Source organism: Chitinasiproducens palmae, assembly GCF_900095735.1.
GTDB lineage: Bacteria > Pseudomonadota > Gammaproteobacteria > Burkholderiales > Burkholderiaceae > Chitinasiproducens > Chitinasiproducens palmae.
The window spans coordinates 1-57,032 of record NZ_FNLO01000013.1 but is presented as its reverse complement, the minus strand read 5'-3'; the positions used below and the strand labels follow the sequence as shown (position 1 = coordinate 57,032).

The window sequence follows — 57,032 nt, the reverse complement described above, 5'->3', positions numbered from 1 at the left end:
ACCTGCGGCGTCTCGCGCAGCGCCGCCTGCCGCGCGCGGTGTTCGATTTCTTCGACGGCGGTGCCGAGGACGAGCGGGTGCTGACCGGCAATTGCTCGGCATACCGCGCGCATGCGCTGGTGCCGCGCGTGCTGCGCGACGTCAGTCAGGTGTCCCTGACGAGCACGGTCCTCGGACAGCCGAGCGAGATGCCGCTGGCGATCGCGCCGACCGGCGCGGTCGGCTTCGGATGGCGTGGCGGCGATCTGGCCATTGCGCGCGCGGCCGGCCGCCACGGCATCCCATATAGCCTGTCTACCTCCGCAACCGCGTCCATCGAGGAGATCGCGGCGCCCGGCGGCCCGGCACGGCGCTGGTTTCAGTGCTACATCCTGCGCAAGCGCGCGTTCACCGAGGCGCTGATCGACCGAGCCGCCGCGGCGGGCTACGAAGCGCTGATGATCACGGTCGACTTCGCGGTGGGGGGCAAGCGCGAGCGCGATTTTCGCAACGACTTCGCGGTTCCGTTCCGTTACACCGGCCGCAACATGCTTGACTTCGCGTCGCGGCCGGGATGGGCGCTGCCGATGCTGCTGCAAGGCCTGCCGGTGATGAAGAACCTGGTCGGCCTCGAAAAGCAGACGGTGGACGCGGGGGCGCTCGCTTCGTCGGTCGGCCGCAGCTATGACCCGGCGTTCGACTGGGACGGGCTGGCGCAAATTCGTGCGCGCTGGCCGGGCAAGCTGATCGTCAAGGGCATCGTCCATCGCGATGATGCACGGCGCGCGGTCGACTGCGGCGCGGATGCGCTGGTTGTGTCCAACCACGGCGGTCGGCAGCTCGATGCCGGGCTGGCGACGCTGGCCGCGCTGCCGGCCATCGCCGCCGCGGTTGGCGATCGGGTCGAAGTGTTGTTGGACGGCGGCATCCGGCGCGGCTCGGACATCGTGGTGGCGCTTGCGCTCGGCGCGCGGGCGGTCCTGGTCGGCCGCGCAACACTGTTCGGCGTCTGCGCGGACGGCGAGGCCGGGGCGAACCGGGCGCTCGATCTGCTGCACGACGAATTGAGGCGGACGATGCAGCTCTGTGGCGTGCAGCGCGTGGCCGACATCGGGCCGCAGCTGTTCGAGCAGTAGGACGCAACAGGCTGCCCATCGTGGCAGCCGGGTCCGGCGGCCGATTGCGCCGGCCCGCCGCAGTGGCCCGCCGCAGTGGACCGTTGCGGCTGCTGCGCGACTACTGCCCGATATCGCCGAGTGCGGGTCCCGGAACCGCCTTGCGGTACAGCCGCACCTTGAATTGACAGGCGCCACGGCCCACTTCGGCGAGCTTTACGTCGTCGCAACCAAGCAGACGGGCCCGGCACAGCGCGGGCAGCCGATCGCAGGCAATCGCGCGCAGCGAAGATGGCCGTACCGTCGTTGCCCCATCGTTGCCCCATCTTTGCGCCGTCGTTGCGGCCTTGTCACGCGTCGTCACGGCGGCGAGCACGGGCGCGTCGAGATCGCCGTACATGGCCATCTGCAGCGTGTCGAGTGGATCGCTGCCGCCCGACTCCCGACTCCGGTCCCGGCAATGTCGCGTGTCGCCCAGGCAAACGCCGATATGGCGCGCGTTGCGCAGGGCTAGGCGATTTCGACATGCGTACCGATACCCGACGACAAAGCCTGCCGGTAGGCGATCTGCGAGATTACCGTGTCGCACATGCCAAGGCCGCCGAATACGTAGATCGCGGCCTGCCCGTCCGCCAAGCAATGCTCGCCGCGCGCGAGTGTGTATAAGTCGCCTGCGAAGCGGGCAACGAATTTCATTTTCCCTTGCCTAACGAGGCTGTCGGACTGCACGACATAATCCGTGAAGACAGGCTGTCGCGTATCGAGGTCGAGCGGAATCCACGGGCGGCCCAGATCGACGAAACTGGCGAATGCAGTGGGCTTGAGCATGGTTGCATCGTAGTGCGGCGCGAGCTGGCCGGCGCGCATCGGCACCGACGAGATGACGAGGTCCGCTTCGCGAATCACGCGCGCCGCGTCCCGCTCGGCATAGGCGTTGAAACCGCGAGCGCGCGCCTGCTCGGCGAAACGCTCGCCCGATGAAGGGGCGTGCGCAAGGACCGTGCGAATCTGCGGATACAGACTTGCGAACATGTCCAGATGCGCAAGGGCCTGCACGCCGCAGCCGAGAAAACCGATGCTCAGGTTCCCACTTGCCATTCTCGCCGGATCGGCATGCCATAGATGCCGTGCGGCAAGGGCGGACATCGCCGCGGTGCGAATTGCCGTGAGTCTGGACGATGACATCAGCGCCAGCGTTTCACCCGTCACCGCATCGGAGAACAGTGTCGTGGTCCGAATGCGTGGCCCCGCACACTCGCCTCCGGCGACGCTGATCCACTTCAGCGACGCCCGTCGCTCGTTCGCGAGCACTGCGGGCAAGGCCTGAAAAACGCCGCCATCGATACCGGGCGTCTGCGCCTTGAGTCCGGTGATCGATTGCTCGGGACCGCATCGGAAAGCGGCATCGAGTGCATCGACAAGTGCATGGGCGTCGAACGACATCGACGCGAGCTCGGTTTCGGACAGGATAAGCAACGCGTTTCCTTCGGTTGTCGTGGTCAGTTCACGCGCAGCATGTCGCTCGAGGCGTCGAAGCAAAGGCGCGCGCCTTCCTGCAACCGATCGTAGTCGGCGGCGACCAGCAAGCGCAGCACCGGTAGTTCCGCGAGAATCGCCCCCTGGATTACGGACGGGTCGGGCAGGTCGCGCACCACAATGCCGAGCGGTGCAGTGCCGTGCGTGCGCAACTGTTGCAGCACCCGCCACGCGCCGGCCGATCCGTGCGTGAATGGCAGACAAAGTACGCGTCCCGACACACGTCGTCCGCGCAGATCGCTGCTCTCCGTCACGATCGCGCCGGTCTGCACCTCGACATCGCCGAAGAATGACAGCGGCCTTGTCGACACCATCGACGTGCCGTCGAACGCACCGGCCACGAGTGTCTTGACGGCTAGCGTTATCACGCGACGCCTCCGCTGCGGGCCACGAGCCGCCCTTCGATGGCACTGCGCACGGCTTCGGCGGTGCCAGTCAGGAAGGTATCGCAGTGCACGGTGTCACGCACGTACTTCGCCTGCTTGGCCGAATCCACCACGATGCAGCGCGTTGCAGCGGGCGCCGGCAGGCCGTGTTTTGGGTCCGGCGCCATGATGCGCGACAGGTGACACATGATCGGACAGGTATCGGAGAGCACCTTCGCGCCGGCGCGTTCCAGCACCTCGCTCAGTCCCGCTTCCTGCGCCATCTGACGCACCACGCGGCTGGTGGTGATCCACAGCTCGACATCGGCGTGAATTCGCTTGCCATCGAGTAGCGCGGCGTATTCGCGCATTTCCTGCATGGATGCGTGCGGACAACCGAGATGGACGATGCTAGGCCGTGTGTCATCCGCGGGCGCGAACGCGGCATAGACCGCCGCGATATCCGACGACGTCACGGCAATTGCCTCCGGCGACGTACCGGCGAACGCATCGCTCACATCGGCGTAGGGCGGCGTGACGCCGGGAACGATGAACATGGCCGAGCCGCCGGAGGTGGCGATCGCAGCGCCCATCGCATCGAGTTCGTCCAGCGTGGGACGCCGCGCGAAGCCTTCGATGACCGGCACGCCGCTGCGTGCGCGCAGCCCGATATGATAGCCAAGGCACCCGAAGTCGCTGGCGTTCTGCAGGTCCGCCTCGATCTTGAAAAGATGCGTTCCGCGCCGGTTTTCGTCGAGGTGGTAGCCCATCTTCGGGTAGAAGCCGGTCATCGCCGCGTAGATCGCGAAGTAGCCGTCACGGTTCGATTTCGCGCCGAGCACCGAGTTGCAGAAAATCGTGACGGTCGATTCGAGGGACACCATATGCGTGTTCCACGTCGGCCAGTGGCCCGCCCAGTAGGGCGTGCAGGTATAGCACGCATCGCTGCCCATCCGGCGGTGCACCGGTTCGGAGCGACGCTGCAGATCAACGAGCTTGTCCGGGGCATGCATCAACCGGCCGCGGCTCATGTCCGCATTGGCGATGTTGACCGAAGTTGGCACGACCACGGTGGCACCCAGTTCCGACAAGGCCTCGAGCTGTTCCATATCGCCCGCATAGAGCGGCTGGCCGGCAGCCACGTGTGCGTAGCCGATGCTGACCATTTCTTCGGCGTCGTACGCGTCGCCGAACTTCACCAGCGAATCCATCGCAAGCCGCTTTGCTGCGCCTTGCTCGCCATCCAGCATCTTTTTTGCCGCATCGGTCAGTCGCATCGCTGCTCCGGAACTTGCCTGTTGGGTAAGAACTATCGAATAGAAATAACACTTATCGATGGAAGATTACGGAGCCAGGATATGCGTGACAAAAATAGTCGGCAGCTCAGGGAAAACGCTAGCTGATTGAACGTCTCGGAAGACCGCAGCCGCACTTGCAGGTTATTTTTGATCAACATATATTGGAATAAGCATATAAACTATTGCTATGAGATAAACATGAGCCAGGACATCCTTCTCTCCAGCCACGGCCGCGTGGCTGTCGTCACATTGAATCGTCCCGACAAGCTGAACGCGTGGACCACGCCGATGCGCAACGCGATCATCGATGCGCTCGAACGCTTCGATGCGGATGACAACGTCGCCGCGATCATCATGACGGGCGCGGGCAACCGCGCGTTCTCGGCTGGGCAGGACCTGTCGGAAGCGCATGACTTCGACGGCGAACGTGCGGTGGCGTGGGTCAAGGAATGGCAGCGCTACTACGCCGTGCTGCGCGGCCTGAAGAAGCCGCTGGTCATGGCGCTCAATGGCACGGCCGCAGGCTCGGCCTTTCAGGTTGCGCTGCTCGGCGACATTCGGGTCGCCCATCCAGCCGTGCGCATGGGGCAGCCCGAAATCAACGCGGGCATCGCCAGCACCACGGGTCCATGGATCATGAATTCGATGCTCGGCATGTCGCGAACCATCGAACTGACGTTGACGGGCCGTCTGATGGATGCCGACGAATGCAAGCAGATCGGCCTGATCCATCACATCGTGCCGGAGGAAAAGGTGTTTGAAAAAGCGCTTGAAATCGCCACCGATCTCGCCAACAAGCCGCCGGTCGCGATGCGTCTGGACAAACAGCGTTTCCGTGAAATGACGGAAGAAGGCTTCCAGAGCTGTATCGAAGCCGGCATCCGCATTCAGCGCGAAGCCTACGACTCCGGCGAGCCCGCGCGCATGATGGAAGCGTTCTTCCGCAAGCGGGCCAAGTAGAAAGCTGCAATACGTCCACACCACTATGCATTTGCCACCGGCCCAGCCAGTGGGCGGGAGATCACAGCCATGACGCAAAACTTCGATGAAAAGCGGCGCCGTATGCTACAGGGTGCGGGCGCACTAGCGCTCGCCGGTGCGATCCCGACGCTGGTCAGGGCGGACGACAAACAGATTGTCGTTTCCGATCCGGGCGGCCCGTACACGACGGCTTATCGCCAAGCCTTCTACGATCCGTTCGAGAAAGCCACTGGGATCAAGGTGGTGAGCGTGGCGCGTGAATCGCAGCCGGTCGCGCAATTCGAAGCGATGGTAAAGACGAAGAACTATGTGTGGGACGTCACCACGCTGACCCTCTCCGCCGACATTCCGTATCTGGAAAAGAAGGGCTTGATGGAGCGGATCGGCCTCAAAGCGTCGGACTTCCCCGACGTGATGCCCGAGGCAATCACGCCGGACTGGCTCGGCGTCGACGTGTACTCCACCGTGCTGGCATATCGCGCCGACAAGTTCAAGGACAACGGTCCGAAGTCGTGGGCCGACTTCTGGGACGTGAAGAAATTTCCCGGCCGCCGCTGCCTGCGTCGTAGTCCGCTGGATACCCTGGAGCAGGCGCTGCTCGCCGATGGCGTGCCGCTCGACAAGCTCTATCCGCTCGACGTCGATCGCGCGTTCAAGAGCCTCGACAGGATCAAGCCGCACATCGCGATCTGGTGGACGTCCGGCGCCCAGTCGATGCAGGCCATTCAGAGCGGCGATGTCGACATGATTTCGCTCTGGAACGGCCGCGCGCAGTCGGCCAAGGATGCAGGCGCGCCGGTGACGATCGTGTGGAACCAGGGGCTGTATTCGATCGAAGGCTGGGGCATTCCGAAGGGCACGCCGCGTGCGGAACTGGCCAAGCAGTTCGTACGTTTCTGCGCCGATGCCAAGCGTCAGGCGGTGCTTACGCAGACCCTCGCCTACGGCCCGACCAATCGGAAGTCTTTCGAGTCGATTCCGCCGGCGCGCGCGTCGCTGTTGCCGACCGCGCCGGAGAACATCAAGTCGATGAGACTGCCGAGTCCAGAGTGGTGGCAGGAAAACCGCGCGAAGGTCACCGAGCGCTTCAACTCGTGGATCATTTCCTGACGCACTGAAGGCGAGGCCCTGCGATGAGCGCAAAACTAGAAGCGATCGGACTCGGCAAGCGTTACGGCGAAACCGTCGCGCTCGAGCCGACCGACCTCACCGTGCAGGCTGGCGAATTTCTCACGCTGCTGGGGCCGTCGGGTTCGGGCAAGACCACGCTGCTGCAGATGATCGCGGGGCTGGTCGCGCCCACCTCGGGCCGCATCGAGATCGCCGGACAAGACGTCACGCACGTCGATCCGGGAAAGCGTGGCATCGGCATGGTATTCCAAAGCTACGCGCTCTTTCCGCATATGAGCGTGTGGGACAACGTTGCCTATGGCCTGCGCATGCGTTCGAGGTCGCGCGACGAAGTACGCACCGCGGTCGATGCCGCGCTTGCGATGGTCCGCATGGGCGAGTTCGGCAAGCGTTTTCCGAAGGAACTGTCGGGCGGCCAGCAGCAACGTATCGCGCTTGCGCGTTGTTTCGCTTATCGGCCTTCGGTGATCCTGCTCGACGAGCCGCTCGGTGCGCTCGACAAGAAGCTGCGCGAGCATATGCAGGCGGAAATCCGCCGTCTGCATAAGGAATTAGGCGCGACGTTCGTCTATGTCACGCACGATCAGGACGAAGCGCTTACGCTCTCCGACCGCGTTTGCCTGATGAACGATGCGAGGATCGAGCAGATCGGCACGCCGTCTGATCTGTATGACCGGCCTGCCACCCGTTTCGCCGCCAGTTTCATCGGCCACTCGAATCTGCTGGAAGGCTCGCTTGCCGATGGTGCCGTTGCAGGCAGCGAACCGATTCTGCTGGCCGCTGGTGCGCGGCTGCCGCTGCCGCGCGCGGCGAACCTGGCTCCGTCGTCGCGTCACGTCTTGCTGCTGCGCCCGGAGGCGCTTGAGTTCGTCGAGCCGAAGCAGGGCTTTATCGATGGCCGTATCGACGATGTGGTGTTCTTCGGCAGCGATACGCATGTGCAACTCTCGCTGCCCGATGGCAGCGGGCTGACCGCGCGCTGCTCGCGCACGCTGAGCCCGCGCATCGGCGACCTGGTCGGTCTGACCTGGGACCCGTATCGCACGACGCTGCTGCACGCCTGACAAGCCATCGCTGAAGGATTGTTTATGACTCTCGCCTTACGCGTGCATCCGACCAACGCATCGCGCCGCCGCAGCGCCTGGCTGGCCGCATCGCTGCGCGTCCTGCCGGCGGTACCGACGTTGCTGTTCCTGCTGGTGTTCTTCATCGTGCCGGTGGGCGAAATTCTGCAGGGCGGTCTCGTTACCAGCGACGGCACGTTCGGCTTCGCTCAGTACGAGCGCATTGCGCGCACGCCGGTTTATGCAAAGGTGCTGTGGATCACCTTTGCGATCTCATTCATGACGGCCGCGTTTTCGGTGGCGCTTGGCTATCCGGTGGCATATCTGCTGAGCCGGGTGTCGGAGCGCGTGCGCGAACGCTGGCTGTTGTGGATCATGCTGCCGTTCTGGACCAGTTACCTGGTCAAGACCTACGCGTGGATGCTGCTGCTGTCCAAGACCGGTGTGCTTTCGACGATGGCGCTGGCGCTCGGCATCGTCCACCAGACCAATGGCACCATTCCGTCGCTGACGGGCGTGCTGATCGGCATGGTGCACTCGATGCTGCCGCTCGCTGTGATGACGATGCTTCCCGTGATGCGAGGCATAGACGATCGTCTGGGACAGGCGGCGCAAACCCTCGGCGCGGAACGCAGCACGAGTTTCTTCACGGTCTTCTTGCCGCTGTCGTCGCCGGGTGTGGCGGCCGCCGGTCTGCTGGTGTTCATCTCCAGCCTCGGATTCTTCATCGTGCCCGCGCTCCTCGGTTCGCCGCGCGAAACGATGATCGCGCAACTGGTCATCTCTTCGGTGCTTGAACTGTTCGACATGCACTTTGCGGGCGCGCTGTCGACCGTGCTGCTGATCTGCTCGATCGCGATCTTTTTTGTCTATGACCGCATGGTGGGCCTTGCGTCGCTGACGGGCGAGGTCAGCGACAAGCGGCGCGCGTCCCGCGCGCAGGGTGTCAAACTCGCTCTGCTGATGACGCTTGGCCGCGTATGTGCGCCGCTCGTGCGGCGACGCGGCGGCGTGCAGGCGCAGGTCGAAGGCGTGCGGGTCTTCAGTCCGCTCGGTCTGTTCACGATGGCGACGCTCGTCGTGCTGGTGGTGCCGGTGCTGTCGGTCATTCCGTATGCGTTCACCCGGAGCGACTTCATCACGTTTCCGCCAAAGCTGTTCAGCCTGCGCTGGTTCGGCACCTTCGCGAGTTCGCCGGTATGGCAGGGCGCGTTCGTCCGCTCTTTCGGGGTCGGCTTCGGTACCGCGGTGCTCTCCCTTGTGCTGGGCTTCGGCGCGACACTCGCGATGACGCGCATGCCGCAACGCGCGACCAAGCCGCTCTTCGCACTGCTGGTGGCGCCGTTGATCGTGCCGCGCATCGTGGTTGCGGTCGGCCTGTTGTATCTGCTGAGCCGCTTCGGTCTGACCGGCACGAACACGGGCCTGATCATCGGCCACACGGTGCTGGCGATTCCGTATGTGGTGGTCACGCTGGCGGCCGGCTTCCAACGCTTCGATTGGCGTCTGGACGACGCCGCGCGTGTCATGGGCGCCTCGCCGCTGCAGCGCATCCGGACCGTCGTCTTGCCGCTGTTGATGGCGAGCGTCACGGCCGCGTTCCTGTTCGCCTTTCTGGTGTCCTTCGACGACCTGACGATTGCCATCTTCGTGAGCGGTGGCGTTAACACCACGTTGCCCAAGCAGATGTGGGACGACATCCAGTTGGCCATCACGCCGACACTCGCGGCGGTGTCGACCCTGCTCATCGTGCTGATCGCCGTGGTCATCGCCATGTCGTCATGGCTCAAGCACCGGGCGCGCTGACGTGGGGTGACGTGCGGTGACCTGCAGTGACGTGTACTACGCAATTCCTCGCTTTACTGAACGACAAGCCATGCATCGGTATTCAGAGTATTTCCCGCATCGTCATGCCCATGACGAACTAGATTGCGTGCCGCTTCTCGTCACCGGTCTGTTCGCCGATCCCACTCGCGCTTTCCTGCAGTTCGACGATTGCGCGATCACCTGCGGCGAAGCGCTTGCACACATTGCGCATTGGCAGGCCTGGTTCGACGAACAGGGGCTGGTGCAAGGCAACAGTGTCGCGGTAATGCTCGGCAACAGGCCCGAGCACATTCATTTGATCTACGCGCTGATGATCAGCGGACTGGTTTGGGTGCCGGTCAACACGCGGCTGCGCGCGGCGGGCCTCGAATACGTGCTGCAGGACGCGGCGCCGAAGCTCTTCCTGATCGACGACGAATTCGACGCAGTCAGCGCAAACATCGATTGCGCCGGCGCGAAGCGCGTGCATTTGCCGGCCTTCGACGGTGCGAGCCGAGTGAGCGGCAACGCCAGGCCGACGACCCCTGCAATCGGTATTCACGACCCGCTTTGCATCATATACACGTCAGGGACGACGGGGGCGCCGAAGGGCGTGGTATTCACGCACCGGATGATGCGCATCGCCAGCGAGGCTGCCCTCCGGGTGGCGGACGTGCGCGAGCAGGATCGTCTTTTCATGTGGGAGCCGCTTTGCCATATCGGCGGCGCGCAGATGCTCATGTTGCCGTTCCTGATGCCGGTCAGCCTGCATATCGTGCCGCGCTTCTCCGCGTCGCAGTTCTGGCAGCAGGTGAAACGCGCGGGGGCGACGCAACTGCATTATCTGGGCGGCGTGCTCGATATCCTGATGCAACTGGCGCCCGACACCGAGCCCAAAATGCACACGTTGCGCGTGGCGTGGGGTGCGGGTGTGTCGGCATCGGCATGGCATGACATCGAGCGGCGCTTCAACGTGGCTTTGCGTGAGTGCTACGGCATGACCGAATGCTCGAGCTTTGCAACCTTGAATGCGACCAACAAGGCCGGTTCGATCGGGCGGCCCTTGCCGTGGTTCGATCTCGAACTGCTCGATGAAAACGGCCGCGAGGTGGGCATCGGCGAGCCCGGCGAGATCGTGCTGACGAGCCGGGTGGAGGGCGCGTTACTGCCGACCTATCTGAACAACGAACAGGCGACGCAAAGCGCGCTGCGCAATGGCAAACTCCATACGGGCGATCACGCACGGCGCGACGCGGACGGTGATCTTTACTTCATTGGCCGAAGTACGGACAGCATGCGTGTGCGCGGCGAGAACGTATCGGCGTGGGAAATCGAGCGTATTTTCGCGGCGCATCCAGCGGTGCAGGCGAGCGCGGCAATCGGGGTGGCATCGTCGGTAGGCGAGCAGGACATCTTGCTCAACGTGCAGTTCAAGGACGGCGCGGTCACCTGGGAGGGCTTGCACGCCTGGGCCAGCGAGCGGCTGGCGGCCTTCCAGTTGCCGCGATATTACCGGGCGGTCGCGCAATTCGAATTGACCGCCAGCGAGCGCATTCGAAAGCATCTCTTGTCGCGCGACACGGGCGACGCGTGGGATCGGCTGCAGCATTGAAAGCGGCGAAGACCGCACGTTGCCATAGCGTGAACAGGCGTTTCAAACTGCGCTATCGCTTGAAAGTGACGCGTTAGCGGTATGCGATAATGGCTCAGTCGAGCAACATCGGTTTCCGAACGTGAGTCCTGCACAAGTCAAGCCTGCCCGCAAACGCACTGCTTCCGCCACACGCGGCGCGAAGCCGGGGATCGATCCCACTGCGTCGTCGCTCTACGTGCAATCCGTCGAAAAAGCGATGAAGGTACTCACCGCATTCGACGGCAGCAAGCGGCAACTGTCACTCTCCGAAATTGCCGCGCTGACCGACTTCGACATGAGCGCGACGCAGCGCTTTACCTTCACGCTCGCAGCGCTCGGCTATCTCTTGAAGGATCCGGACAGTCGGAAGTACGAGTTGTCGCCAAAGCTGGTCGACTTCACCTATCACTATCTGATTTCCAACGAGCTGGTGAGCCGCGCGACGCCGTATCTGCAACAACTCGGCTCCGAAACAGAAGAGGCGACGAACCTCACAGTGCTCGACGATACCGACATCGTCTTCGTGCTGCGGATCGTCAGCCGCAACGTGTTCAATGCGCACGTGATCACGGGATCGCGGCTGCCGGCCTATTGCACGGCCCCCGGCCTGGCGATCCTCGCGACGTTCCAGGATGGCGAGGTGGAGGATATCCTGTCGCGCACCAACCTTGTGTCATTCACGCCGTCGACCGTTTATCAGCCGCGCAAGATCAAGGAGCGCCTGGCGCAGATCCGCAAGCAGGGCTATGCGCATACCGAGGATGAGTATTTTGTCGCCGATATTTCAACGGCGGCTGCCGTGACGAATGCTCACGGACGCGGCATCGGTGCGGTCAATATCGCGGTGGCGCGCGCTCGCTGGCAGGCCGATCGCGATGAAAAGCGGTTTGCGGATCTGGTGATATCGACGGCGTCCGCCATCTCGACGCGCAGGCGTATGGATCAGGCGTAAGACGTCGGGTTGGAGGCGTAAGGTTGGCGGCGTCCGGCGTCAGGTTCGAGCGTCAGGCATCACGCGTTGTGCGGTCAGACGGGCGAGCCGCCACCGGCGTCGCCCCGGAGGAGGGCAGCGCGCAGAGGCTTGACGCAGAGGCTTGATCGACGCTCGACAGCGCGTTCAGGCACGCAACGACTGCCGCGCAAGGCGCGGCTACGGCAGCGTTGGTCGCGACCACGCACCGATGCAGGTGGGGCAGACCGCGCCGGGCGTCAGCTGTCGGCGGGGCGACGAAAGTCGGCTTCCACCCAGGCGGTAGCGCTTGCCACATTCAGGCGGAAGTTAGGCGCGACGCGCACCTCGGCCAGGGTATCGCCGAACGGGTCGAAGGCGCGCAGCATCGCATACGGCTCATACTCGTCGGGCACGATCTGCAGCGTGACGCGGATGCGGCCAGACTCGGCGTCGACGTCGACCTGCTTGTTGAGCGTCGCATGCAACTGTTGTTCATGGCGCCGGCGCACCTCGTAAGCGGTTTTGACCAGGACCGAGAACGCGCCCGCGTCGAGCGGTTTGGGATTCTTTTTGTCGCGGCCCATCGTCCACGGGCCGACCAGCGCGGGTTCCGGCTCCCCATCGAGGGTCATCGAAACCGCCCAGCCGTCGTCGTCCTCGTTCTTGATCACGCGCGCGGTCCACCCGTCGTCCTGCCACAGCCGGGCTTCCTGGACGCGCTCATCCCCTGCGTCCTCGAGGAGGTCCGGGGCGGACGAAGTGTTCGAGTCGGCGGCGGTGCGGTCTGCGGTCATCGGTACGGCCGGCTGGTTGGCCGGCTGGGTTGGCTGGCGCCTGGATGCGCCTTGTGCGGGGCAGGTATTGTAGCGCGTGGGCCGGCCGCCGTTGCACCGGTGCGCGGGCCGGCCCACGCGCCGCGCGTGCGCACGCCGGCGCGTGCCGGCCGGAGGACGCGCCTACAATTGCGCTAGACTCCGGCCGCACGCCGCAACGCACGCCGCGCCCTGGTCCCGCCGACCGCCGCACCTGCCACCCTTGCCCCAGCTGCCTCTCATGCCCCGCATCCGCTCGCTGCATCTCTATCCAATCAAGTCGTGCGCGGCGATGACCGTCGCGCATTGGCCGTTGCTCGAGCACGGGCTTGCGTGGGACCGTGAGTGGATGTTGGTGGATGACGCCGGGCGCTTCGTGTCGCAGCGTACTTTGCCGGCAATGGCCCGCATACAGGCCACCCTCGAAGGCGACTGCCACGCGGCGGGCGGGGGCGACGGCATGCTGCACGTGTCCATACCAGGCCGCGAGCCGCTGCGGCTGGCGTTGCAGCCCGCGCCGACGCGCCCGGTGCCCGAGGTGAGCGTGTGGCGCGACGCCATGCCGGCTCGCGACGAGGGCGACGGCGCGGCCGCCTGGTTCTCGGATGCGCTCGGCGCGCCGGTCCGGCTGGTCCGCTTCGCACCGGAGGCCCGGCGCTGGGCAAGCCGTGAGTGGGTCGGGACGGTCGATGTGCCATTCCGTTTCGCCGACGGCTTTCCGCTGCTCGTGACCAACGAGGCGTCGCTGCACGATCTCAACGCACGCCTACAGAGCAAGGGGGCGCCGGCCATTCCGATGGACCGCTTTCGCGCCAACGTCGTGCTGAGCGACTGGGACGCGTATGAGGAGGACTATGCGGCGACGCTCGACGTGGTGCAGCGCGACGTTACCCTGCGGCTGGTGAAGCCGTGCGCGCGCTGCCCGATCCCCGGCATCGATCAGCTGACCGGCTTGCGCGATCCGCACTGGCCGCATGAACCGAACGACACGCTTTCGACCTACCGCGCCGACCCCCGGGTCGGCGGCGGCGTGACCTTCGGCCAGAACGCGGTGGTGCGCGCCGGCGCTCCAGCCTGCCTGGCCGTCGGTGACGAAGTCGACGCCGCGCTGGACTTCGGCGACTGACCTTTGGCGACTGGCGTATGCCTGCAAGCCGACGTGGCACCGGCGCTGCAGCCGAGCCGGCGGCGTCGGTCCAGTCTGTGCAATCAGTGCAATCAGTGCGGTAAGCGGGCAGGGCCGGCCATCACCGCCACGTAGGCCTGCTCGGCCGACAGCGCGATCGCACCGCTCTGGCCTTCCTGTACGCCCGAGTTGAGCAATTCGCGGCGGTCCTCGCACGCGTCCAGGCCGTCCGCGCTGACCGGCACACCGAGACCGTGCCCGAGGCCGACCAGCGCCCGCACCAGCTTGGCGTCGCCGCTGCCGTCCAGTTGCTCGATCAGTCGTCGATCAATCTTCACCTTGTCGAAGCGCAACTGCTGCATGTGGTACAGGTTCGAGTACCCGGTGCCGAAATGATCCAGCGCCACCGACACCCCGGCAGCCTGCAGCGGTTCGACCAGCGCGCGGGTGGCTTGCAGTTGCTGCACGACCATGTTCTCCGCAATGTCGACCTGCAGCCGTTGCGGCGACAGACCGGCGCGGGCCAGCGCGCCGAGCAGCGTGCGGGGCAGGTTGCGGTCGCTCAACTGACCGGGCAGGACGTTCAGGGCAAGCGTCACCTCGACCGGCCATTGCCGTGCCGCGTCGAACGCGCGCTCGGCAACACGCAGCGCCAGCGCGTGGATCAACCCGGTTTCCGCCGCGATCGGCAGGAAGCGCTCGGGCGGCGGCCCATCGCCGCCTGCTTCGACCCAGTGCGGCAGGGCCTCGAAGCCGGCGATGCGGCCGGTGCGCAGCGTATAGGATGGACGGAAGCGTGCCACGATGCGGTCTTCGGCAAGGGCGGTCTTGAGCGCGTCTTCCAGCCGTTTGCGCTCGCGGACCATCCGGTCCATGTCTTCCTCGAAGAAGCGCCAGGCGGGCCGACGCTCGGCTTTGGCGCGGTACAGCGCAACGTCCGCCTTGCGCATCGCTTCCTCGCCGCTGCTCGCGTCGGCAGGCAGCAGCGCGATGCCGATGCCGGTGCCGATGGTGTGTGCGATGCCGTCGACGACGATCGGCTGCGCAAGCGCCTGCAGGATGCGAAGGGCGATGCTGGACGCCGCTTCCGGGCCCAGCAGATCGCGCGCGAGCAGCACGAACTCGTCGCCACCCAGGCGGGCGGCGAGCTGAGCGTCGCGCAGCGTGGCCCGCAGGCGCTGCGCAACGCCCATCAGCACCGCGTCTCCCGCGTCGTGACCGTAGACGTCGTTGACGTATTTGAAGCCATTCAGATCGAGCATCAGCAGCGCATGGACGGAGCCGGCCGCGGGCGGCGCAGCCGCTGCGAGCTCCAGCGCTTCCTCGAATTGACGCCGGTTCGGCAGGCCGGTCAGCGGATCCTGGTAAGCCAGCTCGCGCACGTGCCGTTCGGCGTCAAGGCGCCGCCGCATTTCGCGACGCTGGGCAATGTAGCGTTGCATCGAAAAAGCGAGCATGCCGATCAGCAGGACGGTGCTGATCAACAGCATCTCGTCGAGTTCGATCGTGTTCTCGACGGTCGGCGCGCCATCGGCGACGAACAGGTCGACCTCGTAGCACGTCACCGCCAGCACCACCCCGCTCAGCAGCAGGAACACGAACGCCGTCAGGCTCGGCCGGGCGCGCCACAACGTGTGGCGCAGGCGTCGCCACCGTAACGCGGCCGGTTGCTGCGCCGGCGCCCGCACGCTGCCTTCCGGACGGTCCGGTTCGTCGGTGCCGGCACCGGCTGGCGTTGCGGCATTGGCAGGGTTCGGCTTGGCTTTCATCGACTGCCGGAGACTCCGTGCGGCGGGAGGTGAGACGGGAGGTGAGACGCGAGGCAGGGCGGCGAGCGGCGACTTCGATCGGCCCGGCCGACGCGGCATGCACCCGAAGCAACAGTGATGCCGGGTCGGCGGGGTTGGCGGGGTTGGCGCGGTTGGCAACTGGGCGCGCGCGGCGGCGCCGTCGCCAACTTTTCGACTTGGCGCCTTGTGCTACATTCCAGGCGGAAAGGACTGCCGAAAAGGGCTATGAGAGAAAGCATGACCGGGCAATATCCCGACTGGGAATTGCTCGAGAGTTGGGTCGCCGTGGTCGAGACCGGGTCGATTTCCGAAGCCGCGAAGCGGCTCAGGATTTCGCAGGCCGGCGTATCCCAGCGAGTCAAGTCGGTCGAAAGCCTGCTCGATACGGTTCTGCTCGACCGCTCGACGCGGCCGGCACGGCCTACCGCCGCCGGCCAGCGCCTGTTCGAACACGCGACGACCATCCTGCAGAGCGCCGAGCAGATGGTCGAGGGCGTGCGCAACGTGACCCGCGCGAAGCGCATCGTCGTGCGCTTGGGCTGTGTCGATTCGTTTGCCGCCACGCTCGGTCCGATCATCATTCGCGCATTGACCGGCACCTCGCAGCAGATCCGCCTGTGGTCCGGCATCACGCCGGCGCTCGACGCGCAGCTCGACGCACGTCAACTCGACCTGGCGGTGACGACCACCGGCGTGAGCAGCGCGCCCGGCATCCGTCGGCAGAAGCTGTTCTCCGAGCCCTATCACGTGGTCCTGCCGCGCGAATTCGAGATGGAAGGCTGCGAGTCGCTGGCCGACCTCGGTCGCCACCTGCCGCTGATCCGCTACAGCGCCCGGTCGGTGATCGGACAGCATGTCGACGCCTATCTGATGGCACAGTCCGATCACATCGAACGCACGTGCGAGTTCGATGCGACCGACCCGATGCTCAGCCTGGTCGCCGCCGGGCTGGGTTTCGCCATTACCACGCCGCTGTGCATCTGGCAGTCCCGGCATTTCGTGCCCCAGGTGAAGCTGGTGCCGCTGACCAGCTTCACCCGCCGCGGCCGGCGGTACGAGCCGCTGCGGCGCACCCTGTTCCTCGCCTCTCGGGAGAACGAGTTGGGCAATCTGCCGGGCCAGATGCACGATCTGCTGCGCCAGTCGTACCAGAAGCAGATCTCCCGCGCCATCGGCCAGGCGCTCGCGCTGCCGCCCGACGAGGTGTATTCGTTCGAAGGCTATTGAGCCAGGCGGCGGGCAGGGATTCATAAGCGCGGTAAATCCTGAGCATAAGCTCGGCTTGACTTGGGCGGGTCTGCACGCGTGCCGCGTAGGCTGGCGGTTCCGGGACTGACGCGTTCGCCACGCCTTCGCGCGCCCTGTGCGCCCCGGCGTCGGGCAAGACAGGCCGCCCGTCGCGGGTCCCCTCGATGATCGATGAAACAAGGAGCAACCGTGATAACAGGTCCTCAACTTCCGTACCCGGCCAACGAACCGGAAATGTCGTTCCGTCCGGGCAGCGAGGGCGCGCGACAGCTCGAACGCGCGCTGGCCGTACGCGAGGTCGTCGAGATTCCGACTGTGATCGGCGGCAAGCGCCTGTTTTCGAACGATGTCGTTGAAGTGCGCGCGCCGCACGATCACCAGCGCGTGCTGGCGCGGATCCACCGTCCGACCGAGGCGCAGATCCGCGAAGCGATCGTCAACGCGCGCTCGGTGGCCAGGGACTGGGCGAGCCTGACGCTGGCCAGCCGGGCGGCCATCCTGCATCGCGCTGCCGAGATCGTCGCCACGCGGGAGCGCATCCGCATCAATGCGGCGACCATGCTCGGCCAGAGCAAGACGATCGAGGAAGCCGAGCCGGACAGCGCTTGCGAGTTGATCGACTTCTTTCGCTTCAACGCCTTCAATGCGGCGAAGGTCCATGCCGAGCAGCCGCTGTCGGTGGCCGGCGCGGCCAACCGGACGGACTGGCGGCCGCTGGAAGGCTTCGTGTACGCGATCTCGCCGTTCAATTTCACGGCGATCGGCGGCAACCTGACCACCGCGCCCGCCGTGATGGGCAATACCGTGCTGTGGAAGCCCTCGGAGAAGTCCGCGCTGGCGAATTTCATTTGTTACGAGGCGCTCGAAGAGGCAGGCCTGCCGCCGGGCGTGATCAATTTCGTGCCGGGCGACGCCGTGCTGACCACGCGCGTCGCGTTGGCGTCCGCCGAGCTGGCGGGCATTCACTTCACCGGCAGCTCGGCGGTCTTCCAGTCGCTCTGGAAGGAAGTGGCCGGCAAGGTCGACGCCTATCGCTCGCTGCCGCGCCTCGTCGGTGAGACCGGCGGCAAGGATTTCGTGTTGGCGCACGCTTCTGCCGATGTGGACGCGCTGTCGATCGCGCTGGTGCGCGGTGCCTTCGGCTACCAGGGCCAGAAGTGCAGCGCCGCATCGCGTGCCTACGTGCCGAAGTCGCTCTGGCCGGAAGTCTCGCGACAGCTCAAGGAGCGCCTGGCGGAATTGCGGGTGGGCGACGTGGCCGATCCCAAGACCTTCATGGGCGCGGTGATCAGCGAGGCATCGCATCGCAAGATCAGCAACGCGCTGGCGGCCGCGCGTGAGGACAGTGGCGTCGAGTTCGTATACGGCGGCAAGTCGTGGTCCGATCCTGGCTATTTCGTCGAGCCGACCGTGCTGCGCGTCAACGATCCGCGCCACGCTTTGATGCAGGAAGAACTGTTCGGACCGGTCCTCGCGGTGTTCGTCTATGACGATGCCGACTGGACCGAGACGCTGGCGTTGATCGATGCGACCAGCCCCTATGCGCTGACCGGCTCGATCTTCTCGACCGACCGCTTCGCACTGCATCAGGCCGAGGACGCGCTGGTCAACGCTGCCGGCAACCTGTATCTGAACGACAAGCCGACCGGCGCGATGCTCGGTCAGCAGCCGTTTGGCGGCACGCGCGCGAGCGGCACGAACGACAAGGCCGGCTCGTTCCTGAATCTGCTGCGCTGGACCTCGCCCCGGGTGGTGAAGGATAACTACGCGCCGGTTCGCGACTGGCGTTTCGGTGCCTGAGCAGAGCGATCCCCGCCGTCAGCGGGGCATCGGTCGCGCCACCGGGCGGCGCGCGGCGACGGTCATCGCGGGCCGCGCTCCCCACCCGCTGCCGGCCGTCCGGCTGGTTCGGGCGGTCCGCCCACGCGCGCCGGCCGTCAGACGGCAGCTAGTCGGCGCTCGCTAGGCCGCTACCCGGCCGCCGCCGCAGCCTCGTCATTCCGAACGCCTGCGCCGGCGCGACTTCGGTCGTGTCGCCGCGGGCGTTGCCCTTTTTCAACGAGGCAAGCGAGGCGCGGGCCGGGCTTGGCGCAAGTCGGACTGGCACCCGGCAGCGCTCGCCACGGCAGGGCGGCCCGGTGGGCGGGGCTCGGACCGGTGTGCCGCGAGGCGGCACTGGTTCGGCGCCACCGATGCGCGCTGTTACCTTGGCAAAAAACTTAGCTGGCACCTTGGCTGGCACGTTGGCTGGCACCTTAGCAGCCGTCGCGCTTAGGATATGAATAAGGTTGCGTTATGAAGAGCGTCAGAGCGACTGATGCTGCCAGAACGGCATTTTTGAAGCCTTATGTTCGGGCATGGCAGCAGCAGGCGTGTACGGGGCGGAAATCGTGCCGCAGTGCAACAAAACCAGGCGAGGAGATATGAGCGTGCAGTACAAGTATTCGGGCATCTTGACAGCAGTGCCGACGCCCTTCGACGGCGACGGCCGGCTTGCGGCCGGGCTGCTGTCCGATCATGTGCGGCGCATGGCGGCGGCTGGCGCGGACGCAGTCGTGCCGCTCGGTGGCACCGGCGAATACACGTCGCTGACCGCTGCGCAGCGGCTGAATGTCGTGACGACCTGCCTCGAAGCCGCCGATGGCGCTACGCCGGTCATCCCGGGGATCCTGTCCCCCGGACTGGGCGATGCGGTCGACAACGCGAAAGCGTTTGTCGCAGCCGGCGCAAAGGCGTTGATGGTCGTTACCCCGTACTATTTTCGTCCCACCCAGGACGGCATCGTCGACTACTTCCGGGCGTTTTCGGATGCGGTCGACGCGGACATCATTCTCTACGAAATTCCGTACCGCACCGGTGTGTCCCTGCACTACGAGACCGTCGACCGGCTCGCCGAACTTACCCGCGTGGTAGGCATCAAGGCCTGCAATCCCGACCTCGCTCAGCAGATGCGCGCAGCCGAACTGGCGCGCGACAAGATCGCGATCCTGACCGGCGAAGAAGACGTTTTCCCACTGCATATCGCGATGGGCGCGGTGGGCGGCATCATTTCGAGTTCCAACCTGGTGCCGAAGCAGTGGGCGGCCGTCTTGCGGCTGGCGCAGGAGGGGCGGCTGGCCGAGGCAATCGCGCTGCACGCCAGCCTGCGTCCGCTGATCGACGCCGTGTTCGCGGAGCCGAACCCCGCGCCGATCAAGGCGGCCATGACACTGCTTGGCTGGGGCACGCCGGACGTTTTGCCGCCGCTGCGCGCGGCCAGCGCCGCGCTACGCGAGCGGCTTGCAGGCGTCGTCCCGGCATCCATCGAGCGCGAATCGACAGTCTCCCATTTCTTCAGCTGAGGTCGTTCACATGTCCAACGAAAGCATCAAGGCCACCGGCCGCCGCAAGTTCTTGCAGACCACCGGCACCGCGCTGGCCGCGACCGCCATCGGCGCCCCGATGGTGCTGACCTCGCGCAAGGCGCTTGCGGCCGGGAACCTGGTCGTGGTGAGCTGGGGCGGCAACTACCGCACCGCGGTTGAAGAAGCACTGGCCAAGCCCTTCGAGAAGGAATTCGGCGTCAAGGTGACGTTGATCGACACGCCGGACCTCGCGAAGGTCAAGGCACAGGTCATGACCCGCAATGTCGAATGGGATGTGTTCGACGCGGTCGGCCCGATGGCGATGACCGGCTCGAAGAACGGCTATTGGGAGCCGCTCGACCCGGCGCTGTTCGACCGCAGCGACCTGATCGCGCCGATGACGAAGGAAGCCGTGCCGTTCTACGGCTTCACGGGCGGGATCTGTTGGGACGAAAAGAAGCATCCGGGCGACACGCATCCGCAGACCTTCGCCGATTACTTCGACGTCAAGAAATTCCCGGGTCAACGCACGCTGCGCAATCGCGCCAGCGAGACGCTCGAAATCGCGCTGCTGGCCGATGGCGTGCCGCCGGAGAAGATCTACCCGCTCGACGTGGAACGGGCGTTCCGTGCACTAAACCGTATCAAGCCCTATATCGGCAAGTGGGTGGACCAGACGCCGCAGACCACGACGCTGGTCGAGACCGGCCAGGTCGACTACAGCTACACCTACGCCACCCGCGCGAAAGCCGCCCAGGAAGGCGGCAAGCCGATCGGTTTCTCGTTCAAGCAGAACCTGATCGGCCTGGAGTATCTGGTCGTGTTGAAGAATGCACCGAACAAGCAAAACGCGATGCGTTACGTGCAATTCGCGCTGCGTCCGGATCGGCAGGCCGCACTGATGAATCTTCACGGCAACACGCCGGCCAGCAAGAAGGCGTTGCCGCTGATGAAGCCGGAAGTGCGCAAGTGGCTGTCGGACCCGAACAACAAGATGAACCTGATCAGCAACGATGCCTGGTGGGCCGAGCATTACGACGAACTGACGCTGCGCTTCAAGGAATGGGTGCTGAGCTGAGCACCGTTCCCCGCACCCCCCACGCAAGAGAGACGCTATGAAAGGTCGCAACGATGGCTGGCTGTACGTCGGTCCAGCCGCGGTTTTCCTGTTCCTGGTGATGCTGGTGCCGCTCGGCTACGTGGTGTACACCAGCCTCAGCGGGCCGGACGGCGGCTTTTCGCTGGCGGCCTACAAGCGGCTTGCCGGCAGCGAGCTGTTCCTGCGCACGCTGTGGTCGACGTTCCAGATCAGCGTGCTGGCGTCGCTGTCCAGCCTGCTGCTCGGCTATCCGATCGCACTGCATCTGGCCAAGCAGCCGCCGCGCCGCCGGGCGATCTACATGGTGCTGGTGCTGGTGCCGTTCTGGACCAGCATTCTGGTCAAGAGCTATGCATTCACGGTGCTGCTTGGCCGGGCGGGGCTGGTCAACCAGTTCCTGTCCGCGGTGCTGCACACGCAGGTGCAGTTGCCGATGCTGTTCAACCGCTTCGGCGTGATGGTGGGCATGACCAATTACCTGATCCCGTTCATCGTGTTCCCGGTGCTGGCGAGCCTGCTCGCGATCGATCAGGCGCTGTATCGCGCCTCCGAGATCATGGGCGCGAAGCCGCCGCGGATCTTCCTGCGCATCACGCTGCCGCTCAGTCTGCCCGGCGTGGCGGCGGCGGTGCTGAGCACTACCGTGATGTCGATGGGCTTCTTCGTGATCCCCGCGCTGCTCGGCGGCCGGACCGACGTGATGATGTCCAATCTGGTGGATTTCTATACCCGCGAGACGATGGATTGGAACATGGCGTCGGCGATCGGGGTGATCCTGCTGGGCATCGTGACGCTCGCCGCCTCGGGCGCGTCGCAACTGAAGAAATACGGCAACCGCACGGAGGTGGCATGAGCGCAACCGTTCCTCTGAAGGTACGCGACAGCCAGGCGCGCGCCTACGGCGGCCTGCGCAACGCGATTGCGTTCGCGGTGTACGCGTTCATCCTGGTGCCGACCCTGATCGTGATTCCGATCTCGTTCGGCGGCAGCGGGGAAATGACCTTTCCGCCCCGCGTGTGGACCGTCGAGCTCTACCAGCAGCTGTTCACGTCGGCAAGCTGGGTGGGGCCGATCGTGCAAAGCGTCAAGGTCGCCGCGATCACGATGGTCGTGTCGTTGCTGATCGGCGTGCCGGCGTCCTATGGGCTGGTGCGTTTCGAGTTCCCGGGCAAGTCGTTCGTGCTGTTGCTGCTGATGAGTCCGATCCTGGTGCCGGTGATCGTCATCTCGCTCGGGTTGTACCTGTACCTGTCGCGGCTGCAGCTGGTCGGCACCACCGCGGGGCTGGTCGCCAGCCATGTCGCCTACGTGACGCCGTTCATGATGATGACCGTCATGGCCGGCGTGCGGAAGCTCGATCCCGCGCCGGAATTCGCCGCCACCATCATGGGCGCCAAGCGCAGCACGGTGTTCCTGAAGGTCGTGCTGCCACAGCTGCGGCCGTCGATGTTCGCGGGCGCGCTGTTCGCGTTCCTGGTGTCGTTCGACGAAGTGGTGATCGCGTGGTTCCTGACCAGCCCGAGCACCACCACGCTGCCGGTGCGCATGTACAGCAGCATCCAGTGGGACATTTCGCCGGTGATCGCGGCAGTGTCGGCGTTGCTGACCGTGCTGTCGATCGTCTTCTGCTGCGTGTCGGTCGCCCTGCAACCGGGCGAGACCGAGGCGTCGCACTGAACCGCCCGCCACGGAGCCGCCGCCGATGTCACACGTACTCAAGCAGACTCTCGCGCATGCCGGTGGCTCGACCCCCGGCCGAGGGCAACAAGGAATGGAAAGCATGGAAGGAGCAGCCCAGGCAGGGCAGGACATGATCGTCTTCGACGGGGTGAGCAAGCAGTATGGCGGCGCGCCCGCGCTGCATGCCACCGACCTGACCGTGCGCAAAGGAGAGTTCCTGAGCCTGCTCGGGCCGAGCGGTTCGGGCAAGAGCACGATCCTGAACATCATCGCGGGTTCGATCGCACCGTCGAGCGGGCGGATCCTGCTCGACGGCCGCGACGTGTCGACGGTGCCGCCGCGTGACCGACAGCTCGGCATGGTGTTTCAGAATTATGCGTTGCTGCCGCACCTGAACGTATTCGACAACGTCGCCTTCCCGTTGCGCGTGCGCGGCATCGGGGCGACCGAGATCCGCGAGCGGGTGACGCAGGCCTTGCATCGTGTCGGCCTCACCGGCTACGAGAAGCGCAAGCCGCGCGAGATGTCGGGCGGGCAGCAGCAGCGCGTGGGCATCGCGCGCTGCATCGTCTATTCGCCGTCGGTGATCCTGATGGACGAACCGCTCGGCGCGCTCGACAAGAAGCTGCGCGATCAACTGCAGGGCGAGATCAAGCGGCTGCACCGCGACCTCGGTACAACGCTCGTATATGTGACGCACGATCAGGAAGAGGCGCTGAACCTGTCGGACCGGGTCTGCCTGATGAACGGCGGACGGATCGCGCAACTGGGCACGCCGGACGAGCTGTATTTCGAACCGGCCAGCGAATTCGTCGCGGACTTCGTCGGTGAATCGAACCTTTTCGAAGCCACCGTGGTCGGCGACGACACGGTGCGCGTCGGCGATCACTGGACGCTCGGCGTGCGCAGCACCGAAGGCCACCGTGTCGGCCAGCGCGTCAAGGTGCTGGTGCGTCCGGAGAAGATCCACGCGGCGCCGCAGGGCGCGGCGGCCGGCGGCAGCCTGGCCGGCAACCACTGTGTCGGCACGCTGGCGCAGGTTTCCTTCGTCGGCGGCATGACCCGCTTTGACCTGACCTTGCCCGACGGACGCAACATGATCGCGAAAGGCATCTCCGATCGGGCGGCGGAACGCTCGCCGATCGGCTGCAGGATGCAGATGCAGTGGTCCGCCGCGGACAGCGTGCTACTCAAGACAGAATGAATACCAACGACTCACTGCTTGCCGCGCTGCGGCAATGTCTCGGCGACAACGGCGTCGTCACGGACGGCGATCTTGCCCCGCATCTGATCGACTGGCGCAAGCGTCACACCGGACAAGCCCTCTGCCTGCTGTTGCCGCGCACGACCGCGCAGGTCGCCGAGGTGCTGCGCCTGTGCCGCGCGCAAGGCCTGCGAGTCTTCCCGCAGGGTGGCAACACCAGCGTGTGCGGCGGATCGGTGCCAGCCGAAACCGGCCGCAATGTCATCCTCTCGTTGGCGCGCATGAATCGCATCGTCGAAGTCAATGCACGCAACAACTCGATGACCGTCGAGGCGGGATGCGTGCTCGCCGACATTCACACGGCGGCCGCCGCCGTCGACCGCCTGTTTCCGCTGTCGCTCGGTGCCGAGGGGTCCTGCCAGATCGGCGGCAACATCGCCACGAACGCGGGCGGCACCAATGTCGTGCGCTTCGGCAACACCCGCGACCTCATCCTCGGCCTCGAAGTGGTGATGCCGGACGGACGGATCTGGAACGGGCTGCGCACGCTGCGCAAGAACAACAGCGGCTACGACCTGAAGAACCTGTTCATCGGGTCGGAGGGCACGCTGGGCGTGGTGACGGCCGCCACGCTGAAGTTGTTCCCGGCGCCGCGTTCGGTCGCCACGGCGCTGCTGGCCTTCGACAATGTCGATGCGGCGGTCGACGAGGCGATCCGCCTGCAGCAGCGCTTCCCAGGCGAAGTGGTCGGCTTGGAGCTGATGTCGCGATCCGAATTCGAGATTTCGCTGCGGCACGGTCACAACCTGCGCAAGCCGTTCGCCGGCGCCACGCCTGCGTGGATGGTCTTGGTTGAACTGGCGGCCGCGCAGACCGACGGCCTGACCGAGGCGCTGAGCGCTGCGCTGGAAGCGGCTTACGAGCGCGGCGAGATGGCCGACGTAGTGATCGCGACGTCCGAGCAGCAGCGTCAGGATCTCTGGCGCATTCGCCACAACGTCACCGAAGCCAACACCCGGGAAGGCATGGGGCTGACGCACGACATCGCGGTACCAACCTACCAGGTGCCCGATTTCCTGCGGCGGGCCGGCGATGCACTCGCCGCACGTTACCCGGATGCGACCCCGGTCGTTGTCGGTCACCTCGGCGACGGCAACATGCATTACATCGCGATGTTCTCGCACGCGTTCTGGGCGGCGGTTCAGGACAAGGTCGGCTTCCAGCGCGAGCTGAGCCACGTCCTTTACGACATTGCCGCTGCACTCGACGGCACGTTCAGCGCCGAGCATGGCATCGGCTCGCTGCACGTCGACGAGATGCGCATCTACAAGGACCCGGTCGAGATCGCGCTGATGCAGCAGATCAAGGCGCTGTTCGATCCGGACGGCATGATGAATCCGGGACGGGTCCTGCCCGGCACCGGCACGACCGCCGCCGATGGGCATGCCACGCACTGAGCACGCGCGACGTTTGCAGTGAATTCGCATCGGCGCGACCGGCTAGGGCGACCGGCAATGCCGCCGTGGCCGGTCGCGCCGGTCTCGCCGTTCCAGGCGCGTGCGCGCGCCAGTCTTTCTCCGCACGACCATGGCCGATCAACCTTATCGCTTCACCGAAGGACGCCTGCCGCTGTTGATCTCGATTCCGCATCTGGGACGCGAGATCCCGCCCGACGTGGCGGCGCAATTGCAACCCCACGCATCGGTACTGTCGGATACCGACTGGCATCTGGACAGGCTCTACGCGTTCGCGGACACGCTCGGCGCGTCGGTGCTCAGCGCACGCTATTCGCGTTACGTGGTCGACCTGAACCGTCCCGCCTCGGGCGAGAGCCTTTACCCGGGGCAGACCACCACCGGGCTGTTCCCGACCGAGACCTTCCGTGGCGAACCGCTGTATCTCGACCCGGCCGGCCCCGACGCGCGGTCCTCGGCCGAGCGTCTAAGCCGCTACTGGCAGCCGTACCACGACAAGCTGGCCGAGGAGCTGGCGCGGCTGAAATCGCGCTTCGGCACGGTCTTGCTGTGGGAGGCGCATTCGATTGCCAGCGTGCTGCCCCGCCTGTTCGACGGCAAGCTGCCCGACCTGAATCTGGGCACGAACGGCGGACGGAGTTGCGGCAGCGACGTGCTTGACGCGGTGACGGCCGTGCTTGCCGATCAACCCTACACGTGGGTCGTGAACGGCCGCTTCAAGGGCGGCCACATCACGCGGCACTATGGCCGGCCCGACGACGGCATCCACGCGATCCAGCTGGAGATGTGCCAGTCGACCTATATGGACGAGACACCGCCCTTCGCTTTCCGGCCCGACCTGGCGGATCGGGTTCAGCCGGTGCTCGAACGGATGCTCGGCGCGGCCGCGGCGCGCATCGAAACGCGCCGCAGCTAGAGCCGGCGCATCGGCGGGCGCCGCCGCACCGCATACAGCCGATGTTGGCCGCCGTGTCTGCTTTGTGCCACTCGATCGTCAGCGCATGCCTGCCTGAGCGGTCCAAATCTGCCAGTCCCGCGCCTGGGCCCGGCGTGACCATGCCGACAGCGACTGCCCCTCCGAGCCTTCCATCCCCGCGCCTCCGCGCAGGCGATATGGCTCGCCGCGTCGCGCTGGCTGGCAATGCCGTCCACGGTGCGACAGATTCCCTGCTTGACCGTTTCCGTGCCGTTCAAGCAGGTGGTGTCGATGCGCTTCTCCATGCGGTGCCATACGCCTGCATGCATCTAGAGGTTCGAGTCGACGGGGTCGACGGGGTCCACTTGTCGCGCAAACACCTCGACGTCATCGCCCAGCCCCGCGTTCGACGCCGGGGTGCCACCGACATCAAAAGCCCGGAGACCCGAGCGCTGCGTGGTCGACCGGCGCGCTCGCAAAGGCGGACCAACGCGACGGCGGTTGTATAGCGTAGCGCTACGCTATACAATTGGTGGATGATCAAATCGTTCCTTCACAAGGGCCTGCGGGACTTCTTTGAGAAGGGCAGCAAGGCGGGCATCCAGCCGCACCACGCTGCTAGGCTCGCGCGCCAGCTGAGTCAGCTCAACAATGCGGGCAGCCCCGCTGACATGAACGTACCGGGGTGGAGGCTACATGCGCTTTGTGGCGACATGGAAGGACACTTTTCGGCATGGGTAAGCGGAAATTGGAGACTCACGTTCCGCTTCGAAGGCGCCGATGCTGTACTCGTCGATTATCAGGACTATCACTAGAAGGCATTTTGATGAGCCACATGTTCAATCCACCCCATCCGGGTGCCACGCTGCGCGAGGACGTTCTGCCAGCGCTCGGCCTGACGGTCACGCAGGCGGCACAGCAGCTGGGTGTCACCCGTTCAGCACTCTCGCGCGTGCTCAACGAGCGCGCCGCAGTCTCGCCCGAAATGGCACTGCGTATCGAAGCTTGGCTCGGCGTCGAGCGCGGCGGGCGCGCCGACGTATGGCTGGCCGGGCAGGCTGCGCACGATCTTTGGCAGGCGCGGCAAAAGAGTGGCGTGTTATGTGTCCGGCATGCCCCTGCCGAACCGTCCCATTAAGGCGGCAGGAAGGGGACGGCAGGGCATGAACAACGCTTGCTGCTCGGCGTCAGCAAGCGACGCATCGGTAGCTCGCCTGGCCAGCCGGTGCGAACCGACAGGCGAGCTTGCATGCGACGACAGCCGGATCCGCCCCGACCTTGCAAGCCGGACTCAGCCGGGCGCTCGCACGGATGCTCGGCTAGAGTCGGTGCATCGGCAAGCGCTGCCGCACCGCACGACGGCACGGGCGGTCCGCGCCGGCCGCGGTGAAGCGGCAGGGCGTCTCCGCCGCGCGCCAGCCCCGACTCAGTCGCCGCCAGCCGTGGCTGCCGGTGACGGCGAGGCCGGGGAGGCCGGGGAGGCCAGCCGCACGGCCCGCAGGTGCTCGATCGCGCGCGTCGCGCGGTCGACATCGGCCTGACTGTGCCAAAGCGGTTTGCGCCCATATTGCGTGTACAGAGCCAGTTGGTCGGCATAGTGCGGCGACGGCGTGCCGTCCGGCGCGACGAAGCCGCTCTGACCCGGTGCCACCACGTCGTAGGCGGCGACCGTACGCGCTGCACCGTTCACGCCGAGCACGATCAGGTCGTTCTCGGTACCCCGGTTCATGTACTGCGGCGTGCGTACCGCCTCGCCGGCATTCGCCTGCGGCACGCCGAAGAAGTTGTTGGAGCGGAAGGTGAGCGGCACCGTTTTCGCACGCCACGTCGCCAGGTCGGCACCGAGCGTCGGTCTGAGGGCGTCCAGCGCGTCGCCCAGCGCCGCCACGATCACGTCGTCGGTACGCTTGCCGCCGAAGATGTCGAAGCGTTGCGGCACGCTCGAGCGTGTGCCGCGCAGCGCTTCGTACAGCACCTTGCTGCCGTTGCTGATGTTGGCCGAGGCGGTCGGTCCATCTTGCGGCGCGGCGTAGCCGGTCGCCAGGAACCAGTTCGCATAGGGCGCGGGCACGACTTCGCCAAGCGTGCGCTTCAGCATTGCGGCCAGCCAGGCGTCCATGATCGCGGGGCCGGCCGTGTCGTAACGGCCGGCATGCTGGGCGTCACGGTTCTGCCCGTCCCAGGCGGCGAGCAGTTGCGCCAGCTTCGCGCGGTCGTCACTCGATGGCAACGACGTGGCCGCGTGCGCAATGAATGGCAGGAAGTGGCGCCGATTGACGTCGACGGCGCTGGTCTCCTTCAGGATCTGCCACATGTCGTCGACCCCCAGACGATCGCGCGCCGTGATCCGCGTCACGATCTCGTCGACCCGGTCCGCCTTGCTCCAGATCAGCGCGTAGGCGTCGCTCGACGGGTAGCCCTTTTCCGGTGAGTTGTTCCAGTTCGCGAGCCAGCCCTGCTTCGGGTTGTAGACCTTCGGGTTGGCGCTGAACGGCAGCAGGCCCTGCCAGTCCCACTCGCCGGTGCCCGGCACCGGCAGCCGCGGATCATGGCCACGCCGGCGCGCGGGATAGGCACCCGTGTGCACATAGCCGATGTTGCCCGCCGTGTCCGCGTAATACCAGTTGATCGTCAGCGCATGCTTGGCGGCCTGCGCGGTCCAGCTTTGCCAATCCTGCGCCTGAGCCTGATGCGTCCATGCCAGCAGCGACTGCACCTCCAGGCCCTCCCATGCGCGTGCCTTCGCATAGGCGATATGACGCGCCGCGTCGCGCTGCGTGACGATGCCGTGGACGGTGCGATAGATCTGCTGCGTGACCGGAGCCGCGCCCTTCACGCGGATGGTCTCGACGCGTTTCTCCATGTCGTGCCATGCGCCTGCATGCAGATAGCGGTTCGGGTCGGCGGGGTCAAGCTGCTCGGCGAACACGTCGACGTCGTCGCCCAACCCGGCGGTCGAGCCCCAGGACACCTTGCCGTTGTGTCCGAACAGGATGCACGGATAGCCGAATGGGGTATTGCCCACCAGGTCGAAGCCGGCGCCATGCAGGCCGATGCCGTACGTGTATGCCGGCGCAAACCAACCGAACTGCGGGCCGTTCAGCATGATGGCGCGCGCGCCCCGCGCCTTCGCCTTGCCCACGATCCACATATTGCTGGTGGTCGGGAAGCCGGCCGGACCGGTCTGGCCGTAGCGGGCGACCTGCGCGAGGGTGGTTGCCGCGTTGCTCGTCGTATCCAGGCCCAGCAATGCGCCGTCGTCGCCCAACGCCAGCCGCGCGAGCATCGGTGCGGCGCTGTCATAGCGCGGCAGCGGCTGCATGGCGGCGCGGCCGGCGCGCGCAGCGTCGGGGCCGGCATGCGCTCTGCCCGGCGCCGGTGACAATGACGGACCCACTTCGATGGGGTAGACGCCCTCCGACGCCGGCACGGTGGTAGGCGCATCGGGATTGACCAGCCACTTCAGCTGGTTGAACAGTGCCATGCCTTTGTCTGCGCCGTACCGGTCCTGCAGCGCAGTGACCAGCGCCAGGTTGTCGATCTCGGTATTCGCGTCGGAGAAGCGGTTGGCCATCGTGCCGACGAATACCATCGCCACGTCGAACGCGTCCCACTTGCCCGGACGGAATCCGAAGTCGGCGAACTGTTTCGGAAGCAGCCGGTCCGGCTCGGCATCGACGCGCGCGATCCAGGCGTTCATGCCCGCCGCATAGCCTTCGAGAATGTCGCGCTCGGTGGCGGGCAGGGCCGCGAGCTGGCGCTGGATCGACGCCGGCCAGTAGTTGCCGCGGATCGATTGGTCAAACTTGACGAATTTCTCGCCCAGTACCTCGGACACCGTGCCCTGCGTACTGCGCTTGGCCATCTCCATCTGGAACAGCCGGTCCTGCGCAACGGCGTAGCCATAGCCATAGAAGAGCGCGTAGGTCGTCGCGGCATAGACGTGGGGGACGCCGAATTCGTCGCGTTTGATGGTGACGTCCACCGGTGCGGCACGCTCGACGAGCGGCGCGCTGGCAGCGGCGCCAGCCAGCGGCGTCGACGCACCGGCCGCGTCGGGCGACTGAACCGGCGCCGCCAGCGCATTGCCGACCAGCGCCAGGTTGAGCATCGCACTCACCACGCCGAGCGGCAGCCGGCGCTTCTGACCACGCGAGCGACTGGCGGGCCGCTGGCGACGCAAGCCATGCACCTGACGATTCCAAAGCATCGAAGTCTCCTTTTGTTCTGTTCGTTCCGCCTGCAGGCGAGCGGAATCATTGGACACGACAGTATATTGGGATGTCGGCCCGCCACTGCGTGCAAGCGCGGATCAAGAACCGATCAGCGCGGCGCGCAGCGCGCCGCCGTGCAGGCGGAAGGCCGGCGGAACGTCGGCGCATGGTAAGTGCGGAACAGCGCTCAGCCGGGCAACGGCACGCCGGCGTCGAGGCCGATTTCCCGCAATTGCGCCAGCAGCCCCGGCGGCACGGCCACGCCGTCGCGGGCGGACCGTTGCAGCGCGTCGGCGGCGCGCTCGCCGGGCAGGCGCGCGCCCGCGCCGGCCGAGCGTCGATACGTGTCGATCCACATCTGCATATCGCTGTCGTAATCCGGTGCAATGCTCGCCGGATCGAGCACCAGACCGAACGCGCCGCAACCCGGCGCCGCGCTTTTTTCTGACAGGTCGGGCCGTGAGCCGGTCAGCACGCCCGCCAGCACCTGCACCAACATGGCCAGCGCCAGGCCTTTGTGCGCGGCCATCGGCAGCAATGCACCGGCGAGCGCGGCGGCGGTGTCATGGGTCGGGACGCCGGCCGCGTCGATGGCCCAGTCGGCTGGAATCGACCGGTTTTCCCGATGCGCATCGAGTACGCGGCTCAGCGCGGTGACGCTTGCCGCGAAGTCGATCAGCAATGGCGGGCCGTCCGCGCGCGGCGCCGCGAACGCGATCGGATTGTTGCCGATGGCGGCGCCATGCGAGCCTGCCGGCGCCATCACCGGTTGCGTGGACTGCATGAGCAGCGCGATCCTGCCGCTGTGCGCGACCGGGCCCACGAGGGTCGCGAGCGCGCCGAGGTGGCCCGCGCCCTCGATCACGAACGGCACGAACGCTCGCGTGGCGGACAAATGAGCCTGCGCGATCTGCATCGCACGCGCGCCCGCGAATGGCCCGAACGCACGCTTCGCGTCGATCCGCACCAAGCCTGCCGCCTCGTGCCCGCTGACCTGCGCGTCGGGCCGCAACACGCCGCGCCGCAGTTGCGACCAGTAGGTGGGCAGGCGCGCGAGTCCGTGCGTGACGATGCCGAGCGCGTCCGCATGGAGCAGGGTGCCAGCGCCCAGCGCGGCGTCGTCGTCGCGCATGCCGCTGGCCTGCAGCAGTGCGGTCAGCCACTGGCGAAGGGTATCGATGTCGAAGCGGGCGTCAGTCATGGAGGCGTGTGTAATGAGCATGGCGGGGGCGATCCTGCGGCCGCGCGCCGCTGGTCCGGTGCGGACCCGGATGCGGGGTCAGTGCGAGCACGCCGAGGCGGGAGGCCGGGCGTCGTCGACGGCGACCGCGGCGCTTCGCAACGACGCCATCGCAGCGCGGCCGCCGGCGCGGAGTCGATATACGAAAGCCGAGGAAGCTTCGCGCAAATGCTTCGTTGACGCGGGCGTGGGCGGTGCCCACCATGCGCAGCTTTACACACGGGTCCCATGTCTGCCGCGTATCACCATCCCGAGGTCGCGTCGCGACCCATATCGGATGCCCTGCTGGCCGAGCTGCGAGCGGCATTCGGGCCGCAGCTTTCGACCGCGCCAGCGGTCCGTGAGCAGCACGGCCAGGACGAATCTTCCTTCATCGTCCCGCCGCCGGCGGCAGTCGTCTTTGCGCAAAGCACGGCGGATGTCGTGACGGCCGTGCGCCGCGCCGCATGGCATCGCGCGCCGGTGATTCCGTTCGGCGCCGGTTCGTCGATCGAGGGTCAGATACTGGCGGTGCACGGGGGCATCAGCCTTGACCTCGGCCGCATGGACTGCATCCTCTCGGTCAACCCGGAAGACATGACCGTCACCGTGCAGGCCGGTGTGCGGCGGCTGCAACTCAACGAAGCACTGAAGCGCGACGGCTTCTTCTTTCCGGTCGATCCGGGCGCCGACGCGACGATCGGCGGCATGACCGCGACTCGGGCGTCCGGCACGACCGCGGTGCGCTATGGCACGATGCGCGACAACGTGCTCGCGCTCGAAGTGGTCACGGCCACGGGCGAGGTCATCCGCACCGGTACGCGCGCGAAGAAGTCCAGCGCCGGCTACGACCTGACACGGCTGATGATCGGCTCCGAAGGCACGTTGGGCGTGGTGACCGAGATCACGCTGCGCATTCATCCGCTGCCGGAAGCCGTGTCGGCCGCCATCTGCTATTTCGATACGCTCGATGCGGCAGTGCGCACGTCGATCGCGGTCACGCAACTGGGCGTGCCGATTGCGCGCTGCGAACTGCTCGATGCCAACACCGTCAGGCTCGTCAACCGGCACTCGCATACGGATCTGCGCGAGTCGCCGATGCTGCTGATGGAATTCCACGGTTCCCCGGACGGCGTGCGCGAGCAGGCCGAGGCGGTCGAGCAGATCGCGCGGGAGGAGGGCGGCAATGCATTCGAGTGGGCGACCCATCCGGAGGATCGCACGCGCCTGTGGACGGCCCGTCATCACGCCTACTTCGCCGGCATCCAGTCGATTCCCGGCTGCCGCGCCATCACCACCGACGTCTGCGTGCCTGTCTCGCAACTGGCGCGGGCAGTCGCGGACGCGGTCGACGACGCCAACGGCAGCGGCATTCCCTATTTCCTGGTCGGACATGTGGGCGACGGCAATTTCCACATCGACTATCTGATCGACCCGCGGGACGACGCGCAACGCGCGTGCTGCGAGCGTCTCAACGAGGCGCTGGTCGAGCGCGCGATCGCCGTCGGCGGCACGTGCAGCGGCGAGCACGGGATCGGTCTGCACAAGATGCGCTTCCTCGACGCGGAAACCGGCGCGGGCGCCGTCGACATGATGCGGGCCATCAAGCGAGCCCTCGATCCCGACGACATCCTGAATCCGGGCAAGATCTTCTCGCGCCCGGCCGCCGCTCATGCGGGCTCGATCTGCATCGGCAACGTGGGGTCGGACGCCCACTCGCCCAGCGAAGCGTCGTAGAGCCTGACATCGGGATGGGCGAGTTTCGTCAGCGCGAACACGACAAGGCTCGCCGAGACGCCGCCGCCGCAATAGGCGACCACGCGCTGCGCTGGCGTAACGCCTGCCTCGACGAAGGCAGCCCGCAGCGCCGCGTCGTCCAGCAGACAGCCGGTCGCCGGGTCCAGAAGCGAGGCAGCCGGAACGTTGACGCTGCTTGCAATGTGTCCCGGCCGGCCCTTGCGGGGCGCTTCGGCGCCGCTGTACTGCGGCGGGCGCAACGCGTTCACGATGCGGGTGCCAGCGTCGCCGATCGCAGCGAGGACTGCCTGCCGGTCGGCGACCAGCGCGCGCGGCGCCGACGCGGTGAAATGCCCGGGCGCCGGCGGCGCCGACGGCCCGGTGGCCACTGGCCGGCCTTCCGCCCGCCATTTCTGCAGGCCACCGTCCAGGATATGCGCGTGGTCGAAGCCGTAGACACGCAGCATCCACCACACCCGCGTCGCCCACCAGATGTTGCCGGTGCTGTAGATCACGACGAGGCTGTCGTTCGAAATGCCGAGCGCCGCCATCGCGGAGGCGAACGCCTCGCGCGGCGGCAGCATCAAGTGCACCGGATGGTCGTGGTCGGAGAGCTGCGCGTCGATATCGATGAAGCGCGCGCCGGCAATGTGCGCTGCCTCGAACGCGTCGCGCTCGGGATGCACGCGTTGCTGGATGACCGGGTCGACGTGCATCGTCGCGCTGCAATCGAACAACCGCAGATCCGGCCGATCCAGGTTGGCGGCGAGCCAGTCGGTGTCGACGAGGAAGCCCGGCTCGATGCGGCCGACCGGTGCTTGGGAAAGAGACGGGGCGAGGTCCGACACGGCAGACTCCTGGTTCAGCCGGCGCTCGACGGCAGCCGGCGTTGCAGCCACGCGATCAGTACGTCCGCCGCATAGCCGACGATCATCGTCAGCAACACGTAGGCGTACACCTGCGCGGATTGGAAGTAGCGCTGCGCCTGCACGATCGCCTCGCCGAGTCCGCCGCCGGACACCATCTCGGCGGTGAAGACGGTGATCAGGCCGATCGGAAACGCGACCCGCAGGCCGGTGATCAGCGACGGCACGCTGGCCGGCAGGATCACGCGGCGAAACATGTCACGGGGCCGGGTGCCGAGCGCGAGCGCGGCCCAGCGCAGCTTCTGCGGCACGAGCGACGCGCCCGACTGCGCCGCGAGCATGAACGGAAAGAGACACGTCGCGAACACCAGCATCACCTTCGACAGCGCCGCGACGCCGAACCACACGGTGAACACCGGTACCAATGCGATCTTTGGCAGCGGATAGCCAAACGCTACATACGGCTCGCACCACCAGCGCAGCCAGCGCGATTCAGCCAACGCGAAGCCGGCGGGCACGCCGATCGCCGCGGCCAGCGCCACGCCGAGCAGCGCGCGCAGCACGCTGGTGCCCAGCGTGTCGGCGAGCAGCGGCGTGGTGACGATGTCGACGAGCGCGTGCCACACTGCGGGCAACGGCGGCAGGAAAATCGCGCGGACCCATCCCGCCGAGACCGCCAGTTGCCACAACAACAGCACGCCGATGACAGGCAGGGCGCTCAGCGACGCGCGACGCGCGGCGCGCGCAAGGCGATGGCGCCAGGAAACGTGCGCACGTTCCTGCGCCGGGCGCGAGGCGGTATCGAGATCCAATGTAGGCATGGTCAACGTCTCACGCTTGCGCACTGTCCGCGCGACTCGCTTCGTGCCAGCGCAACAGGCGGTTGCTAAGGGCGCGCAGCGCGATGTCGGCCAACCACGCCACCAGCGTGGCCGCGACCAGGCCCGCCAGGAGGTAGTCGTAGCTGCCTTGCTCGCCGTATTGCAGCATCAATTTGCCGATGCCCTGGTTGGAAACGATCATTTCGCACGACACGGCGACCAACACGGACAGGCCGAGGGCCACGCGAAGGCCGGCGAGGATCTGCGGCAGCGCGGCGGGCAGCAGCACGCGCCAGAGAATCTGCGCGGCGGGCGTGCCCAGCGTGCGCGCGCTCCACACCAGTACCTGCGGGACCTCGTGGGTGCCGCGCACCGTGTAGGCGATCAGCGGCAGCATGGCGGTCACGGCGACCACCACGATGTTGGTCGCGCCACCGACGCCGAACCACAGCACCAGCAGCGGGATCAGGGTGGTCTTCGGCAATGCGTAGGTGCCGCGCACGAGCGGCGACACCAGCAGTTCCACGCGTGGCCACATCGTCATTGCCATGCCGAGCACGCAGCCGACCGCGCTACCGGTGGCGAGGCCGACCGCGGCCGAAACGACGGTCGCCCAGAGATTGCCGAACAACTCGCCGCTGCGGGCCAGATGCAGGCCGGCGCGCCATACGTCGCCGGGCGCTGGCACGAAGCCCTCGGGGAACAGGGCGAGGCGGGTCGCCACGTGCCACGCGAGCAGGAACACAACGACCGATGCCAGTCCGACGAACTCGCGCAGCACGCGCTGGCGCGCAATGGCGCGGCCCGGAACGGCGGCGGGCATCCCGGCAGCCATCAGGCGTCGGCTCCATCGTCCGCGCCGCGCACCTGCTCGCGCACGGCGAGCCACACCTCATTGCGCAGCGTCCGGAAGCGTTCGGAGAGCACGATCGCCTCGCGCCCCTGGCTGCGGTCGAGGTCGACGTCGATGCGCCGCACGATGCGTCCCGGGCGGCGCGACATGACGTAGACGGTATCGCAGAGATAGACGGCCTCGTCGATGTCGTGCGTGACCAGCAACAGCGTGTTCGAGGACGCGGTCCACAGTTCGAGCAGTGCATCCTGCATGTATTCCCGCGTCTGCGCGTCCAGCGCGCCGAACGGCTCGTCGAGCAGCAGGATCGCGGGTTCGGTGGCGAAGGTGCGGGCCAGTGCCACGCGCTGGCGCATGCCACCGGAAAGGTTGCGTGGGTAGTGCCGCTCGAAGCCTTGCAGGTGCATCCGGTCGATGTACGCAGCGACGATCCGCTGGATCTCGGCCTTCGCCACACCCTTGCGTGCGAGTCCGTACGCGATGTTGTCGGCCACCGTGAGCCATGGGAACAGCGCGTATTCCTGGAATACGATGCCGCGTTCCACACCGGGCCCGGTGATCGGCCTATCGAACGCGAACGCCGCGCCCGCGCTGGGCGCCACGAAGCCGCCCACCACATACAGCAGCGTGCTCTTGCCACATCCGGAGGGTCCGACCAGCGCGACGCGCGAGCCCGGCGCCACGCGCAGATCGATTGCGTCGAGCGCGGTTGTGCGCGTGCCTTCCTTGTCGAACCACTTGCTGACGCCGCGAACGGCGATTGCATCGGCGCCACTGGCGCCGGCGGCGACGCCGGTGGCCTGCGCGGCGCGGGAAGGCAGCGTGCTCATGCGCGTTTCGGCAAGTACGAGGCGTCGACGTACGGCGCGACCGATACCGGTTTCGGCAGCAGGCCGAGTCGGCTCATCGCATCGACCGGCGGCTGGATGCTCGCGGCCGAAATTGTCGCGTTCGGATCGCGATAGAAGTCCTTGTTGGTCAGGAAGTACTCGTCGAGCGACTTGGCTGGCGTCTTGGCAAGGTCCGCGGTCAGTTCGACGACCTTGCTGCGGTTGGCCGGATTGTAGATCCAGTGCTGCGCGTCGACGTAGTCGGCCAGCCAGGCGCGCACGGCCTGCGGCTGCGCCTGCAGGAACTTGGCGCGGGCACTCTGGAACAACACCGGGTAGGGCGGCACGACACCGACCGCGTCGAACACGGTGCGGATCCCGCCGCGCTTCGCCTCGTCCACCTGGAACGGCATCGCCAGCACGCCGCAGTCGATGCGCTTCTGGCGCAGCGCCGGTCCGATGTTGCCGAACGGCATCTCGACCACGCGCACATCCTTCTTCGGGTCCAGTCCGTGCTGCTGCAACGCGATGCGCAGGATGATGTCGACGCTGCCGTTGAATGCATTGACGGCAACGGACTTGCCCTTCAGATCCTCGATGCGTCGGATCGGGCTGTCGTTCAACACCACGAACGGGTTGGACGCATAGCCCTTCACCGCGTCGCGGTGGATTTCGGCGATGGCCTTGACGCCGCCGGGCACCGCATCGGTTGCGATGACGGTCGCGAAGCTGGTGAATGCGAGCGTGCCGAGGTCGGCCTGTTCCGCCGCCAGCAGCGTCGCCACGCCGGGCGTGCCGCGCGCGGTGGTCGTCTCGATCACGTATTCCTTGCCGTGCCGCTTGAGCACGTTCGCCTTGAACCAGTCGCTGAAAATGACCGTTTCGAGCTCACCCGGACCCACCACGCCGGCGCTGGCGTAGCGGATCGTCGGCGGCGCGGCGCGCGCGATCATCGGGAACGAGAGCGCGGCGGTGGCGGCGGCTCCGGTCTTGAGAAAGCGGCGGCGGTCTTCGTTGAGCCGTTTGATGGTCATGGCGTGTCGTGTGCTGTCTGTTGAGATGAAAGATGCCGCCGCTTCAGTGCGCCGGTCGGTCGAGACCGAGATGTTCGCGCAGCGTCGTGCCGGTGTAGTCGGCGCGGAACACCTTGCGCGTTTGCAGTTCCGGCACCACCAAGCGCACGAAATCCTCGATGCCGCCCGGCAGATAGGGCATCTGCACCATGAAGCCGTCGCATGCGCGCGCGTCGAACCACTCCTGCATGCGGCCGGCGACCTCGCCGCCCGTGCCATTGAAGTCGCGCAACGGGCCGACACCGTAGCGCTTGCCAATCTCGCGCAGTGACAGGTTCTGCTTGCGAGTCAGCTCCGCGACCTCGCGATAATGTCCCTGCACGCCGCCCACCTCGAGATCCGGCAGGACCTGGTCCTGCGGGAACGGCGACAGATCGACATCGAGCTGGTAGGACAGCGTGGAAAGGCCGGCCTCCGGATCGCACAGATCGTCGAGCAGCGCCTGCTTGTCCTTCGCGATCGACTCGGTTTCGCCGACCACCGGCACCATGCCGAGCAGGACGTTCACCTGGTCCGGATCGCGCCCGAAGCTGCGCGCACGCTCCTTGATGTCCTGATAGAACGCTTGCGCCGATGCCAGCGACGAGTGCGTGACGAAGATCACCTCGGCCCACTTCGCCGCGAAATCCTTGCCGCGTTCCGACGCGCCGGCTTGCACGAACACCGGGCGGCCCTGCGGCGGCCGGCTGACGTTCAGCGGGCCCTCGACGTCGAACCACCGGCCGTGATGATCGATCGGCGCGACGCGGGACGGATCGGCAAACTGCGGTGTCGCGCGGTCCCACATCAGCGCGTCGTCGTGCCAGCTGTCCCAGAGTTTGCAAGCGACTTCGACGAACTCGTCGGCCCGATCGTAGCGCTCATCGCGCGAAAGCTGTTCCTTCAGGCCAAAATTGCGCGCTTCCGCATCCTGGAAGGACGTCACGATGTTCCACGCTGCGCGTCCTGCGCTCAGATGATCGAGCGTGGCGAGCGAGCGCGCGATATGGAACGGCGCGAAATACGACGTCGAAATGGTGGCGGCCACGCCCAAGCGCTGCGTGCTGGCGGCGATCGCGGTGAGCACGAGCATCGGGTCGAGACGCAGTGCGCCGAGCGCGCCGTGCGTGAGTTGGCTCGCGAGGCTGTCGCCAAGCCGGCGCGGCAGCGCCTGGATGTCCGGTACGAACATCATGTCGAACTTGCCGTCCTCGAGCAGGCGGCCAATGTTCTGATAGAAGCGAACGTCGAGAATATCGTGCTGGGCCGACGGGTAGCGCCAGCCGCCGTGGTGACCGGAGACAGGCCCGGCCATCACATAGGCCGCGAGTTTCATCTGACGATTCGAGGAGGTCGACATGGTGCGCGATTGCAGTGCTGCGGAGGCCAAGCGCACGCGAGCGCGCGGCGCCTTGGCGAGGCGGCGGGCAGGCGAGCTGCCTTCCGGGTTGATTCAAGATCGATTGCGCGGCGCCGATTGTGCGTGCACCTGGGGCGCGCACGAAGCGTTGGGGCGGGCTGCGGTGCGAAGCCGGGCGGCTGAGCGAAGCGAAAAAGTATAGCGGCGCGTTCGGGAACGACAAATCTCGTTTGCTGATAAGCAAAGCATCAAATCAGCGGTGGCGCGCGGCGGGCCAGGCGCTGGCTGTGGCGGGCGCGCTTGGCCGGCCGTTGGCCAGATCCGTGGCGATCGCGCCGCTTCGATAGCGCTCGGCCCGCTCGCGCTCGCGGCGCGCGCGCCGATGGCGGTTACGAGACGGCGTCCACTGGCGCACCGACGGCAAAGGCGTCGGCGATCTCGCGGATCTGGCCTGGATCGTCGGGGAGTCGGCCAGTCGACAGCCGAAGGAACTGGCCGCTCGTTTCGCCGGGGAAGCAGCGGCTGCCGGCACCGACCGAGATGCCGCGCTGAGCGAGTTCGATGATGGCCTCGCTTTCGCGTGGTACCGCCAGCCAGATGCCGAGTCCGTCGCGGTTGCCTGCCTCGAAGCCGCGCAGCCGCAGCGCTTCGGCTAGAGCGAGGCGCCGGGACGCGTAACGTTGCCGCGCCAGCGACGCCGTGGCGAGTGCGTCCGCGTCGGTCAGCAGGAAGGCGAGCGCGCCCTGCAGGATCCTGCTGTTCATCGCCGCGCCGTGGCTGCGCAGTCGACGCATCGTATCGATGAGCGGTGCGGCGCCGCCGATCACGCATGTACGGAGGTCGATGCCGAAAGCATTGCAGTAGGTGCGGACGTACAAGGTCCGCTGCGGCAAGTGGGCGCCGATACTGAACGAAGGCTGCCTGGCCAGCGGGCCGAGGAAGTCATCTTCCACCGCGATGGTGTCGGGCACGCGCTGCAACGCTTCCGCCAACGCCTGCGTGCGCGTCTCGCCGACGCCATGTCCCAGCGGTATCTGAGCGCGAGGCTGGTAGATGAAGGCGCCGGGGCGGGCCTGCAATGCCTCCCGCAGCGACGCCGGTATCGGGCCGGCTTCGTCGCACGCCACCGGCATCAGGTCGGCGCCCAGCGTACGGCACAGATCGAGCAGGCGCGGGCTGGTGGGCGACTCGATCGCGATCACCGTCGTACCCGTGTACCGGATGGCGGCCTTCACGGCAAGGAGCGCGCCCTCCGTGCCGCTGCTCGCCGTCGTCCAGGCCGCGGGTTTGAACGGCCATGTCGATGCGACGGCCTCGCGCAGGGGCGCGATCATGTGATCCTTGCCGGCGCCGTGGTTCATCGGATATCCAAGCGCGGCCTGCAAGGCCGGGCCGAGATCGGGGAGCAGCGCATGGTCGATCAGGCCTTGCGCCAGGTCGAGCGGGCGACCTTGCGCCAGTCCATGCCAGCGTTCTGTCGGCGCGGGTGCACGATACACGACCACTGTGCCGCCGCGGCGACGCGTTTCGATGATGCCGTCGCGACGCAACTTCGACCAGGCCGCAGCGACCGTGGCCGGGCTGACGCCCATGCAGGCGCCGAGTGCGCGCACCGTAGGCAGCCGGGCGCCGCTTTCGAGCCGTCCCGAGCGTACCAGGTCGCCGATGCTCATCGCCAGGTCGCCGGCGCCATCGGTCGTCACATATCGCGCAAGCCATTCCGCTTCGGCCAACTGTCCGGAGCCCTCGGGCCCGATCTCCTCGTGCATTCCCTGTCCTCGTTGGCCGCTTGTCGCTCGGCGATGCGCTGAACAAATGGTACACGACCCGGAACATATATCCAGGAGGCGTTAGACGCTGAGCGTCAAACGCGCGTCAGCGCCGTAAAAATGACGATTATCTGAACATATTCTATAAATCAGCTAAACATATCGAAATCAATTGGTGGCTCGCCGGGCTGCGCGTGCGCTTCAATAGCACCCATGCCAATGCTCCCGACTCTTCACCGACCCGAACGACCGTGGTCGCTCCGCCACCGCGCGCATGCCGTTCCCGGCGCAGCCGCCGCAAGCGCGCGTCTGTTGCGCAATGCGGTGCCATGGTTGGCCGTGCTTGGTCTCGCGGCCTTCGAAGACTGCCTGGCCCGGAGCGGCATGCTCGATGCAAAGCGTTTCCCGCCGGTTTCGACCGTTGCGCTGACCTTGCTGGACGAGATCGTGAACGGTCATGTCTGGACGCCGTTGGCGGAGACGGCGTTCGCGTGGCTTGTCTCGCTGTTCCTTTCGTTCGCGCTGGCGCTGGCGTTGGCAGTCGGGCTGAACCTGTCGGTGCGGCTGCGCGACTACACGGCGCCGGTCGTCGCCTTCCTCCGGCCGATGCCCTGCACGGCGCTGATTCCGCTCGTGATCGTCTCGATCGGTGCAAACACGAATGGCCTGGTGTTTCTCACGACATTCGGCGCGCTCTGGCAGATGCTGCCCGGACTGGCCCATGCGTTCGGCAAGCACGACACGGTGGCACAGGACACGGCGCGGGTCTTTCGCTTCTCTGGGTGGCAGACGTTCCGGTGGCTGACACTGCCCGCGCTGGAGCCGTACATGCTCAGCGCGCTGCGCATCGGTGCAACCGCCTCGCTGGTGCTGTTGATCGGCATGGAGCTGCTGACCGGCGCAGCGGGCATCGGACGGCTGATTGCGTTCGCGTATGCCGGGTCGAACCTCACCTTGATGTACGCCTACGTCGCGCTGTCGGGCCTGCTCGGCGTCGCAACCAACCTTTTGCTGGGACGCGCGGTGACGCGCCGTGCCGCACGCGTCGGAGGGCGGTCACGATGAATCCGCTCTCGGCACGACGGCTGTTTCGCGGTTGTCTTGGTGCGGTGGCCGTCATCGGTCTCTGGCTCGGTCTCAGTTGGCACTCGAACAGCGTCTTCTTTCCGCCGCTGCGCGACATGGCAGGCGACGCGGCGGACTACTGGCTGTCCGCGCCCGGCCTGCGCGACATCGGTTCGACGCTCGGCAATCTGGCGGGCGGCCTCATCCTCGGGATCGCTGCGGGCACTGTCGCCGGTCTCACCATCGGCCAGCAGCCGTGGCTGCAACGCGCGTCGACGCCGCTGATCGAATTCGTTCGCGCAATCCCGAGTGTCGCGCTGTTGCCGGCGGCGGTGAGCCTGTTCGGCATCGGCAGTGCGATGAAGATCGCCAGCATCGCGCTGAGCATCATGTGGCCGGTGTTGATCAACGTCGTCGACGGCCTGCACAACCTGCCCGCGCAGTGGCTCGACACCGCCCGGGTGTTGCAACTGCGTGCGTGGCAAAGGCAATGGTGGGTGATCGTTCCCGCGCTGTTGCCGCGCCTCTATGCCGGGATCAGCGTGGCGGTGCCGCTGAGCCTGGTGGTGGCGGTCACCAGCGAGATGATCGGCACCACTGCGGGCATTGGCTCGGTGGTGCTCAACGCGCAGTACACGTTCGACGTCAGGCGCATGTGGTCCGGCGTGCTGCTGTTGGGCGTACTCGGCGCAGCCCTGTCCATGGCGCTGACGGCGGTCGGGCGCGTCGTCGAAAAACGGAGCGGCGCGCGCTAGCGGCGCCGGAAGATGCATGTTGCAGATCAATCATCTGAACAAGAGCTATGCGACCGAGCACGGTCTCGTGCACGCGGTCGGCGATGTGTCCTTCGGCGTCGCTCGGGGCGAGTTTCTGGCGATCGTGGGCAGTTCCGGCGCCGGCAAGACGACCCTGCTGCGCATGCTTGCCGGCTTGCTGGCACCGAGCGCCGGGCAGATCGTGTTCGACGGGCAGCCGGTCACCGCGCCGCCGCGCGCCTTCGCGGTCGTGTTCCAGGACTATGCGCGGTCCCTGTTCCCATGGTTCTCGGTGCAGCGCAATGTCGAATTACCGTTGGTCAACCTCATTGCCGACCGCGGCGAACGGCTCGCCAGAGTCGAGCAGATGCTCGGCCGCGTCGGGCTGGCGGACCATTCGCGCAAGCGCCCGGCGCAACTGTCGGGCGGGCAGCAGCAGCGCGTGGCCATTGCGCGCGCGCTCGCCTGCCAGCCCGAAGTGCTGATCATGGACGAGCCGTTCGCCTCGGTCGACGCGCAGACGCGCAACGAACTGGAAGACCTGATGCTGTCGATCAAGCAGGAGGCGGGCACCACAGTGCTCTTCGTCACGCATGACGTCGACGAGGCGGTCTACCTGGGCGACCGGGTGCTCGTGCTCAGCCGCAGTCCGAGCACGGTGGCGCGCGAAGTGATTGTCGATCTGCCGGCCGGGCGCGATCAGATCACCACGAAAGCCTTGCCTGCCTTTGCCGCGGCGCGCGCGGCAGTGCTGTCCTCGATCGTCGAACAGGCCGCTGTGCCCGCATAAGCGTCGTCCGCAAGCATCCCTCCCACCCATGCGCACAACTATGTCTCGCCATTCGCTTTTGCTTCGCTTCTCGGTCGTCGCCGGCGCATTGCTCGGTCTCGTGTCTGCCTCGTCCCACGTGTCGGCGGCCGATGCCCTGCTGCCGGTGAAGATCGCCGTGATCCCGACGCTGGACGCCGGTCCGTTGTTGCTGGCCAAGGAGAAGGGCATCTTTGCCAAGCACGGTCTGGATGCATCGATCAATGCCGGCGGCACGGGCGCCACCATCATCCCGACGGTTCTCAGCGGCCAATTCGGCATCGGTTACGCGAATGTGGTGAGCGATCTCGAAGCCATCGATGCGGGTTTGCCGCTGCTGCTGGTGCATGCGACGTATGCGCATCCGAGCGACCCGAAGCATGACCCGTATCGCGTATACGTCGCGCCGAACAGTCGCATTCGCGATGCGAAAGCGCTCGCGCAAGCGAACATCGGCACCAGTTCGGTTCGTAACATTGCCGAATGGACCACCCGCAAGTCGCTCGAGAACCTGGGCGTCACCGACTTCAGCAAGCTGCGCTGGACGAAGGTGACCGGCGACGATGCGTATGCCACGGTCAAGAACGGCACGCTGGACGCAGTCTGGTTGCCGCAGCCGACCGGCGCGGCGGCGGTGGCCCAGGGGCTGGTGCCGATTCTGTCGGCCAATTCCGGTTCCCTGCCTGGCGCCGTCGGCGGCTATTTCATCACGAGCAAGGCCTACGCGAGCCAGAACGGCGAAGTGCTGCGACGCTTCAACGCGGCGATCGACGAGGCGAACCGGTACGCGACTGACCATCCGCAGGAAGGCAAGGATGCGGTGGTACGCGCGCTTCGATTCGACCGCAAGCTGGTCGACGCGGCCGACCTGAACGAATACCCGAACGACCCGGGTCTTGCCAAGCTCAAGGTCATCGCCAACGACCTGTTGCGCTACGGCCTGATCCGCAAGCTGCCCGACGTCGAGCAGATCTTCTGGCACCCCAACTGAGCCGCGCAGCGCGCGACCCCCTTCCCGGTCGCCGACGCGCCTGCGGCGTGTCGGGCGATCTCATTCATCGAGAGGACATCATGGCAGAAACCAGACATTCGATTGCGCGCAGCGTCGGCATCGCAGGCCGCTACCTGATCGAGGCGGAGGGCAACATCCTCGTATCGGACTCGGCGTCCGGCCGCGAGGAGGGCACGGTCGCGCCGCAGCCGACCGATTACCTGCTGTCGGCGCTCGCCGTCTGCGCCCTCGGCAGCGTGGAAAAGGAGGCGCGCGCGCAAGGCATCGCCACACCGGCCGGCGAAGCCCGCGTCACGTCCGAACGTGACCCGGACGACGCAACGCGCTTCGCCAGCATACAGATCGATGTGACGTTGGAAAACGTCACGCAGGACACCGCGGAATCCCTCGTTGCCCACTTCACGGGCAATTGCCCGATCTACAACACGCTGCGGCGCGGTGGACCGATCGCGGTCAGCGTGCACGTCCGTTCCTGATCCATCCGAAGCCCGTGCGACGACCATGAGTCATCGAACCCTTGAACAGCTGTCGAGCCCGGCGGAGCCGGGTTCAATCGCCGACAGCCCACTCAGCGAAGTATTGCAACAGCCTTTGCTGCTCGGCGTGTTCCTGCCGCTGCAGAACGGAGCCTGGTCGCAATCGACCTACCCACGCGGCACCGGTTGGTCGTTCGAATACAACCGGGCATTGGTGCGGCGCGCGGACGAACTTGGCTTCGAACTGGGCTTCGGTCTCTCGGGCTGGTTGCCGAAGGGCGGGCACGGTGGCGAACAGCGTTATCGCGAGAACCATCTGGATCCGTTCATCGCGGCGGTCGGGCTGGCGGCCTCGGCGCGTCGCATGATCCTGGCGGGTACGGTGCACGTGCTGTATCGCTGGCATCCATTGATGCTGGCCAAGCAGCTCGTCACTGCGGACCATGTCGCCGCGGGGCGCTTCGGCGTCAATATCGTGACGGGCAGTTCGCCGGACGGCGCGCGCATGTTCGGTATCGAACGCGCCGAGCACGACGCGCGCTACCAGCAGGCCGACGAGTTCGTGCGGTTGATGAAGGACCTCTGGCAGGGCGACGACGCGCTGACCTACGAGGGCCGCTACCCGATGCGCGAGGCCTACATCTCGCCCCGTCCGCGTTTCGGGCGTCCGATTTTGCTGTCCGCGAGCAGTTCTGCCGCGGGATTCGACTATGGGGCGGCGCACTCCGACGTGGTCTTTACATCAAGCCCGGTCGGCGAGCGTTTCGACGCGGCCATCGAGGTGCTGCCCGAGCACGTCGCATCGATCAAGCGGCGCGCGGCAGCCCATGGACGCAAGGTTCGCGTGATCATCAACGCAACGGTGATCACCGGGCCGACCGATGCTGCCGCGCACGCGTACTACGACGACATCCTCCGGCACGCGGACGACGCCTCGCTCGCATCGTTCGACAGAGAGCATCGTGCCAGTGACAGCCAGGCATGGGTGAAGCACGACGCGCGCGCGCGCGCCGTGGGCGGTCATGTCCACGTGGTCGGCTCATGGGACACCGTGGCCGGCAAGCTCGCCCGCCTGCACGAGGCAGGCATGGACGGCGTGCAGTTGACGTTCTACGACTACATGCCGGAACTCGAGTTGTTCGCCACCCATGTGATCCCGCGGCTGGAGGCGCTCGGCCTGCGCCATCCCATTTCACCGACGTGACGCCCCGCGCGTCCTCATCACGACTTTTCCGGATCTGCCCATGTCGCACACGCCATTCCATCTTGCGTGGTTCATTTCGAAGGGCTATGGGCCGAAGGCCTGGCGCCACCCCTGGGGCGGACCCAATCCGCAGCAATGGGTGTTGCCCGACCTGTTCGTCGATCTTTCGCGGGCGCTGGAGCGTGCCGCGTTCGACTATGTGATGATCGAGGACTCGTCGAATATCCCGTACACCTACGGCGATTCGCACGACATCTACCTGCGCCATGCGGTCGATTCGCCGAAGCTCGACCCGGCAGTGCTGGCCACCGCCCTGATTGGGGCGACCCAGCGGCTCGGCGTGGTCACCACGCTGTCCACCAGCGAGTACCATCCGTTCCAGCTCGCGCGGCTGACCAATACGCTCGATCACATCAGCCGGGGCCGGGCGGGCTGGAACCTCGTGACCGGCAGCAACGATGGTGGCGCACAGAACTTCGGACTGGAGCGTCAATATCCGCACGACCAGCGCTACGACATGGCCGACGAATATGTCGACCTCGTCATCAAGCTGTGGGAGTCGTGGGAAGCCGACGCGATGCCGATCGATCGCGAGGCCGAGCGCTTCGCGGACCCCGCGAAGGTTCACCCGGTGCACTTCGAGGGCGAGTATTTCCGGTCTCGCGGCCCGTTGGCCGCGCCGCGTTCGCCACAGGGACGGCCGGTCATCTGCCAGGCCGGCGGCTCGCCACGCGGGCGCGTGTTTGCCGCGCAGTGGGCGGAGACCATCATCACGTCGGCGCGCAGCGTCGCTGGCATGAAGGCGTTTCGAAACGACATCCGACAGCGCGCGCTTGCCGCCGGCCGCAACCCGGATCACATCAAGTGCCTGTTCCTGATCAATCCGATCGTTGATCAGACTCGCGCAGGTGCGGAGGCCAGACGCGAGGCGCAGCAGGCCGACGCCGCCGCACACCTGGAAGTCCATCTCGCATCGCTGGCTCGCACCAGCGGCATCGATTTCTCGAAGTTCGATCCGGACGAACCGCTGCCGGAGCTGCGCTCGAACGGCCATCAGACGTTGGTCGCGCAATACACCGGCCGCACATTGCGCGAGATCGCCCTGACAGGCAAGGGATTGGCCGACGTCGACCTGGTCGGTACGCCGGCCGAGGTGGCCGGCAAGCTGGCGGACATCATCGACGAGGTGGGCGGCGACGGCTTCCTGTTCATGGAGCCTGAGTTGACGCGCCGCTACATCGCGGAGATCACCGATGGCTTGGTCCCCGAGTTGCAGAAGCTGGGCGCCGTGCGACGCGTGTACGACCATCAGCAGTTTCGCGATAACCTGCTCGCGTTCTAGACGGAGCGACAAGCCAGCGTGCGGCCATCGTGCCGCGCGCGGTACGGCGTGCCGATGCTGGCCGCCGCGCTGTCGTGGCGGTCTCGCCCGGCGGCCTTGCCCGGCCGTCGTGCTCGACGGCTGCGCGTTGCCAAGCCTTTCGTCGCCGGTCGCGATCTGCACACCAGCCGGCCCCCCAGCCCCAGCCGCGGCCGTGCCGGCGATCGCGTCAACGCGGCAGGCGCCGCAGCAGGTCCAGAATGAGAGCGTCGCGCTGTGCTTCGAGCGCCGCGTTGCTCCGGTTTGCAAGCGCCTGATGGGTGCCGTCGACGACCGCCTTCGCGAGGTCCGGCGTGATGCGTGGCGTACCGAGATCGTCCCACCACGCTTCGATCGGCGCACCAAGGTGGTCGAGGACGTGTTGCATGCCGCCGGCGCCGCCCGACAGATGCAGGTTCAGAAAGGGCCCGCAAGCCGCCCATCGCAAGCCGGGGCCGTAGGCCACCGCGTCGTCCAGCTCCGCGACGGTGACGGCCCCCGTGGCGACCAGGTGCATTGCCTCGCGCCACAATGCCGCCTGCAGGCGATTGGCGACATGGCCCTTCATCTCCTTGCGGAGCCGGATCGGGCGTTTGCCGAGTGCGCGGTAGAACGCCAGCGTGCGTTCGACCGCCGCTTCGCACGTGTGCTCGCCGCCGACGACTTCGACGAGCGGAATCAGATGCGGCGGATTGAACGGATGGCCGACCAGGACACGCGCCGGGTGCGCACATGCGGACTGGATGGCGCTCGCGGTCAAGCCAGATGTGCTCGACGCGATGATCGCATCGGCTGGCAGCAATGCGTCGATGCGCGCAAGCAACGTGCGCTTGTCGGCTTCATTTTCGGGGCCGTTTTCCTGGACGAAGTGGACGCCGGTGAGTGCGTCCTCCAGATCCTCGAAGCAGCGTAGATGGTCGGCCGATGCGTCGGATGCCAGACCGATCCGTTCGAGCGTCGGCCAGTGATCGGCCACGGCCCGGCGGAGTCGGTCCGCGGCGCCGGGCGCCGGGTCGTAGGCATTCACTCGCAAACCTCGGGCAAGGAACAAGGCGGCCCAACTTGCGCCGATGGTACCGGTGCCGATGACCGCGACCTGCGAGATGTGTTCGTACTCCAAGATACCTCCACGGTGCTGAAACGAAGACGCGGCGCGTGCGCGCAACGTCGCCGGAAATCGAGCGCGTCAACCCTGCATGCGCTGGCGCAGGCCCGGCAGATCGATCACCGTGATGCCGCCGTAGGCGACCTCGATCAGTCCCGCCTTGGCGAGGCGGTGGAGCGCCGCGTGACAGCGCTGGCGCGACACGCCCGACAGGTGGGCGATCTCCTCCTGCGTGACTTCCAGGCGTGGATCGCTGCCCGGATGCAGCCACGGATGAAATAGGCCAGCCAGCGCGCGCGCGACGTTGCTGTCGGGATCGAGCAGCAGCAGCGCGGCGAAGTTGCCGAGAAACCACTGCATCCGCTCGTTGATCTGTCGCAGCAGAAATTCGGTGAAGGGGCGCTCGTGCTCGCGCAGCCACATGAACGTCGCTTCGGGCATCAATGCCACGCGGCTGGGCCGCAACGCGACGATGTTGGCGCTGCGTGGCACGCCCTGCAACAGCGTGCCCTCGCCGAACCAACTGCCGGCGGACAGGCCGCCCAGTGTCGCCGAGCGGCCGTCGGCCCGCGCCACCGACCACTTCAACAAGCCGCTGATCGCGCCGTACCAGTGGCGTGGCAGATCCCCTTCCTGGCAGAGCGCGCGCCCCGCCGGTACCTCAGCTTCGAGCATCTGCGCAAGAACACGCTGGCGCGCCGCGTCGCTCAGCGCGGCATACCAGGCGGACTGCTCCAGCAGGGAGGCGAGTGTGCGTTGCACTTTCCGGGAAGGCGGCATCGGTGACGCATGGACGCAAAGACGGACATGGTAAGGGAAGCCGGCACGTCCACGGGTGATCGTGAAAACCCTAGGGCGCAATTGTCATTTCGATGACTGCGCATCGCGGCGCGCGCGGCAAACAATGACGTTCCAAGAAAAACGACGAGACAACCGATGAAGCGCAAGGTGATTGTCACCATCGCCCCCACGGGCGGCATGGCGTTCAAGTCGCAGAATCCGCATCTGCCGACGCAGCCCAAGGAGATTGCCGACGACGTCGTGCGCTGCTGGCAGGCCGGCGCCAGCGTGGCGGCGATTCACGCGCGGCGGCCCGACGACGGCGCGACGTGCAATGCTGCGATCTATCGCGAGATCAATCAGCGCATCCGCGACGCCGGCTGCGACATCGTGCTGAACAACTCGACCGGTGGCGGCGTGCACGGCGACATGCTGCGCGAACTGCCCGGCGACCGCTGGGAGATCCTTTTCGAGGAGCGGCTGAAGGGCATGGAGGCCGGTGCCGAGATGTGCACGCTCGACGCCACCACCCTCAATCTGACCTTCGATGGCCGGGAAATCCTGATGGACACGCCGTTGTCGAAAGGCCGTGCGCTGGCGCGCGGCATGAAGGCACGGGGCATCAAGCCGGAGTGGGAAGTGTTCAGCCCGGCCCATGTGCTGCAGGATGTCACGACGCTGATCGGCGAAGGCCTCGACGACGGTCCGCACTTCATCAATCTCGTGATGAACGTGCATCGCAGCTTCCAGAACGCGATGCCGTTCTCGGTGCGATATCTGCAGCAGATGGTCGATACCTTGCCACGCGGCAGCATCTTCTGCGTGAGCGGTATCGGCCCTGCCCAGCTCGAGGCCAATCTCGCCGCACTTCTGCTGGGCGGGCATGCGCGCGTCGGACTGGAGGACAACCTGTACTACCGGCAGGGCGAACTGGCGACGAACCTGCAATTGACCGAGCGCGTGGTGCGGCTGATCCGCGAACTGGACATGGAACCGGCAAGCGCGGCAGAGGCGCGCGAGCTGATGGGGCTGTCGCGCATGAGCGGTGCGACGCCGCAGTTCGCGCTGCGCTGAGCGCGTGCGACGGCATCGCTTCCGGAGACCGACGATGAACTCACCCCACCTGGGCGCCCAAGCCAGCCTTGCGCCAACGACGCGGACCGAACAGGACGCGGTATGGACGCGCATCAACCGCCGTGTCGTCCCGATCGTTCTGATCGCCTACATCATGGCGTTTCTCGACCGGATCAATGTCGGCTACGCCAAGCTGACGATGCAGTCGGACCTGCAGTTCTCCGATCAGGTGTACGGTCTGGGGGCCGGCATCTTCTTCATCACCTATCTGCTTTTCGAAGTGCCCAGCAACCTGTGGATGGAGCGCGTCGGTGCGCGGCTGACGTTCCTGCGCATCATGGTTCTGTGGGGCATCACGTCGGCGGCAAGCGCCTTCGTCACTACGCCGACGCAGTTCTACGTCGCGCGTCTGCTGCTCGGCATGTTCGAAGCGGGCTTCTTTCCGGGCGTCATTCTCTACCTGACATATTGGTACCCGAGCGCGAGACGAGGCCGGGTCACGGGACTGTTCCTGTTCGGCATGCCGATCACCGGCGTGATCGGTGGGCCACTGTCGGGCTACATTCTCAAGCACTTCGACGGCGTGCTCGGCTGGCACGGCTGGCAGTGGGTATTCGTGCTGGAAGGCCTACCGGCGGTCATCATGGGCGTCATCGTCTACCTGCTGCTGGCCGATCGTCCGGAGCAGGCGCGTTGGCTGAGCGCGCGCGAGAAAGCGGTCGTGCGTGAAGCGATGGCGGCCGACCACTTCGCCGGCGACGGCACGCGACATCAACGCAACCGGCTGCTGGCCGCGCTTGCCGATCCGCAGACCTATGTGCTGTCCTTCGTCTACTTCACCTGCGCCTGCGCGGTCTACACGCTGACGTTCTGGCTGCCGACTATGATCCGCGGGCTCGGCATCACCGACATGGCGCAGGTCGGCCTGTACAGCGCAATCCCGTTCGGCTGCGGGGGGGCAGGCATTCTGGCGTTGAGCTACAGTTCGGATCGTTTGCGCGAGCGGCGCTGGCACGTGGCAAGCACGCTGGTGGTCGGCTCGTTGGTCCTGTACGCAACGCAGTTTCTCGACGGTGCATTCGTGCCGACGATGATTGCGCTGTCGATCGCGTCGTTCTTCATCTTCGGTTGCGCGCTGTTCTGGGCGATTCCGCCCACGTGCCTGAGTCCGGACGCGTCCGCCGCGGGCATCGCGGTGATCAGCGCAATCGGGATTCTCGGTGGTTTCGTCAGCCCGGCGCTGATCGGCTGGCTCAAGGCGGTGACCGGCAGTTTCTCCGCCGGGCTGCTGCCGATGACCGCGCTGATCTGCTGCGGCGGCCTGGTCGTGTTGACGCTCGTCAAACGCGACGCGGTGCGCGTCGGCGAGCCAGACTTGGAGCCGAAAACCTGATCCGCCTGCTGGCGCCGACGGTTCCGGTCTGCCTGGCGTCTGCCCCGCTTCTGCCCAATAGCGGAGGTCCGCGATAGCGTGCCTCATGGCGACCAGCCGCGTCCGCCGGCGCCGTGATGGCGACGGGATGGTGCCCGCGTGTCAGAGCGACGCCGCGAGGGCAGGCACCACTTCGAACAGATCGCCGACCACGCCGTAGTCCGCAATACCGAAGATCGGCGCTTCGGCGTCCTTGTTCACCGCGACGATGATCTTCGAGTCCTTCATTCCGGCCAGATGCTGGATGGCGCCCGAGATGCCCACCGCGACATACAGGTCCGGCGCGACGATCTTGCCGGTCTGACCGACCTGGCAGTCGTTCGGCGCGAAACCGGCATCGACCGCCGCACGTGACGCGCCGACGGCGGCGCCGAGCGTGTTGGCGAGCGGGTCGAGCAACGCAAAGTTCTCCGCGCTGCCAAGGCCGCGCCCCCCGGACACTACGACCCGCGCGGAAGTCAGCTCGGGCCGCTCGCTGACGACCTGCTCGCGGCGGACGAAGGTCGACAGGCCGGTGTCGGCAACTGCTTCGATGCGTTCGACCGGCGCCGCTGCCGCGCCGTCGGCGGTGGCCTCGAACGCAGTCGTGCGGACCGTGGCGACCACCACCGCATCGGTGCTTTGCACCGTCGCGATTGCGTTGCCCGCGTAGATCGGGCGCTTGAAGGTGTCAGCGGCGACGACCTCGATCAGATCCGAAATCTGCGAGGCGTCGAGCAGCGCGGCCACGCGCGGCGCGGTGGTCTTGCCGTTCGCCGTCGCGGCGAACAGAATGTGGCTGTATGCGGACGCCAGGGCGAGCACCTGAGCCGCCAGGTTTTCGGGCAGCGCCTCGGCCAGGGACGGTGCGTCGGCCAGCAGGACCTTGCCGACGCCGGTCAGACGGGACGCCGACTCCGCGACTGCCGCCGCATCGTGACCCGCGACCAGGACGTGGACGTCGCCGCCGAGCTCCAGCGCGGCCGCGACGGCGTGGCGCGTGGCGGGTTTCATTTGCCGATTGTCGTGTTCGGCAATAACCAATGTCGTCATTCAGATCACCTTCGCTTCGTGCTTGAGTTTCTCGACCAACGTCGCAACGTCGGGGACGCGTATGCCGGCCGTGCGCGCCGGCGGCTCCTCGACGCGCAAGGTCTTGAGACGTGGTGCCGGATCGACGCCGAGCGTGGCCGGCTCGATCGTCTCGAGGGGCTTCTTCTTCGCCTTCATGATGTTCGGCAACGTGACATACCGTGGCTCGTTGAGACGCAGGTCCGTCGTCACGATCGCGGGCAGGCGCAGCGCGACCACTTCGACACCGCCGTCGGTCTCCCGCGTGACCGTGGCGCGATCGTCGGCGATCTCGATATGGCTTGCGAACGTCGCTTGCGGCCAGCCGAGCAGGGCGGCCAGCGCCTGTCCGGTCTGGCAGGCGTCATCGTCGATCGCCTGTTTGCCAAGAATCACCAGCGCCGGCTTTTCGCGCTCGACGACTGCCTTCAGAAGCTTCGCAACAGCCAGCGGCTGCAGTTCGACATCGGTCTGCACCAGCACGCCACGATCGGCGCCGATCGCCAGCGCCGTACGCAACGTCTCCTGCGACTGCGCGGTGCCGCAACTGAGCGCGATCACTTCGCTCGCCTGGCCCGCTTCCTTCAGACGTGTCGCGGCCTCGACGGCGATCTCGTCGAACGGATTCATCGCCATCTTGACGCTGCCCGTTTCGACGCCGCTTTGGTCGGCCTTGACGCGCACCTTGACGTTGTAGTCGACGACGCGCTTGACTGCTGCAATGATCTTCATCTCGATTTCCTCATACAAGCTGCCTGCTTCGTTCGTGGCTGTGCGCGGCGACGCCGCGTGGCAGCCGTTACCGTCCTGCGTCCGCGCCGTCCGCGCCGTCCGCGCCGGGGCGCGGTGCGCCGCTCCGCTGGATCGGCTCACGTCAATGGTTCGGCGCTCGCCACGATCGGCCAATGTGGGGGGGCGCCCTGGATGGGCGCGCGCGTGCCCGCGTCGGCCGCCGGGGCGGCGACCGCGGCCGCGCCGCACAGCTGGATCGACGCGGTCAAGCGGGGTATTCGCAGAACCGTGAACGGCGCCAGTTGCCACTGGCGGCGACTGCCGTCGGCTTCCCACACCGCGCACGGCTGTGGACCGCTCAGCACCACCAGCCCGGCATGCGCTCCGATCGGAACGCCGCGCTCCGCGTCCAGCGTTTGCGCATGCAGACGGTAGGCGCCTGCCCGCGCGATCAGGTTCAATGCCAGCGCGGGTCCGTCGATCAGACTGGCCTGCCATGCCGCGTCGCCGTCGTATTGCACGGCCTGGCCGGGCAACAGCTCATGCGCAGTCGCGTGTTCCGCCGCGGTGGCGCGCAAGCGCACGCCCGCGCCGGCCACGATCAGCGAGAGCCTTAGCGTGCCGGCAAAGCGCGAGTACGGGCCGTCACGGCCTATCTCGGCGAGGCTGGCGCGCCAACCGTCGCCCACCGCCAGGGTCCGGGTGATGCCGCCGCCGTTGCGCCAAGGTTCGGCGGGAATGTCGGCCAGCGCGGCCACGTCGACGGCGTCGCGCATCGTTTCGTCCCCGCGCGTGTCAGGAAACGGCGCCCAGGCCGTATTTGCCGGTCAGCAGCGCACCCGTCGCGAAGCGTTCGATCGAATAGGGCGCCAGCGACACCTCGGTCGGCAGGCCGAGCGCGGCTTGCGCCAGCACCAGTCCAACCGTGGGCGAGAGCTTGAAACCGTGCCCCGAAAAGCCGTAGCCCACTACCAGTCCCTCGATGCCGGGCAACGGCCCCAATACCGGGTTCCAGTCAGGCGTGACGTCGTACACGCCGGTCCAGGACGAGGCGAGACCGGCCACCTCGTAGGCAGGGAAGCGCTCGGCGACTTGTGCACCGACCTCGATCACATAGTCCATCGGCACGTCGCCCTGTTCGACGTCGGCCGCGTTGAGTTTCTCGCCGACCACGCCCTCGCTGACCAGCATCTGGCTACCGCCGTAGCTGCGGCAGTAGAGCATGCCGGGCGACGCCAGATCCTTGAAGACGGGCATCGTGTACGTGTAGCGCGCCGCATCGCATTCGAGTGCGAGGACGGCATGGCGCTCGGGCACGACCGGTAGCGAATGACCGGTCCAGCCTGCCAGTTCCGGGGTCCAGATGTTCTGCGTGCTGATCACCATGCCAGCACGGATATCGCCCTGGCTGGTCGAAATTCCCACCACCTTGCCGTTGTCGCGCAACAGGCCGGTGACGTCGACGTTCTCGCGGATCGTCACGCCGCGGCGGCGCGCCGCGCGCGCGAAGCTGGTGGCGACGAGATAGGCGTCGGCGAAGCCCGCTTCGGGCTCGTAGCCGATCAGTGCCGCATCGTCGAAGCGCGCGATCGGCAGCAGTTCGCGCGCCTGCGCCTGGCTGATCAATTCGAGCGGGATGCCTTGTTCGCGTTGCTGTTCGAGCGCCGCGCGCAGAGGTTCGAGCTTGTCACCCTCTGCCGCGGCGATCATGTAGCCGCACTTCACCAGGCCGCACGAAGCTTCGTCGTCGCCGAGATAGTTTGCGAAGTCGTTGAAGACGCGCCAGGATTGGCGCGCGAGCTCGACGTTCTCCCGCACCGAGTAGTGCGTGCGAAGGATGCCGGAGGACTGCGAAGTCGTGCCGGCACCGATCGTGCCGCGATCGACGACGAGCACGCGCTGCGCGCCAAGGCGGGCAAGGTGAAACGCCACCGAACTGCCGATCACGCCAGCACCGATGACGACGACGTCGTAAGTTTCCACGGTTCCGCCTTTGCTCTTTGAACGATGGGCGAAGTGTCGTACAGCGGGCGTCAAAGCCCGGCAATATAATCGTCGGCGATTTTTAGCAGAACCGCCGCTGCATCTAAGCGCGGCGCCGGTGCCGCGCACCCCGACACGGTCGGGCCTGCGCGGTGCGAACGGCGCCGGCACGGTAGCGCGGCCAGCGGCGCTCACGACCTTGGCCTGCCATGAGCGCTGCCATGAGCGCGGCAATGAGCGGACCGTGCCGCCGCGGCCCGCGCGAGCACGGACTGGCGCGTGCATCGAGACCGGGCTGCATCATCGCCGCTTATCCAAGATGTTGGCCGCGCTTCACCAACGCAGCGCGCCGAACCGCGCCCCTTAAGCTGCGGATCATCAGGCCGTACAGGCCGCCCCACTCGAATACAACACGCATGAACACTCAGCAAACGGCCTCTTCCACGCTTCTGCTCGAGCAATACGGTCCACGCGAATCGATGGAGTACGACGTGGTCGTGGTCGGCGGCGGCCCCGCGGGACTGTCCGCGGCGATCCGGCTCAAGCAGCGCGCCGCCGAGCGCGGCGAGGAACTGAGCGTGTGCGTGCTCGAAAAGGGCTCGGAGCTCGGCGCCCACATCCTCTCCGGCGCGGTGATGGACCCGCGCGCGATCACCGAGCTGTTTCCCGACTGGCGCGCGCAGGGCGCGCCGCTCGACGTGCCGGTGGTCGAGGACCGCTTCCTGTTCCTCTCGCAGGCCTCGGCCCGGCGCGTGCCGGAGTGGGCGCTGCCCGAGAGCTTTCGCAACCACGGCAACTACGTGATCAGCCTGGCCAACGTCGTGCGCTGGCTTGGCGAGCAGGCCGAGGCGCTCGGCGTGGAGATCTTCCCGGGCTTTCCGGCCGCCGAGGTGCTCTACGACGAGGCCGGCGCGGTGATCG

51 protein-coding genes (1 of these 51 running past the window's edge) are annotated in these 57,032 nt (G+C 66.6%); 30 read left to right on the top strand and 21 right to left on the bottom strand.

Annotated features, from left to right (window positions below; genetic code table 11):
• On the top strand, positions 1-1,115 hold the 3' portion of the coding sequence (locus BLU54_RS18975; protein ID WP_235838031.1) for an alpha-hydroxy acid oxidase. 34 nt of this gene lie to the left of the window's left edge; only the last 1,115 of its 1,149 coding nucleotides appear in the window; its start codon lies off the left edge, out of view; it ends in the stop codon at positions 1,113-1,115.
• Positions 1,116-1,215: 100 nt separating this feature from the next.
• Here BLU54_RS18975 and BLU54_RS18970 read toward each other — a convergent pair whose 3' ends face one another.
• The 4 genes from BLU54_RS18970 to BLU54_RS18955 all read right to left on the bottom strand — a co-directional run bounded on the left by BLU54_RS18970 (position 1,216) and on the right by BLU54_RS18955 (position 4,272).
• Complete coding sequence (locus BLU54_RS18970; protein WP_139169759.1) at positions 1,216-1,494, bottom strand: hypothetical protein; 279 nt, start codon at positions 1,492-1,494, stop codon at positions 1,216-1,218.
• A 110-nt stretch (positions 1,495-1,604) separates the two neighbouring features.
• Entirely contained in the window at positions 1,605-2,570 is a 966-nt protein-coding gene (locus BLU54_RS18965) for a hypothetical protein (RefSeq protein ID WP_091911914.1), read from the bottom strand.
• Between the two features lie 23 nt (positions 2,571-2,593).
• Positions 2,594-2,998 carry an aconitase X swivel domain-containing protein gene (locus BLU54_RS18960; RefSeq protein WP_091911912.1) on the bottom strand — a complete coding sequence of 135 codons (405 nt, stop codon included), beginning with the start codon at positions 2,996-2,998 and terminating at the stop codon, positions 2,594-2,596.
• Positions 2,995-4,272 carry an aconitase X catalytic domain-containing protein gene (locus tag BLU54_RS18955; RefSeq protein WP_091911911.1) on the bottom strand — a complete coding sequence of 426 codons (1,278 nt, stop codon included), beginning with the start codon at positions 4,270-4,272 and terminating at the stop codon, positions 2,995-2,997. Before BLU54_RS18955 ends, BLU54_RS18960 begins: the two co-directional genes overlap by 4 nt.
• 219 nt (positions 4,273-4,491) lie before the next feature.
• On the opposite strand from BLU54_RS18955, the gene BLU54_RS18950 reads away from it, so the two are divergent.
• From BLU54_RS18950 to BLU54_RS18925, 6 genes are all read left to right on the top strand, one after another.
• Positions 4,492-5,253, top strand: a complete 762-nt coding sequence (locus tag BLU54_RS18950; protein WP_091911909.1) for an enoyl-CoA hydratase/isomerase family protein — start codon at positions 4,492-4,494, stop codon at positions 5,251-5,253.
• A 69-nt stretch (positions 5,254-5,322) separates the two neighbouring features.
• Complete coding sequence (locus BLU54_RS18945) at positions 5,323-6,384, top strand: ABC transporter substrate-binding protein (RefSeq protein WP_091911907.1); 1,062 nt, start codon at positions 5,323-5,325, stop codon at positions 6,382-6,384.
• 23 nt (positions 6,385-6,407) lie between these two features.
• Positions 6,408-7,469 (top strand): ABC transporter ATP-binding protein, encoded by a 1,062-nt coding sequence (locus tag BLU54_RS18940; protein WP_091911905.1) that lies wholly within the window; start codon positions 6,408-6,410, stop codon positions 7,467-7,469.
• A 24-nt stretch (positions 7,470-7,493) separates the two neighbouring features.
• On the top strand, positions 7,494-9,275 hold the full coding sequence (locus BLU54_RS18935) for an ABC transporter permease subunit (protein ID WP_091911903.1): 1,782 nt from the start codon (positions 7,494-7,496) through the stop codon (positions 9,273-9,275).
• A 70-nt stretch (positions 9,276-9,345) separates the two neighbouring features.
• Positions 9,346-10,887 (top strand): AMP-binding protein, encoded by a 1,542-nt coding sequence (locus BLU54_RS18930; protein ID WP_091911901.1) that lies wholly within the window; start codon positions 9,346-9,348, stop codon positions 10,885-10,887.
• Between the two features lie 121 nt (positions 10,888-11,008).
• Entirely contained in the window at positions 11,009-11,860 is an 852-nt protein-coding gene (locus BLU54_RS18925; RefSeq protein ID WP_407919442.1) for an IclR family transcriptional regulator, read from the top strand.
• A 257-nt stretch (positions 11,861-12,117) separates the two neighbouring features.
• On the opposite strand, the gene BLU54_RS18920 is transcribed toward BLU54_RS18925, so the two are convergent.
• Positions 12,118-12,654 (bottom strand): hypothetical protein, encoded by a 537-nt coding sequence (locus BLU54_RS18920; protein ID WP_091911899.1) that lies wholly within the window; start codon positions 12,652-12,654, stop codon positions 12,118-12,120.
• Between the two features lie 259 nt (positions 12,655-12,913).
• On the opposite strand from BLU54_RS18920, the gene BLU54_RS18915 reads away from it, so the two are divergent.
• Entirely contained in the window at positions 12,914-13,798 is an 885-nt protein-coding gene (locus tag BLU54_RS18915; protein ID WP_091911897.1) for an MOSC domain-containing protein, read from the top strand.
• A gap of 92 nt (positions 13,799-13,890) precedes the next feature.
• On the opposite strand, the gene BLU54_RS18910 is transcribed toward BLU54_RS18915, so the two are convergent.
• A complete protein-coding gene (locus BLU54_RS18910) occupies positions 13,891-15,567 on the bottom strand; it encodes a putative bifunctional diguanylate cyclase/phosphodiesterase (protein ID WP_170845227.1) in 1,677 nt (558 codons plus the stop codon).
• Positions 15,568-15,825: 258 nt separating this feature from the next.
• On the opposite strand from BLU54_RS18910, the gene BLU54_RS18905 reads away from it, so the two are divergent.
• The 11 genes from BLU54_RS18905 to BLU54_RS18855 all read left to right on the top strand — a co-directional run bounded on the left by BLU54_RS18905 (position 15,826) and on the right by BLU54_RS18855 (position 27,692).
• Positions 15,826-16,815 (top strand): LysR family transcriptional regulator, encoded by a 990-nt coding sequence (locus BLU54_RS18905; protein WP_328586145.1) that lies wholly within the window; start codon positions 15,826-15,828, stop codon positions 16,813-16,815.
• Between the two features lie 210 nt (positions 16,816-17,025).
• On the top strand, positions 17,026-18,636 hold the full coding sequence (gene pruA / locus BLU54_RS18900) for an L-glutamate gamma-semialdehyde dehydrogenase (protein WP_091911892.1): 1,611 nt from the start codon (positions 17,026-17,028) through the stop codon (positions 18,634-18,636).
• Between the two features lie 623 nt (positions 18,637-19,259).
• Positions 19,260-20,177, top strand: a complete 918-nt coding sequence (dapA, locus tag BLU54_RS18895) for a 4-hydroxy-tetrahydrodipicolinate synthase (RefSeq protein ID WP_091911890.1) — start codon at positions 19,260-19,262, stop codon at positions 20,175-20,177.
• Between the two features lie 10 nt (positions 20,178-20,187).
• On the top strand, positions 20,188-21,258 hold the full coding sequence (locus BLU54_RS18890; protein ID WP_091911888.1) for an ABC transporter substrate-binding protein: 1,071 nt from the start codon (positions 20,188-20,190) through the stop codon (positions 21,256-21,258).
• A gap of 37 nt (positions 21,259-21,295) precedes the next feature.
• Positions 21,296-22,132 carry an ABC transporter permease gene (locus BLU54_RS18885; protein ID WP_091911886.1) on the top strand — a complete coding sequence of 279 codons (837 nt, stop codon included), beginning with the start codon at positions 21,296-21,298 and terminating at the stop codon, positions 22,130-22,132.
• Positions 22,129-22,956 (top strand): ABC transporter permease, encoded by an 828-nt coding sequence (locus tag BLU54_RS18880; RefSeq protein ID WP_091911884.1) that lies wholly within the window; start codon positions 22,129-22,131, stop codon positions 22,954-22,956. The genes BLU54_RS18885 and BLU54_RS18880 overlap by 4 nt, the downstream gene beginning before the upstream one ends.
• Before the next feature lie 103 nt (positions 22,957-23,059).
• The gene (locus BLU54_RS18875) at positions 23,060-24,163 is read left to right on the top strand and encodes an ABC transporter ATP-binding protein (protein ID WP_170845226.1); all 1,104 of its coding nucleotides are present in this window, start codon (positions 23,060-23,062) and stop codon (positions 24,161-24,163) included.
• Positions 24,160-25,620 carry an FAD-binding oxidoreductase gene (locus BLU54_RS18870; RefSeq protein WP_091911880.1) on the top strand — a complete coding sequence of 487 codons (1,461 nt, stop codon included), beginning with the start codon at positions 24,160-24,162 and terminating at the stop codon, positions 25,618-25,620. The genes BLU54_RS18875 and BLU54_RS18870 overlap by 4 nt, the downstream gene beginning before the upstream one ends.
• Positions 25,621-25,750: 130 nt before the next feature.
• A complete protein-coding gene (gene hutG / locus BLU54_RS18865; RefSeq protein WP_091911878.1) occupies positions 25,751-26,554 on the top strand; it encodes an N-formylglutamate deformylase in 804 nt (267 codons plus the stop codon).
• Positions 26,555-27,090: 536 nt separating this feature from the next.
• A complete protein-coding gene (locus BLU54_RS18860; protein ID WP_091911876.1) occupies positions 27,091-27,369 on the top strand; it encodes a type II toxin-antitoxin system RelE/ParE family toxin in 279 nt (92 codons plus the stop codon).
• A gap of 11 nt (positions 27,370-27,380) precedes the next feature.
• Positions 27,381-27,692, top strand: coding sequence for a HigA family addiction module antitoxin (locus BLU54_RS18855; RefSeq protein ID WP_091911874.1), 312 nt, complete (start codon positions 27,381-27,383; stop codon positions 27,690-27,692).
• A gap of 288 nt (positions 27,693-27,980) precedes the next feature.
• Here BLU54_RS18855 and BLU54_RS18850 read toward each other — a convergent pair whose 3' ends face one another.
• Positions 27,981-30,764 (bottom strand): penicillin acylase family protein, encoded by a 2,784-nt coding sequence (locus BLU54_RS18850; protein ID WP_235838030.1) that lies wholly within the window; start codon positions 30,762-30,764, stop codon positions 27,981-27,983.
• Positions 30,765-30,955: 191 nt separating this feature from the next.
• A complete protein-coding gene (locus tag BLU54_RS18845) occupies positions 30,956-31,969 on the bottom strand; it encodes an Ldh family oxidoreductase (protein WP_170845225.1) in 1,014 nt (337 codons plus the stop codon).
• A 267-nt stretch (positions 31,970-32,236) separates the two neighbouring features.
• Between BLU54_RS18845 and BLU54_RS18840 the strand changes: the two genes are divergently transcribed.
• Positions 32,237-33,724: an FAD-binding oxidoreductase gene (locus tag BLU54_RS18840; protein WP_091911869.1), complete on the top strand. Its 1,488-nt coding sequence runs from the start codon at positions 32,237-32,239 to the stop codon at positions 33,722-33,724.
• On the opposite strand, the gene BLU54_RS18835 is transcribed toward BLU54_RS18840, so the two are convergent.
• The 7 genes from BLU54_RS18835 to BLU54_RS18805 form a co-directional block, all read right to left on the bottom strand.
• Positions 33,658-34,572 carry a sulfurtransferase gene (locus tag BLU54_RS18835; RefSeq protein ID WP_139169758.1) on the bottom strand — a complete coding sequence of 305 codons (915 nt, stop codon included), beginning with the start codon at positions 34,570-34,572 and terminating at the stop codon, positions 33,658-33,660. The two genes, BLU54_RS18840 and BLU54_RS18835, sit on opposite strands and share 67 nt — an antisense overlap.
• Before the next feature lie 14 nt (positions 34,573-34,586).
• Entirely contained in the window at positions 34,587-35,411 is an 825-nt protein-coding gene (locus tag BLU54_RS18830) for an ABC transporter permease (protein ID WP_139169757.1), read from the bottom strand.
• A 10-nt stretch (positions 35,412-35,421) separates the two neighbouring features.
• Entirely contained in the window at positions 35,422-36,234 is an 813-nt protein-coding gene (locus tag BLU54_RS18825; RefSeq protein WP_170845224.1) for an ABC transporter permease, read from the bottom strand.
• Between the two features lie 11 nt (positions 36,235-36,245).
• Positions 36,246-37,094 carry an ABC transporter ATP-binding protein gene (locus BLU54_RS18820; protein WP_091911861.1) on the bottom strand — a complete coding sequence of 283 codons (849 nt, stop codon included), beginning with the start codon at positions 37,092-37,094 and terminating at the stop codon, positions 36,246-36,248.
• Positions 37,091-38,128: an ABC transporter substrate-binding protein gene (locus BLU54_RS18815; protein ID WP_091911858.1), complete on the bottom strand. Its 1,038-nt coding sequence runs from the start codon at positions 38,126-38,128 to the stop codon at positions 37,091-37,093. The genes BLU54_RS18820 and BLU54_RS18815 overlap by 4 nt, the downstream gene beginning before the upstream one ends.
• Before the next feature lie 43 nt (positions 38,129-38,171).
• On the bottom strand, positions 38,172-39,506 hold the full coding sequence (locus BLU54_RS18810; protein WP_211435381.1) for an LLM class flavin-dependent oxidoreductase: 1,335 nt from the start codon (positions 39,504-39,506) through the stop codon (positions 38,172-38,174).
• A gap of 389 nt (positions 39,507-39,895) precedes the next feature.
• Positions 39,896-41,275, bottom strand: coding sequence for an aminotransferase class I/II-fold pyridoxal phosphate-dependent enzyme (locus BLU54_RS18805; RefSeq protein WP_091911853.1), 1,380 nt, complete (start codon positions 41,273-41,275; stop codon positions 39,896-39,898).
• Between the two features lie 384 nt (positions 41,276-41,659).
• On the opposite strand from BLU54_RS18805, the gene BLU54_RS18800 reads away from it, so the two are divergent.
• The 7 genes from BLU54_RS18800 to BLU54_RS18770 all read left to right on the top strand — a co-directional run bounded on the left by BLU54_RS18800 (position 41,660) and on the right by BLU54_RS18770 (position 47,937).
• Positions 41,660-42,340: an ABC transporter permease gene (locus BLU54_RS18800; RefSeq protein WP_170845223.1), complete on the top strand. Its 681-nt coding sequence runs from the start codon at positions 41,660-41,662 to the stop codon at positions 42,338-42,340.
• Positions 42,337-43,095, top strand: a complete 759-nt coding sequence (locus BLU54_RS18795; protein ID WP_091911849.1) for an ABC transporter permease — start codon at positions 42,337-42,339, stop codon at positions 43,093-43,095. Before BLU54_RS18800 ends, BLU54_RS18795 begins: the two co-directional genes overlap by 4 nt.
• Before the next feature lie 16 nt (positions 43,096-43,111).
• Positions 43,112-43,885, top strand: coding sequence for an ABC transporter ATP-binding protein (locus tag BLU54_RS18790; RefSeq protein ID WP_091911847.1), 774 nt, complete (start codon positions 43,112-43,114; stop codon positions 43,883-43,885).
• A 28-nt stretch (positions 43,886-43,913) separates the two neighbouring features.
• Entirely contained in the window at positions 43,914-44,894 is a 981-nt protein-coding gene (locus BLU54_RS18785; protein WP_091911846.1) for an ABC transporter substrate-binding protein, read from the top strand.
• Between the two features lie 80 nt (positions 44,895-44,974).
• Positions 44,975-45,391, top strand: a complete 417-nt coding sequence (locus tag BLU54_RS18780) for an OsmC family protein (protein WP_091911844.1) — start codon at positions 44,975-44,977, stop codon at positions 45,389-45,391.
• Between the two features lie 25 nt (positions 45,392-45,416).
• Positions 45,417-46,595, top strand: coding sequence for an LLM class flavin-dependent oxidoreductase (locus BLU54_RS18775; protein WP_091911841.1), 1,179 nt, complete (start codon positions 45,417-45,419; stop codon positions 46,593-46,595).
• A 40-nt stretch (positions 46,596-46,635) separates the two neighbouring features.
• On the top strand, positions 46,636-47,937 hold the full coding sequence (locus BLU54_RS18770) for an NtaA/DmoA family FMN-dependent monooxygenase (RefSeq protein WP_091911839.1): 1,302 nt from the start codon (positions 46,636-46,638) through the stop codon (positions 47,935-47,937).
• 208 nt (positions 47,938-48,145) lie between these two features.
• On the opposite strand, the gene BLU54_RS18765 is transcribed toward BLU54_RS18770, so the two are convergent.
• Both BLU54_RS18765 and BLU54_RS18760 read right to left on the bottom strand, forming a co-directional pair.
• Positions 48,146-49,075 carry a 3-hydroxyacyl-CoA dehydrogenase NAD-binding domain-containing protein gene (locus BLU54_RS18765; protein WP_091911837.1) on the bottom strand — a complete coding sequence of 310 codons (930 nt, stop codon included), beginning with the start codon at positions 49,073-49,075 and terminating at the stop codon, positions 48,146-48,148.
• Positions 49,076-49,141: 66 nt separating this feature from the next.
• A complete protein-coding gene (locus BLU54_RS18760; RefSeq protein ID WP_091911833.1) occupies positions 49,142-49,840 on the bottom strand; it encodes a Crp/Fnr family transcriptional regulator in 699 nt (232 codons plus the stop codon).
• 156 nt (positions 49,841-49,996) lie between these two features.
• Here BLU54_RS18760 and BLU54_RS18755 point away from each other — a divergent pair, with 156 nt between their 5' ends.
• Both BLU54_RS18755 and BLU54_RS18750 read left to right on the top strand, forming a co-directional pair.
• Positions 49,997-50,914 carry a beta-keto acid cleavage family enzyme gene (locus BLU54_RS18755; RefSeq protein ID WP_091911831.1) on the top strand — a complete coding sequence of 306 codons (918 nt, stop codon included), beginning with the start codon at positions 49,997-49,999 and terminating at the stop codon, positions 50,912-50,914.
• 34 nt (positions 50,915-50,948) lie between these two features.
• Positions 50,949-52,307: an MFS transporter gene (locus tag BLU54_RS18750; protein WP_091911828.1), complete on the top strand. Its 1,359-nt coding sequence runs from the start codon at positions 50,949-50,951 to the stop codon at positions 52,305-52,307.
• A 141-nt stretch (positions 52,308-52,448) separates the two neighbouring features.
• On the opposite strand, the gene BLU54_RS18745 is transcribed toward BLU54_RS18750, so the two are convergent.
• The 4 genes from BLU54_RS18745 to BLU54_RS18730 form a co-directional block, all read right to left on the bottom strand.
• On the bottom strand, positions 52,449-53,378 hold the full coding sequence (locus tag BLU54_RS18745) for an electron transfer flavoprotein subunit alpha/FixB family protein (RefSeq protein ID WP_091911826.1): 930 nt from the start codon (positions 53,376-53,378) through the stop codon (positions 52,449-52,451).
• Entirely contained in the window at positions 53,379-54,128 is a 750-nt protein-coding gene (locus BLU54_RS18740) for an electron transfer flavoprotein subunit beta/FixA family protein (protein WP_091912178.1), read from the bottom strand.
• 137 nt (positions 54,129-54,265) lie between these two features.
• A complete protein-coding gene (locus tag BLU54_RS18735; RefSeq protein ID WP_091911825.1) occupies positions 54,266-54,904 on the bottom strand; it encodes a HutD/Ves family protein in 639 nt (212 codons plus the stop codon).
• A 19-nt stretch (positions 54,905-54,923) separates the two neighbouring features.
• A complete protein-coding gene (locus BLU54_RS18730) occupies positions 54,924-56,111 on the bottom strand; it encodes an NAD(P)/FAD-dependent oxidoreductase (protein ID WP_091911823.1) in 1,188 nt (395 codons plus the stop codon).
• Between the two features lie 416 nt (positions 56,112-56,527).
• Here BLU54_RS18730 and BLU54_RS18725 point away from each other — a divergent pair.
• A partial coding sequence (locus BLU54_RS18725; protein WP_139169756.1) for an NAD(P)/FAD-dependent oxidoreductase occupies positions 56,528-57,032 on the top strand: 505 nt, incomplete at its 3' end.

Coding starts and splice junctions, on each gene's coding strand:
- BLU54_RS18935 (WP_091911903.1), top strand. CDS start 7,494: ATGACTCTCGCCTTACGCGTGCATCCGACCAACGCATCGCGCCGCCGC.
- BLU54_RS18780 (WP_091911844.1), top strand. CDS start 44,975: ATGGCAGAAACCAGACATTCGATTGCGCGCAGCGTCGGCATCGCAGGC.
- BLU54_RS18745 (WP_091911826.1), bottom strand. CDS start 53,378: ATGACGACATTGGTTATTGCCGAACACGACAATCGGCAAATGAAACCC.
- BLU54_RS18850 (WP_235838030.1), bottom strand. CDS start 30,764: ATGCTTTGGAATCGTCAGGTGCATGGCTTGCGTCGCCAGCGGCCCGCC.
- BLU54_RS18815 (WP_091911858.1), bottom strand. CDS start 38,128: ATGACCATCAAACGGCTCAACGAAGACCGCCGCCGCTTTCTCAAGACC.
- BLU54_RS18860 (WP_091911876.1), top strand. CDS start 27,091: ATGATCAAATCGTTCCTTCACAAGGGCCTGCGGGACTTCTTTGAGAAG.
- hutG (WP_091911878.1), top strand. CDS start 25,751: ATGGCCGATCAACCTTATCGCTTCACCGAAGGACGCCTGCCGCTGTTG.
- BLU54_RS18955 (WP_091911911.1), bottom strand. CDS start 4,272: ATGCGACTGACCGATGCGGCAAAAAAGATGCTGGATGGCGAGCAAGGC.
- BLU54_RS18800 (WP_170845223.1), top strand. CDS start 41,660: ATGCTCGATGCAAAGCGTTTCCCGCCGGTTTCGACCGTTGCGCTGACC.
- BLU54_RS18875 (WP_170845226.1), top strand. CDS start 23,060: ATGGAAGGAGCAGCCCAGGCAGGGCAGGACATGATCGTCTTCGACGGG.
- BLU54_RS18950 (WP_091911909.1), top strand. CDS start 4,492: ATGAGCCAGGACATCCTTCTCTCCAGCCACGGCCGCGTGGCTGTCGTC.
- BLU54_RS18880 (WP_091911884.1), top strand. CDS start 22,129: ATGAGCGCAACCGTTCCTCTGAAGGTACGCGACAGCCAGGCGCGCGCC.
- BLU54_RS18825 (WP_170845224.1), bottom strand. CDS start 36,234: ATGCCCGCCGCCGTTCCGGGCCGCGCCATTGCGCGCCAGCGCGTGCTG.
- BLU54_RS18885 (WP_091911886.1), top strand. CDS start 21,296: ATGAAAGGTCGCAACGATGGCTGGCTGTACGTCGGTCCAGCCGCGGTT.
- BLU54_RS18770 (WP_091911839.1), top strand. CDS start 46,636: ATGTCGCACACGCCATTCCATCTTGCGTGGTTCATTTCGAAGGGCTAT.
- BLU54_RS18855 (WP_091911874.1), top strand. CDS start 27,381: ATGAGCCACATGTTCAATCCACCCCATCCGGGTGCCACGCTGCGCGAG.
- BLU54_RS18845 (WP_170845225.1), bottom strand. CDS start 31,969: ATGACTGACGCCCGCTTCGACATCGATACCCTTCGCCAGTGGCTGACC.
- BLU54_RS18775 (WP_091911841.1), top strand. CDS start 45,417: ATGAGTCATCGAACCCTTGAACAGCTGTCGAGCCCGGCGGAGCCGGGT.
- BLU54_RS18830 (WP_139169757.1), bottom strand. CDS start 35,411: ATGCCTACATTGGATCTCGATACCGCCTCGCGCCCGGCGCAGGAACGT.
- BLU54_RS18810 (WP_211435381.1), bottom strand. CDS start 39,506: ATGTCGACCTCCTCGAATCGTCAGATGAAACTCGCGGCCTATGTGATG.
- BLU54_RS18970 (WP_139169759.1), bottom strand. CDS start 1,494: ATGTACGGCGATCTCGACGCGCCCGTGCTCGCCGCCGTGACGACGCGT.
- BLU54_RS18790 (WP_091911847.1), top strand. CDS start 43,112: ATGTTGCAGATCAATCATCTGAACAAGAGCTATGCGACCGAGCACGGT.
- BLU54_RS18820 (WP_091911861.1), bottom strand. CDS start 37,094: ATGAGCACGCTGCCTTCCCGCGCCGCGCAGGCCACCGGCGTCGCCGCC.
- BLU54_RS18795 (WP_091911849.1), top strand. CDS start 42,337: ATGAATCCGCTCTCGGCACGACGGCTGTTTCGCGGTTGTCTTGGTGCG.
- BLU54_RS18890 (WP_091911888.1), top strand. CDS start 20,188: ATGTCCAACGAAAGCATCAAGGCCACCGGCCGCCGCAAGTTCTTGCAG.
- BLU54_RS18805 (WP_091911853.1), bottom strand. CDS start 41,275: ATGCACGAGGAGATCGGGCCCGAGGGCTCCGGACAGTTGGCCGAAGCG.
- BLU54_RS18920 (WP_091911899.1), bottom strand. CDS start 12,654: ATGACCGCAGACCGCACCGCCGCCGACTCGAACACTTCGTCCGCCCCG.
- BLU54_RS18940 (WP_091911905.1), top strand. CDS start 6,408: ATGAGCGCAAAACTAGAAGCGATCGGACTCGGCAAGCGTTACGGCGAA.
- BLU54_RS18785 (WP_091911846.1), top strand. CDS start 43,914: ATGCGCACAACTATGTCTCGCCATTCGCTTTTGCTTCGCTTCTCGGTC.
- BLU54_RS18905 (WP_328586145.1), top strand. CDS start 15,826: ATGACCGGGCAATATCCCGACTGGGAATTGCTCGAGAGTTGGGTCGCC.
- BLU54_RS18740 (WP_091912178.1), bottom strand. CDS start 54,128: ATGAAGATCATTGCAGCAGTCAAGCGCGTCGTCGACTACAACGTCAAG.
- BLU54_RS18910 (WP_170845227.1), bottom strand. CDS start 15,567: ATGAAAGCCAAGCCGAACCCTGCCAATGCCGCAACGCCAGCCGGTGCC.
- BLU54_RS18750 (WP_091911828.1), top strand. CDS start 50,949: ATGAACTCACCCCACCTGGGCGCCCAAGCCAGCCTTGCGCCAACGACG.
- BLU54_RS18915 (WP_091911897.1), top strand. CDS start 12,914: ATGCCCCGCATCCGCTCGCTGCATCTCTATCCAATCAAGTCGTGCGCG.
- BLU54_RS18870 (WP_091911880.1), top strand. CDS start 24,160: ATGAATACCAACGACTCACTGCTTGCCGCGCTGCGGCAATGTCTCGGC.
- BLU54_RS18735 (WP_091911825.1), bottom strand. CDS start 54,904: ATGCGCGACGCCGTCGACGTGGCCGCGCTGGCCGACATTCCCGCCGAA.
- BLU54_RS18760 (WP_091911833.1), bottom strand. CDS start 49,840: ATGCCGCCTTCCCGGAAAGTGCAACGCACACTCGCCTCCCTGCTGGAG.
- BLU54_RS18945 (WP_091911907.1), top strand. CDS start 5,323: ATGACGCAAAACTTCGATGAAAAGCGGCGCCGTATGCTACAGGGTGCG.
- BLU54_RS18840 (WP_091911869.1), top strand. CDS start 32,237: ATGTCTGCCGCGTATCACCATCCCGAGGTCGCGTCGCGACCCATATCG.
- dapA (WP_091911890.1), top strand. CDS start 19,260: ATGAGCGTGCAGTACAAGTATTCGGGCATCTTGACAGCAGTGCCGACG.
- BLU54_RS18930 (WP_091911901.1), top strand. CDS start 9,346: ATGCATCGGTATTCAGAGTATTTCCCGCATCGTCATGCCCATGACGAA.
- BLU54_RS18755 (WP_091911831.1), top strand. CDS start 49,997: ATGAAGCGCAAGGTGATTGTCACCATCGCCCCCACGGGCGGCATGGCG.